Raw genomic sequence first — 56,695 nt, 5'->3', positions numbered from 1 at the left:
GCAAATGCCGCATCGGCTGATGCACGTTTTGCATGAATAGCCTTCGCGGGATAAATACAATTAATGACAACAATAACTTAACAATTAATTGATTTTTTATTCACCACTTTTTGCTAAGTGGCTGATATCACGGTTTTGTGACATGACGCAGGCGCATGTCTGACTGCGACTGCCGGGCAGCGTTGCGCCACCCGGCCTGTCTCAACCTAGCGCTGTGAACAACCCGCGCACTGTTTGTTCTGGATCTGCTGGAAGAAATCGTTGCCTTTGTCATCCACCAGGATAAACGCCGGGAAGTTCTCGACTTCAATTTTCCAGATGGCTTCCATTCCCAGCTCCGGATACGCGACGCATTCCAGGCTCTTAATGCTGTTTTGCGCCAGCACCGCTGCCGGGCCGCCAATGCTGCCCAGGTAGAAGCCGCCGTGTTTATGACAGGCGTCGGTTACCTGCTGGCTGCGGTTGCCTTTCGCCAGCATGATCATGCTCGCGCCGTGGGATTGCAGTAAGTCCACATACGAGTCCATACGACCCGCCGTGGTCGGGCCGAGCGAGCCAGACGCGTAGCCTTCCGGCGTTTTGGCCGGGCCCGCGTAGTAAATCGGATGATCTTTGACGTACTGCGGCAGTTCTTCACCATTGTCGAGCAGCTCTTTCAGCTTCGCGTGGGCGATATCGCGCGCCACGATGATAGTACCGTTCAGCGACAGGCGGGTAGAGACCGGGTGCGCGGAAAGCTGCGCCAGGATCTCATTCATCGGCTTGTCCAGATTGATGCTCACCACGTCGCCTTCGCCCTGCTGGCGCAGTGATTCAGGAATATACTGGCCCGGGTTGTGTTCCAGCTTCTCAATCCAGATCCCGTCGCGGTTGATCTTCGCTTTGATGTTGCGGTCTGCGGAGCAGGAGACGCCCATGCCGATTGGGCAGGAGGCGCCGTGGCGCGGCAGGCGGATCACGCGGATATCGTGGGCGAAGTATTTACCGCCGAACTGCGCGCCGAGGCCGAGGTTCTGCGCTTCCTGGAGCAGTTCCTGTTCGAGCTGTACGTCGCGGAACGCCTGGCCGTGTTCATTGCCTTCCGTCGGCAGCGCGTCGTAGTAGCGCGTGGAAGCGAGCTTTACGGTTTTCAGCGTGGCTTCCGCTGACGTACCGCCAATCACAAATGCGATATGGTAAGGCGGGCAGGCCGCAGTGCCCAGGGTGCGCATCTTCTCAACCAGGTAGTTTTTCAGCTTCGCCGGGGTGATCAGCGCTTTGGTTTCCTGATAGAGGTAGGTTTTGTTGGCAGAACCGCCGCCTTTTGCCATGCACAGGAATTTGTATTCGTCCCCGTCCACGCTGTAGAGATCGATCTGCGCGGGCAGGTTGGTGCCGGTATTCACCTCTTTATACATGTCCAGCGCCGCATTCTGCGAGTAGCGCAGGTTATCTTCAATGTAGGTGTTATACACGCCCTGGCTCAGCGCCGCTTCGTCACCGCCGCCGGTCCAGACGCGCTGGCCTTTTTTACCCATGATGATAGCGGTGCCGGTATCCTGGCAGGTTGGCAGCACGCCTTTTGCGGCAATTTCAGAGTTACGCAGGAACTGCAGGGCAACGTATTTGTCGTTCTGGCTGGCTTCCGGGTCGTTCAGGATCGCGGCAACCTGCTTCTGATGGGAAGGACGCAGCATAAACGCGGCATCGTGGAAGGCCTGCTGCGCCATCAGGGTCAGCGCTTCTGGCTCCACTTTCAGCACTTCCTGGCCTTCGAATTCGGCAACGGAGACGTGCTCTTTGGTCAGCAGATAGTATTCGGTGTCGTCATGGGAAAGAGGGAAGGGGTTCTGATAAAAAAACGGTTTATTCGACATAGTATTGCTCCACAAAAATAAAACCGCCGGAGGAGAAGTCCGGCGGTCAGGAATCAGAACATCATGGACATCCACGGATAACCAATCAGCAGCAGGGCCGCCAGGAAGATGGCACCGAAGATGGTGCCGAGGCGCCAGTAGTCTTTGGTTGGCAGGTAGCCGCTACCGTAGTAAATCGGGCTTGGGCCTGTACCGTACGGGGTGATGATCCCCATCACGCCCAGCGAGGTCACCATCAGCAGAACGAACACTTCCATATTCATGCCTGGGATGGTGGAGGCGATGGTCAGCATCGCTGGCAGCAGCGCAGTGGTGTGCGCGGTGGTGCTGGCAAACAGGTAGTGCAGCAGGTAGAACGCCAGCAGCAGGACGACGGTCGCCACGCCCGGAGAGATACCGCTCATCAACAGACCGCCTTCTTTACCTAACCAGCTGATAAAGCCGGTAGAGGAGAGGCCATCCGCCAGTGCTACCAGGGTGGCGAACCAGACGAAGGTGTTCCATGCGGCTTTGTTACCGGTGATATCGTTCCACTCCAGCACGCCGGTCCACAGCATCAGACCAACGATGAGCAGGGCCGCCATGGCAGGCTCAATCCATGCGGCAGCGAAGATCCACATCAGCAGCGCACAGCACACGAACACCAGCAGCAGAATTTCATTGCGGGACAGTTTGCCGAGTTTTTCCAGCTCGCGGGTCGCCCACAGCGGCACTTCGTTATTCACTTTGACTTCAGGTGGGTAGAACCAGTAGGCCAGCAGCGGCATGGCCAGAATCAGCAGGATACCCAGCGGCAGGAAGGCGAGGAACCAGGTGCCCCAGGAGATATCAATCCCAACCGTACTTTTCACCAGCGCCAGGGCCAGCAGGTTTGGCGCGAGGGCGGAGAGGAACATTGAGCTGGTGATACAGGCCGCGGTGATCGCCACCCACATCAGGTACGAACCAATCTTACGCGCGCTTGGGTCATTCGGTTTTGAACCGTAAAGCGGCGGCAGGTTAGCGATAATCGGGTAGATGGTCCCGCCGCTGCGCGCGGTGTTGGACGGGGTGAACGGTGCCAGCAGCAGGTCCGCAAACGTAATGGCGTAACCGAGCGTCAGGCTGCGACGGCCGAGGTACTTCACCAGAATCAGCGCCAGACGGCGGCCGAAGCGGGTTTTGTCATAGCCTGCGGCGAACATAAAGGCACCGAAAATCAGCCAGACGGTAGAGTTACCAAACCCGCTCACCGCCCATTTAAAGGAGGCGCCCGCCAGCTTGAATTTCGGGTCAGCCAGCTGATCGGGGCTGAACAGCACCCACTGGCTGCACAGGGCGATGGCGACCACGCCGGTCAGGCCGATCACCGCACCCGGCAGCGGTTCGAAGATCAGACCGACGATCACGCCGACAAAGATGGCGAAGTAGTGCCATGCGTAAGGCGGCAAGCCTTCAGGAACGGGAACAAACAGCAGCAGTACGGCGACGATGACGGGTAGCGCCATCATCAGCAATCGTTTTGCGTTTCCATTTGATGCCAGGTTCGCCACAGGGGGCGTTACAGCAGTTTTTGTATTCATAGTTTCACGTCTTAAGTTGTCAAAAATTCGGTCGCACTGGAAAAACACTTTCTTAAGTTTCTTTGCTTTTTTTAGTTATTAAAGGTGCGTTCGTGTTTTTCCAGTAATAGTGATTTAACGCGTTTTTGTGTGCGCTAAATTAAAAAATGATGATGTTTTTATATTGCGCTTTTGAATGCCATAACTATTGATCGCGATCAAAAAAACAGAATTGCAGCGTTATTTTTATGCTTTTATTAATAACCACTCTGGCGTATGTGGTTATTGCCTGTTTTTCGCGTATTTTTTATCATTTTTTTAACAGATTAGATCTTGGTGTGTTTGTAATCTATTGTTTTTATTAACTTTGTTTTTGTATTGGAGAATTGGTTTTACCATTAATCATTTAACGAATTTTAAATTATTGTGAATGGCTGAATTACAATCGCTAACACCAATGTGTTATTTGTGTTATCGCAGGGATTAAATAGTTTTTTAACTAACGTAATAACTTTAGAAACTAAAAAAATCATTATATTAATATCATGACATCGGCAAATAACGACGAAATAAAAAAATCAATCCGATAACGAATTCTTAATTTTTAAAAGTTTGGAGTTTCTATTATGAGCACTAACGAACGCATTCTTAGCCCCTTCACATTACCGAATGGTACTGAACTGAAAAACCGTTTGTTAATGGCCCCTATGACAACCTGTACCGGCTATTTTGACGGCACCGTCACCAGCGAGCTAGTGGAGTACTATCGGGCCCGTTCCGGCAGCATTGGCACCATCATTGTGGAGTGCTGCTTCGTCGACGATCTCGGTCTCGCCTTCCCGGGTGCCATCGGTATTGATAATGATGAGAAAATTGCCGGGCTGGCGAAAATCGCAGAGGCCATTAAATCCAGAGGATCTAAGGCGCTGCTGCAAATCTACCACGGCGGCCGCATGGTCGACCCAAAACTGATTGGTGGCCGCACCCCGGTTGGCCCGAGCGCCGTAGCCGCGCCGCGTGAAGGTGCCGCAACGCCGGTTGCGCTGACCGCTGAAGAAGTGGAAGGCATGATCGGCAAGTTTGGTGAGGCCGTGCGCCGCGCCATCCAGGCCGGTTTCGACGGCGTGGAAATCCACGGGGCGAACACCTATCTGATTCAGCAGTTCTATTCGCCAAACTCAAACCAGCGCGATGACGAGTGGGGCGGCAGCCGCGATAACCGCGCGAAGTTCCCGCTGGCCGTGCTGGATATTACCCACAAAATGGTGCGCCAGTACGCGGACGACGCGTTTATTATTGGCTACCGCTTCTCCCCTGAAGAGATGGAAGTCCCGGGCATCCGCTTTGACGACACCATGTACCTGCTGGAAAAACTGGCGGCGCGCGGCGTGGACTATCTGCACTTCTCCGTCGGCGCGACCCTGCGTCCTTCCATTGTCGACACCCAGGACCCGACTCCGCTTATCGAAAAATACTGCGCGATGCGTTCTGAAACGCTGGCGCAGGTTCCGGTCATGGGCGTGGGCGGCGTGGTGAATGCTTCAGACGTGAATGAGGCGCTGGACCACGGTTACGACCTGATTGCCGTTGGCCGCGCGACTATCGCTTACCCGGACTGGACCGACCGCATCGCGTCCGGCGAAAGCCTTGAGCTGTTTATGGACAGCACCCAGCGCGAGGCGTTGAGCATTCCTGAGCCGCTGTGGCGCTTCTCGCTGGTGGAAGCGATGATCCGCGACATGAGCATGGGCGAATCCAAATTCAAGCCGGGTACTTTTGCTGAGAAAGTGCAGGATGACGCTAACGAACTGGTGATCAACGTCAGTCTGGAAACCGACCGCATTGCGGACATCGAGCTGGCCTCCGGCCCGAGCGAAGACGTTGAGTTTGTGACCAGCTTTGAAGAGATCCGTACCCGCATTCTGGATGCCAACACCCCGCACGTGGATGCCATCACCGGCGCAACCAGCCAGAGTGAAGCGGTGAAGAAAGCGGTCTCTAAGGCGATGCTGAAATCCAGCAAAGCGCTGGCCGCGGAAGAGGGCGTTGACCCGAACGAAACCCGCAGCGTAGACGTGGTCGTTGTCGGCAGCGGCGGCGCCGGTCTGGCGGCGGCGATCCAGGCTCACGACGAAGGCGCGAGCGTGCTGATTGTCGAGAAAATGCCGACCATCGGCGGGAACACCATTAAAGCCTCAGCCGGTATGAACGCCGCCGAAACCCGCTTCCAGCGCGTGAAGGGCATTCAGGACAGCAAAGAGCTGTTCTATCAGGAAAGCCTGAAAGGCGGCGGCAACAAGAACAACCCGGAACTGCTGCGTCGCTTCGTCGAAAACGCGCCGCAGGCAATTGAGTGGCTGGCAACGCGCGGCATCATGCTGAACGACATCACCACCACCGGCGGGATGAGCATCGACCGTACTCACCGTCCAAAAGACGGTTCAGCGGTAGGCGGCTATCTCATCAGCGGCCTGGTGCGTAACGTCAACAAACGCAACATCGAGGTGATGCTGGATACCTCCGTCAGCGACATCATCTTCGAGAACGGCGAAGTGACCGGCGTACGCCTGACTACCGAAGAGAACGAAACCGTCACCGTGGCAACCAAAAGCGTGATTGTCGCCACCGGCGGCTTCAGCGCCAACAGCCAGATGGTGGTTAAATACCGTCCGGATCTGGAAGGTTTTGTCACCACCAACCACAAAGGGGCAACCGGCGGCGGCATCGCGCTGCTGGAGCGCATCGGGGCGGGTACCGTGGATATGGGCGAAATCCAAATTCACCCAACCGTTGAGCAGAACACCTCTTACCTGATTTCCGAATCCATTCGCGGCGGCGGGGCGATTCTGGTCAATCAGAAAGGGGAACGCTTCTACAACGAAATGTCGACCCGCGATAAGGTCTCGGCGTCAATCATCGCGCTGCCGGAGAAATACGCATACATCGTCTTTGACGAGCACGTACGTGCCAAAAACAAAGCCGCGGATGAGTATATCGCGAAAGGTTTCGTAACCAGCGCCAGCTCGCCAAAAGCCCTGGCTGAGGCTCTGGGGATGGATTACCACGCTTTCCTCGCGACCCTGGAACGTTACAACGGTTTCGTTGAGAAACAGCACGATGACGATTTTGGTCGTACCACCGCGCTGCGTGCGCCTATCAACGAAGGGCCGTTCTACGCCATTCAGATTGCGCCGGGCGTGCACCACACCATGGGCGGCGTGACCATCAACACCGAAACCTGCGTGCTGGACAGCAACCACAACGTGCTGCCAGGCGCGTTTGCGGCCGGTGAAGTGGTTGGCGGGATCCACGGCGGTAACCGTATCGGCGGTAACGCAGTGGCAGATATCATTATTTTTGGTACGCTTGCAGGACATCAGGCGGCTATGCGTTCGAAAAAGCAGTAAGACCCCTGTGTTGTAGGCCGGATACGCGCAGCGCTATCCGGCATTTTCCCCGGCGGCGCGGTGCCTGCCGGGGCTACATCTGAGGACTCATGCTATGCCTGATAGCCATCGCGTTTACAGCTACTCCGCCGTCCTGATGGGCTCGCCCATTCTCCTGAAACTCTTCTCCCACGACGAAGCCCTCGCGTCCCGCGTGTTTCGCCTGATCAAACAGTATGAAGATCTGCTTACCGTCAACCGCGCGCACTCGCAGGTGATGGACATCAACCATGCGGCGGGTCAGCATCCGGTTACCGTCAGCCGGCCGGTTTTTGAGCTGATCCGCTGTGCAAAAGCGGCAAGCCTGTTCAGGGACAGCGCTTTTAACCTGGCGATAGGTCCGCTGGTGAAGCGCTGGAAAATTGGTTTTCAGGGCGACAGCGTTCCGCCTGCGGAGGAAATCGCGTCGCTGCTGGCGATTACCCGTCCTGAAGATGTCCTCCTTGATGAGGCCAGCAGCAGCGTGTTCTTGACCAGAGCGGGGATGGAGATCGATCTGGGGGCCATTGCCAAAGGCTATATCGCCGACAGGGTGCGTGATTACCTTCGTAAAGAGGGCGCTGAGCTGGGGCTGATCAACCTCGGCGGAAACATTCAGACGTTAGGCTCGCCGGAAGGGGGCTGGGGCGTGGGGCTGAAAAAACCGTTCGCCGGTGACGCGCTGATTGGCACGATGACCGTAGAGAACCTGTCCGTTGTGACGTCGGGAACCTACGAGCGCTACTTTGAGCAAAACGGCAGGCGCTATCACCATATTCTCGATCCGCGCACCGGGTATCCGCTGGACAATGAGCTGGACAGCGTGACGATTGTTTCGAAAGACTCCATCGACGGCGATATCTGGACCACGCTGATGTACGGTATGGGCGTTGAAAAGGGCTGCGCTGTGCTGCGCTCTCGTCCTGATATCGAAGCGATTTTTGTGACCAAAACAAAAGAAGTGGTGATCTCATCGATGCACCACTTCCGTTTTACCCTGCTGGATAACGACTACCGCGTTACTGACAGTATTGCTTGAGCAGGCCGGTCTGCTCCGGCTGGAGACGGTAGCGATACACCGGACGGCCGGTGGCACCGTAATGAATGCTGGTGAACAGAATGTTGATTTGCGCGAGCCAAATCAGGTATTTACGGCAGGAGACGCGGGAGATATTGACGGCGTTGGCCAGGTCATCGGTAGAAAACTCCGTCTCCGGGTGAGCGTCAATCCACTGGCAAATCGTGCGCAGCGTTTGCGGCGTTAACCCCTTCGGCAGCTTTTTACTGTCCGCCAGTTCCGGCGCCCCGCCGTGGATCAGCCGGTCGACGTCGGCCTGCTCATAGTACTGGTGCGAACCCATCAGGCTGTGCTTTGCCTTCCAGCCGTTCAGCGCCTCTTCAAAGCGCGGGAACTGGAACGGCTTGATCAGATAATCCACCACGCCGTAGTGAATGGAGGTCTGGATCGTGGCGGCGTCGGCAGCCGACGAGATCATAATCACATCGATTGGGCGACCGGATGCGCGAATAACGGGCAGCAGATCCAGCCCGTTATCCTGCTGCATATAGACATCCAGCAGCACCAGATCGACAGGCTGCCCGGGGTTATTAATGATGGCCTCGGCCTGGTTTAGCGTGGAGGCGACGCCGCAGCAGCTAAAACCTTCAACACGGTTGACATACAGACGGTTGAGGTCGGCTACCATGGCGTCATCATCGACAATTAATACATTTATCACGCGATATTCCTCTCGCTATCCCAGGGGATGTGAACAAAAAATTGGGTAAATACGCCTGGCTCAGACTCGACGGTGATATCGCCGCCGAGGTTCTGAATTTGCTGGCGAGCAAGGAACAGCCCAACGCCGCGGTTTTCACCTTTTGTTGAGAAGCCCTTTGTAAAAATAGCCTCAAGCTGAGCGGGATCAATGCCGGGGCCATCGTCGCTGACTTCGCAGCTGAGCCAGCCGTTCTGATAATGCAGCAGCAGGCCGATCTCACCTTCCTGCTGTCCTTCCATCGCGTCGAGCGCGTTTTCAATGAGGTTACCCAGCACGGTGATCAGCACCGCGACCTGCTCTTCGCTCGCGGTATCCGGTATCTGGCATTCATCCGCCAGCGTCAGGGTGACGCCCGCTTCTTTCGCCCGATTGATTTTACCCAGCAGGAACCCGGCAATAACCGGGGATTTTACCTTGCTCTGTATCGTACCGATATCCGTCTGGTAATTATGCGCCGTCTGGATGATGTACTCTTCCAGCTTGTCGTAGCGCTTCATGTGCAGCAGGCCCAGGATCACATGCAGTTTATTCATAAACTCGTGCGTATGGCTGCGCAGGGCGTCGACGTAGTTAACCATGCCATCAATACGCTGCATCAGCTGGCTGATTTCCGTTTTATCACGGAAGGTGGTGATGGCGCCGATCACCCGATCCTGGCTTTTAACGGGCACCATATTGCAGAGCAATAGACGCCCGTTACAGCTAATCTCCTGATCCTGGCGCGCGACGCCCGTCTTAGAGACTTCACGCAGGCTGGCCAGCAGGGGCGCGCTGGCGTTTTCGGTCTGCTTGCCGGAAGGGAGAAGCAATATTTCTCTGGCGGTCTGGTTGATCATCGTCACGCGCCCGTGAATATCGACGGCCAGCACTCCCTCGCGAAGCGACTGCAGCATCGCCTGACGCTGTTCGAACAAGGCGGAAATTTCGTAAGGTTCGAGTCCGAACAGGATGCGTTTCAGGACCCGTACCAGACCCCAAATCGCCATGGAGCTCATAAAAATACTAAACAAAATGGTCCAGACGGCGTTTAGCCGCCCGCGGGCAATCTGATCTTCCACTTTTTTGAGGGAGATACCGACCACCACCACGCCAATCTGGTCGTGCTGGCTGTCGTAAACGGGGGTGAAGACGCGAAGCGCTTCGGCGAGGGCGCCACGGTTTACGGAGACATTCTCTTTACCTTCCAGCGCAGGCTCCAGGTCATTGCCAATAAAGTGCAGGCCGATGAGGGCTTCGTTCGGGTGCGAGTAGCGAATACCCCGCATGTCGGTCACCACGGTGAGCAGCAGATCGTTGCGTTGGGTGACGGCTTTGGCGATGGGCTGAATGATATCCGCCTGGGGTGGCTGCATCAGGCCGCGCTGGATCTCCGGGCTGTTGGCCAGCGTTCTGGCGATACCCAGAGCCGTATCTTTAACATCATCGCGGGTCGCCCGGGTGATTTGCACGGAGTAGAGCGCAAAAACCACCAGCAGCACAGAGGCAATAATCGCGCATACCATCAGCGTGACCAGGGTGTTCAGCTTCATGGGGCGCTTGCGCGTAGTAAGGAAAGGCTGCAAATCGCTCATCAACACTCCGCGATAATTAAGAAAGGGGTAATTATCGCCGATGACGCGCTTTTCTTAAAGCCATGTAAAGGCGTGGATTTGGTGCCCTTTTCGTGACCCTCCTCGCAGGTCGTCTATATAAAACACTTTATAGTGTGTGGGTACTCATAATAAGGAGGCTGTTTATGAGCGTTATGCTTACCGGTTCGGTCAAGGAAAGACGGCACGCCAGCACGATGAATATTGATAGATTGTCCACGCTGGACATGCTGAAAGTCATTCACCAGGATGATGCACTCATTTCTGCTGCTATTACCCCCTGTTTAGATACTATTGCCCGCGTGGTGGACAACGCCGCCGCGACGCTCAGCCACGGTGGTCGCCTGATCTTTGTTGGCGCGGGGCCGTCAGGGCGCGTTGCGCAACAGGTTGCCGATGAATATGCGCCGGGCAAAACCCCTGTGATGGCCGTTACGGCACAAGAAGGGGAAGGGAGCTACGAGCGCGGCGTTGCCGATCTGCAGGCCATCAAGTTTGGTGAACACGATATGATGCTGGCCGTGACCGTCAGCGGAAAAACGCCGTGGGTCTGGGGGGCAATGCGCCATGCGTGGTCGCTGGGTTCACCGGTCGCCATTGTTACCGGTGATGCGCAAAGCGAAGCCGCGCAGCTGGCAAGCATGGTTATCGCTCCGGAGCTGGGGGCCGATGTCGTCGCAGGCTATATCAACACTAAAGCGGGGATCGCGCAAAAAATGATCCTCTCGATGATCGCCACCGGGCTGGCCGTCCGCACCGGACGGGTTTACAGCAACCTGCGCGTGGATCTTGAGGCAAGCGCGACCAAATGGGCTGAACGGCAAATCGCTATTGTGATGGAAGCGGGGGGATGCACACGGGCCGAGGCAAAAGCTGCGCTGGCGAGCTGTAACCATAACTGTAAAACGGCGGTATTGATGGTGCTGACAGGGCTGGATGCATGGAAAGCCCATGAGCTGCTGGCGCAGAATAACGGGTTTATTCGCGTGGCGCTGCAGGAAGCGCCGTAGTAAAGATAGTGAAGAAATAAAAAAGGCCGCAATTGCGGCCTTTGATATTTTGGGGGATTAGAACTGGTAGGTCATGCCTACGCCAACGATGTCATCGGTGGAAATACCGTATGCGTCATACAGAGCTTCATCGTTGTCCAGCATGTTGATTTTGTAATCAACATAGGTGGAGAAGTTTTTGTTGAAGCTGTAGGTCATGCCCAGGTCGATATAGTTAACCAGATCCTGGTTGAATCCTTTACCGTCCAGGTCTTTACCTTTTGAGTAAACCCATGCCAGGGACGGACGCAGACCGAAGTCGAACTGGTATTGTGCAACCGCTTCAAAGTTCTGAGTCTGGTTAGCGATACCAACGTTACCGATTGGCGTCATGTTGCGGGTTTCCGCATACATCATCGCCAGGTAAACGTTGTTTGCATCATATTTTGCGCCCACGGTCCAGGCTTCAGCTTTATCGCCACCCGCATAACCTATGCCTTCCGCGGCTTTGCCGTAAGCAACCTGCTCGTTAGTACGGTCGGAAGACGAGTACGCCGCACCCAGACTCAGGCCTGAGAGATCGCCAGCAAAGTCATAGGAGGTAGACATACCGAAGCCGTCGCCGTTCTGGAAACGAACATCGTCATGGCCGTTTTTCGTGCCTTCCTGATCTTCTGTTGCATCCTGGCCTTCATTCGCACCCTGATACTGCAGCGCGAAATTCAGACCCTCAACCAGACCGAAGAAATCCTGGTTACGGTAGGTTGCCAGACCGTTAGCACGACCGTTCATAAAGTTATCGGTCCAGGTGTAAGAGTCACCGCCAAATACAGGCAGCATATCGGTCCAGGCTTCAACGTCGTACACGACGCCATAATTACGACCATAATCAAATGAACCGTATTCGCCATATTTCAGGCCAGCATACGCCAGGCGGTTAAACGATTTGTCACCCGCGCCCTCGGTATTGTTAGCGAAGGTTTTGTATTCCCACTGGCCATAACCGATCAGGTCGTTAGCGATCCGGGTTTCGCCTTTGAAGCCAACCTGCACATAGGTTTCGTCGCCGTCGTCGCCGGGGTTGTCAGAGAAGGTGTGACGCGCGTCGACTTTGCCGTACAGGTCAACTTTGTTGCCGTTTTTGTTGTACATTTCAGCCGCATTGGCTGCGCCCGCCATTAATAACGCGGGTACCAGAATTGCCAGAACTTTTCTTTTCATTATATATTCCCTTCAAACATAATTTATATGAATATATGTAATCACCCTCCGCAATTACAGGTTTGATACTATTCCAGGAAGTGTTATTTAGTTTCAAAAATAAATGTAATCAAATCCTATGAAATATTGCTAAATATTTCTATTAATCTCTTTATTTTTCAGGTGAATTAATCCATTGAATTTATATAGTGTAATTATTATTAAGTATTTCGTGGTTCTATTTTTAAATTGATTTAATTCGTCTATGTTATAATTCATGCACTTTTAAGCAACAGGATATGACGATGGAACTTGTCCGGTGGCAGCAGCGATTTGAGCGCTGGTTCGAGGAAAACCACAGCACCGACGATACCGCACATGATATTTCGCATTTTCGTCGGGTCTGGATGACGGCGCAAAAAATCATGGCTGACCAGGCGGTGGAGCCGCTGGTGATCCTGACCGCATGCTATTTCCACGATATTGTGAGCCTGCCGAAAAACCATCCCGAACGCGGCCGGTCATCCCAGATGGCAGCGCGCAGGACGTGCGACATTCTGCGCCGCGACTTCCCAGACTTCCCGCCGGAGCATACTGCCGCCGTCGCACACGCGATTGAGGCGCACAGCTTCAGCGCCGGGATTGCGCCACAGAGTATGGAAGCCAAAATTGTGCAGGACGCAGACCGGCTGGAAGCGTTAGGCGCTATCGGCCTGGCGCGCGTCTTCGCCGTCTCGGGCGCGCTGGGCGTGCCGCTTTTTGAAGCTGACGATCCCTTTGCCGATGCGCGTATCCTTGACGATCGTGCGTTTGCCCTCGACCATTTTCAGACCAAGCTGCTGCGATTGCCTGATACAATGCAAACGGAAATGGGCCGCGAGCTGGCACGTCACAATGCCGATTTCCTGATCCAGTTTATGGCGAAACTCAGTGCCGAATTACACGGTGACTGCATCGGGCTGGATAGTCAGGTGTTGAGCCGCTTCCGTCGCAGTTTGCGCAACTGAACTGTGGTAATCTGTTCGCAGTCTTTACTCTCCGGTTAAAAGAATGCAGGAAAATCTATCAGTGACAGAGCCCGCGCCCGAGCAGGCTGAGAAATCAACGGCAACGGTGCAGGCGTTGCTGCGCCAGCTGTTGGATATCTATGATGCTAAAACGCTGGCCAGTCTGCTGGTGGCGCACGGCGAGAGCCACTGGAGCCCGGCGATCCTTAAGCGTCTGCTCACCAGCGAACGCGCAGGGCGTCGCCTGAGTGAAGGCGAGTTTCGTTATCTGCAAAACCTGCTTCCGCGTCCTCCTGCCGCGCACCCGAACTATGCCTTCCGCTTTATCGATCTGTTTGCCGGTATCGGCGGTATCCGACACGGTTTTGAAGCTATCGGCGGACAGTGCGTGTTTACCAGCGAGTGGAACAAACATGCCGTCCGGACCTACAAGGCCAACTGGTACTGCGATCCGCACGAGCACCATTTCAACGCGGATATCCGCGATGTTACCCTGAGCCATAAAAGCGGCGTGAGCGATGAACACGCCGCCGAGCACATTCGCCAGACGATCCCGGCGCATGACGTGCTGCTGGCCGGCTTTCCGTGTCAGCCCTTCTCGCTGGCCGGTGTCTCCAAAAAGAATGCCCTCGGACGCGCCCACGGTTTTGCCTGCGATACCCAGGGAACGCTGTTTTTTGATGTGGCGCGCATTATCGATGCCTGCCGCCCGGCCATCTTTGTGCTGGAAAACGTCAAAAATTTAAAGAGCCACGACGGCGGAAAAACCTTCCGCATTATCATGCAGACCCTGGATGAGCTGGGTTATGACGTGGCCGACTCGCAGGACATGGGCGCGGACGATCCCAAAATCATTGATGGGAAACATTTCCTGCCCCAGCATCGCGAACGTATCGTGCTGGTGGGTTTCCGCCGCGACCTCAATCTCAAGGGGGATTTCACCCTGCGGGATATCCCGTCTCTGTATCCCGAGCGTCGTCCTACCGTGGCCGACCTGCTGGAACCTGTCGTTGACGCGAAATTTATTCTTACCCCGGTGCTGTGGAAATACCTCTACCGCTATGCCAAGAAACATCAGGCGAAGGGCAACGGCTTCGGTTTTGGAATGGTAAACCCCAACGATCCGAGCAGCGTGACCCGCACGTTGTCCGCTCGCTACTATAAGGATGGGGCAGAGATCCTGATCGACAGAGGCTGGGACAAGGCGCTGGGTGAAAAAGATTTCGACGATCCGCACAACCAGCGTCACCGTCCGCGACGCTTAACGCCGCGGGAATGCGCCCGGTTGATGGGATTTGAAACCCCGCAGGGCTACCGCTTCCGCATCCCGGTTTCGGATACCCAGGCGTACCGCCAGTTTGGTAATTCGGTGGTGGTTCCCGCGTTCGCGGCCGTGGCAAAACTGCTGGCCTCGCGCATCAGACAGGCGGTGGCACTCCGTCAGGGTGAGGCCGTCAATGACGGATGTTCACGATAAGGCTACGCGCAGCAAAAATATGCGTGCCATCGGCACGCGTGACACCGCCATCGAAAAGCGTCTGGCCGGGCTGCTGACGCAGGCGGGGTTTGATTTCCGCGTGCAGGAGCCCGCGCTTGCGGGTCGCCCCGATTTCGTCATCGACGCCTGGCAGTGCATCATCTTTACCCACGGTTGTTTCTGGCATCACCACGACTGCTACCTGTTTAAGGTCCCCGCGACGCGCACCGATTTCTGGCTGGATAAAATTGGCAAGAACGTCGAGCGCGACAGACGGGATCTCACCGCGCTGATTGCGCAGGGCTGGCGGGTGTTGATCGTCTGGGAGTGTGCTCTGAGAGGCAGATTAAAACTGAACGATACCGATCTGACCGAACGGCTGGAAGAGTGGATCTGCGGCGGCGGCCAGACCGCGCAGATCGACACGCAGGGTATTCACCTGCTTAAGGTTTATCCACCTCGCAAGGCGTGACCACCGGTTTTGCGGGCAGTAAATATTTGCCCAGGGTGACCAGCACGACGGCAAAAACAATCACTCCTAAAGCCAGCCATTCAACGGAAGAGAGCGTTTCTCCCCCTAATCCCGTCCCGAGCAGCACGGCCACGACCGGGTTGACGTAGGCATAGCTGGTCGCGACAGCCGGGGAGACATTGCGGATCAGGAACATATAGGCGTTAATGGCGATGATGGAGCCAAACAGCGCCAGGTAGCCTACCGCCAGAAAGCCCGACAGCGGCGGCAGGGTCGTAAGCTTTTCTCCCGTCAGCGTGGAGGCGAGCAGCAGCACAATTCCGGCGGCAAGCATTTCAATCGCCCCCGCCATCATGCCGGTCGGCAGTTCGATACGCGAACCGTAGACGGAGCCAAACGCCCAGCTCATCGAGCCAATCAGGATGATGATTGCGCCCCACGGATTCCCGCTCAGGTTACCGCCGCTGTTCAGCAGAATGATGCCGGCAAGGCCAATACCAATCCCCAGCCATTCCAGCTTGCGGGTGCGGATACCGAAAAGGCGGCTAAAGCAGAGGGTAAACAGCGGTACGGTGGCAACGACCACGGCGGCGATCCCGGACGGTACGTTCTGGTGCTCGGCAATCGTGACAAACCCATTTCCCACCGCCAGCAGCAGCAGGCCGATCAGGGCGGCATTCAGCATCGGGCGCAGCGGGGGAAGCTTATGTCCACGCAGCAGCAGGAAGGCCAGCAGCAGCACGCCAGCCGAGAGAAAGCGGATGCCCGCCATCATCAGTGGCGGCCAGCTTTCCACGCCGATGCGAATGACAAAGTAGGTTGAGCCCCAGATGATGTACAGCGAAAAGAGTGCCCCAATGAGCGGTAGCAAGTGCCGGAAACGCATAATCCCTCACGACGAAATAAAAAGGTCGCTGATAGTAAACGCGAAAACTATCGCGCTGGCGAGCCCTTTAATTGTGTAGCGGATGTGAATTTTTTGTTGACGCGAGGTGGGTGTTTCCGGGTTTGCGCTTTTGCTCCATACTATTCACTTAATTACCAAAAAATGAAGGATTAAGATTTTGGCAGGAAGTAGCTTATTAACATTGCTGGATGATATTGCCACCTTACTGGATGACATTTCAGTGATGGGGAAACTGGCGGCGAAAAAAACCGCAGGCGTGTTGGGAGATGATTTATCGCTTAACGCCCAACAGGTGAGTGGGGTAAGGGCTAACCGTGAACTGCCGGTGGTGTGGGGCGTGGCAAAAGGCTCCTTCCTGAATAAGGTGATACTGGTGCCGCTGGCGCTGCTGATCAGCGCGTTTATTCCCTGGGCCATCACGCCGCTGCTGATGATTGGCGGGGCGTTTCTCTGCTTCGAGGGCGTAGAGAAGGTCCTGCACTCCTTTAGCGCGCGCAAGCAGAGCGATACGCCGGAGATGCGCCAGCAGCGTCTTGAAGCGCTGGCCGCTCAGGATCCGAAAACCTTCGAGCGCGATAAGGTCAAAGGCGCCATTCGGACCGACTTTATCCTGTCCGCGGAAATTGTCGCCATTACGCTGGGCATCGTGTCTGACGCGCCGCTCCTGAATCAGGTTCTGATCCTCTCCGGTATCGCCATTCTGGTCACCGTCGGCGTCTACGGCCTGGTGGGACTGATCGTCAAGCTGGATGATATCGGCTACTGGCTGGAGGAGAAATCGAGCGCGGTGGCAAGAGGCATCGGCAAAAGCCTGCTGGTACTGGCCCCGTGGCTGATGAAGAGTTTGTCGGTGGTAGGCACGCTGGCGATGTTCCTCGTGGGCGGCGGGATCGTGGTTCACGGTATCGCGCCGCTGCACCATGCTATCGAACATTTTTCCTCGGCGCAGGGGGCCGTTATCGCGGCGATTCTGCCCACGCTGCTGAATCTGGTGCTGGGCTTCATCATTGGCGCTATCGTGGTTGCGGCAGTGAAGCTGGTTGAAAAAATACGCGGCACGTCGCACTAATTGTTACCCGTTGTGGGATGCAAAAAGACCATTCCTCGTCTAAATTGAAACAGTTTCACCCTGATACAGGAGGCAGGTATGGTCTTTTTGGTCAGTGATGAAGTTAAGCCTAAGAAGGGCGGCCCACGTATGATTGTGACCGGGTATTCCAGCGGAATGGTGGAATGTCGGTGGCACGATGGTTATGGCATCAAGCGGGAAGCATTTCGTGAAGATGAGCTTCAGCCGGGAGACGGGCAGCACCAGCGGGACAAGGCTTAATCACATAACGCCCGGCTTTGCCGGGCGTTTTTATCTCAAGTACCGGGTGAAAGGCAGCGATCAGGGAGTGTGTGTGCAGCGCGATACCTTTGTTGTAAGACAATCTTTTTTGCAATGGCTGCATAAGCGTAGCAATCCGGGGCTGATTGTTAATCTCTGTTTTCTGGTTGTTCTGGTATTTTCCACTCTATTGACCTGGCGTGAAGTGGTGGTACTGGAAGAGGCGTACATCTCCAGCCAGCGTAACCATCTGGATACGGTGGCCAGTTCGCTGGACAGGCAGCTGCAGAACAGCGTGGACCGGATGCTGTTGTTTCGTCAGGGCATGCGCGATGCGATCCAGACGCCGCTGGCATTTGAAGTACTCCAGAACGCAGTGTCACGCTTCGATACTGTCCGCATGCTACCCACCTGGCAGCTTGCCGTAGATAAAAAACGCACCCTTCCCATTAACGGTGTTTCGGATGCATTCGTCCAAAAAACCACGCTTCTGAATCGTGACGATGAACGCCTCAGCCACGAGATTTCTGCCGCGCTGGAAGTGGGGTATCTGCTCAGGCTGGCGTCGTCGAGAGCACAAACGGAAGCGCGCGTGATCTACGTCTCCCGCGCCGGGTTTTTCATTTCCACCGATACGCCGGACCAGGCGGGCGACATTACCTCCCGCTATTACCATCTTGTCACGCAGTCCTGGTTTACCCAGCAGTCAGAACGGAACAATCGCGCGCGCGCGGTGCGCTGGTTCATCTCTACCCCTTCATCCTGGACCAACGATGAACGTACGATCACCGCCAGCGTTCCCATCTATTTCGATCATTACTGGTATGGCGTCGTGGCGATGGATTTTACGTTGAACACGATGCAGCGCCTGCTGGCCGATGCGACGGAAGACCGAACGGAAGGGGAGTATCAGCTGTACGATACCCGGCTCAATATGATTGCCACTTCTGCCCATACGGGAAACGTGGTTAACCATTTTGACGAACGCGAAACGGCGCAGATTGCGCAGGCGATTGAGCACGTTACCGGCGGCGGGATCCGCCTCGGAAGCCGTTTTGTCAGCTGGGAGCGGCTCGATCACTTCGACGGCGTCGTCCTGCGGATCCACACCCTGCACGAAGGGGTACAGGACGACTTCGGCAGCATCAGCATCGTGCTGGCGCTGCTGTGGGCGCTCTTTACCGCCATGCTGTTGATCTCGTGGCTGGTGATCCGCCGCATGGTGAGTAACATGTACACGCTTCAGCACTCGCTCCAGTGGCAGGCCTGGCATGACCCGCTTACCCGCCTGAATAACCGCGGCGCGCTGTTCGACCGCGCAAAATTGCTGGCGGAAACCTGTCGCCAGCAGTCGCTGCCGTTCTCGGTGATTCAGATCGATCTCGACCATTTTAAAAACATCAACGACCGCTTCGGCCATCAGGCCGGGGATAAGGTGCTCTCCCACACGGCAGGACTGATCGCTAGCGCGCTACGCAAGAATGATGTGGCAGGGCGCGTAGGCGGGGAAGAGTTTTGCGTCGTCCTGCCGGGGATCGGCCTGGAGGAGGCGAGAAGCGTCGCCGACCGTATACGTTGCCGGATCAACAGTAAGGAGATCCTGGTGAAGAAGAGCACGACCCTGCGTATCAGCGCGTCGCTAGGGGTCAGCAGCGCGGATGAAGCAGGTAACTACGAGTTTGAACAGCTGCAGTCCGTGGCGGACGTCCGGCTGTATCAGGCCAAACAGAGCGGGCGTAACCGGGTCGTCTGGCGGGATTAAGAGAGGAAGTGATCCAGCCCCTCCTGCCAGCCCGCCGGGCCGGGCTGCCGGGTGTGATAAACCCGGGCAGGGTTATCGTCCCGTAGCGTGATGCCCTGGCGGTTAATGCCCTTAATCACCACCGCGAAGTCAACGCTGTCGAGCAGCGGCGCATCATTGGGACCGTCGCCGAGCCCCAGCGTGGTGGGTTCAATCTCTTCCTGCTCGCGGTATTGCTCAATCAGCCAGTTCACCGCAACGTCTTTGCCGCAGCGGGCGTCCAGAACATGCCAGAAGCGTGCCCCCTGCAGGCATTTCAGTCCGGCATTCGCCAGCTCCTCTTCAAACTGAACCATTTTCTCGTCGGTATCGCGCCAGATGAGCGTGACGGACGCTTCATGCTTGCGGGCAAGCGCCGAACGGTAGCGCGTCAGTCCGGTCCACTCGCTGATAACGTGCTCATCCACGTCGTCAAAGGTGGTGAATTTATAGCCCGTCTGCAGGCGAATTTGCTCGATACGCGGGCGAATATCCCGGTGTGTCATCCCCCTGATCTGGCGCTGAATTTTATCCCAGCGTACGTCAGGCTGAATCACCGCGCCGTTCTCGGCAATAAAAGGCAACCCTTCAAGCCCAAGATCCAGCTGGAGATCGAGCATCTCTGCCGCGGTCTTGCTGCTGCAAAGAATGACCGGAACCTGATTATCCATCAGCCTGTCCAGCCAGGGCATGGCGGGTTGCCACTCATAGGTGTGAATATCCAGCAGTGAACCATCCAGGTCAGAGAAAATCAGCAATGTATCCCGCAGTGAAGGCATAGCGACTCCTGGTAACAGATGCGTTTCGCCCTAAGAAAATTCCTAAAAAATGGTTGAGGCGAAAACCGGAGATAAGAGGGATGCCTCTGGCAAACCCGCATTCGGCGTGTGTTATCGCTCATAACAAAAAGCATTATGTTAAAAATATTATATTCATCGTAAGAATATATGCTTGTCAGCCAAATTCGTTGGGGATAGTGTGGCATGTACATCAGATTTCCTGGTGTAACGAATTTTCAAGTGCTTCTTGCATAAGCAAGTTTTGATCCCGGTCATCCCCATGACCGGGATTTTTTTCGCCCTACCGATTGGCTTCAGACACGCTAAAGTCGTGAATATCAAGCTCGAAGGCCTCCGCCAGCTCGCGATAGGTGTGATAATCCCTTCCGTTGACAATGACGCGGTCCGAATTGTCGTCCGACCGGCGGACTTCTGACTCACTGATCTCATTGATGGCGGCCAGCAGGGCATCGACATCCACCTCGACTTCGCGCTTGATGGTGTCGCTGTACTCTTTATCGGTCTTCATTACGGGGTTCCTCATTCAACCGTGTCCAACGGTAAGTATAGACTGTGCATAAAAACGCCAATCACATCGGGCGGCGATGTGCGTTTTTGCGTTTTGTTCTACACTGGCTCAAAACCAGAGGAGGAATGTATGAAGGTCAACGATCGGGTAACCGTTAAAACGGACGGTGGGCCGCGCCGCCCGGGTGTGGTGCTGGCAATTGAAGAGTTTAGCGAAGGCACAATGTACCTGGTATCGCTTGAAGACTACCCGCTCGGCATCTGGTTTTTTAACGAACTGGGGCATCCGGACGGCATTTTTGTCGAGAAGGCGGAGTAGCACGGCGTCGGGTAGCACATCGCGTGCCCGACAACCTTTCCAGAAGCAAAAATCTCTGGCCAGGCCAGAGATCAAAGGTAGGGTGCACAGGTCTTAAGCGACTAACGCATGTTGACGAAAATCCCGTTCGTCACATTATCGGTCAGGCGTACCACGTGGTAGATCACTTGCTTATTATGCGTTTTAATTTTCCTTTTAATATTTCCTTTGTGTGACGAAACGGTTTTCGCTTTAATATTCATCTGGTCAGAGATCTGAATAGTTCCTTGTCCCGCCATCCACATTCGCAGCATACTTGATTCAGTCCTGCTTAATGATAGGGTGGGTAAGTTAACCGCTCCTACATTTTTAACTTCTTTATTCAAATAATCACCCAGAATGTCATCCAGCGACTCGGGTTTAATCGATTTAGAACTGATCAATAAATTTTTACGGACCAACAAATACTCATCGAAATGGATATTCGCGATCGCCATAAAAACAATAAACAGGGTTTTTGGATGCTGATTAATGATTTGCTTAATGTGCTGACTGTTGGCTGGATCGTGAATGAAACAGTCCTCATTAATAAACACCACGCCTGGTTTTAGTTCGTCACAAGCGGCTGCGAGTTCGTCAACGGTGTGTGCATCGTTGATGTCTCTCTTTCTTACCCCTCTGCTTGCCAGGTACCCGGTTAACCCTAGCCGGGTGTAGCTGCATAAATCCATAATGATCGTTGACATGGCATACCCTCACTCAATGCGTAACGATAATTCACCATCTGCCTGAGAGCTCAAAACAGCCATACGGGATGGAAAAAAATAATAAACCTGTGAGCATGACAAAGACTTTCAGGCGGACTCACTATCCCGTAAAGTTACGTATAATTTGCCAGGAATCTTCTTAAAGTAAAGTAAATATTAAGTATTGTGAGATGGTTAGAAACAATTAAACCGCGTCAGATATATCCTGGAAGATGTTTTACGCGTTTTATTTTAGGAATATCCTCAGAAAGACAATGGCAACAGTGAGGGTTATTATTTACGTGGCAGCTCGCTGACAATATCCGCTAACAGGTTGAATATCTCGCCGAATAAATGTTCACAGAAGGGAGCGATAAGTGGCATCAGTAATGACATTAATAAAATCCCAACCGTCAGCGTCAGCGGAAAACCAATGACAAACACTGAAAGCTGCGGCGCCATTCGGTTGAGTAAACCTAACGCCAGGTTGACGGTCAGCAGCAGGGTGATGATCGGCAGCGCCAGCATCAGCCCGTTGAGGAAAATCAGCCCCGCAGCGCGAGTAAGCGCGAGGAAAGCGTTGCTGTTCACCGGATTTTCGCCAATCGGCAGCGTATGGAAGGTATCCACCAGCATGGAGATAAGCCAGAGATGGCCGTTGAACGACAGGAACAGCAGCATGGCGAGCAGATCGATAATTCGCGCCAGCACGGGCATGTTGAGATGACTGCCGGGATCGACAAACGTGGCGAACGATAGCCCCATCTGCAGGCCGATCAGTTCCCCAGCGGTACGCACCGCGGCAAAGGCGAGCTGCATGGTAAAGCCGACGGCGACGCCAATCATCACCTGCTGCAGGGCCACCCACACCGCATTCGCCGAGAAGATCGGAATATCCACGGGGGGAAGAGAGGGCGCAACGATAATGGAGATGATGATGCCCAGCCCCACCTTGACGCGCTTGGGTATCGATTTCTCGCTGAGAATGGGGGCGGTAGATATCAGCGCCATGATGCGCAGCATCGGCCAGAAATAGACGCCGAGCCACTGAACCCACTGGTCGCTGGTGAAGTGCAGCATCGTCAGGTCAGCCGATGATGTACGGCAGATTGGTAAACAGGTTGCGCATATAGTCCAGCAACAGGTTCAGCATCCACGGCCCGGCCACGATAATCGCCACGAACACGGCGATGATTTTCGGGATGAAGGACAGCGTCATTTCGTTAATCTGCGTGGCGGCCTGCAGAATACTGATAATCAGACCGGTAACCAGCGCAACAAGCAGCAGCGGCGCGGCAACGGCAATCGCGATTTTCATCGCTTCCGTGCCCATCATCATGACCGATTCGGGTGTCATTACCGTTCCTTAACTGTAGAAACTCTGCGCCAGCGAACTGACCAGCAGCTGCCAGCCGTCGACCAGTACAAAGAGCATGATCTTAAAGGGCAGGGCAATGGTCGCGGGCGGCACCATCATCATCCCGAGCGCCATCAGAACGCTGGCGATCACCAGGTCGATAATCAGGAACGGAATAAAGATGGTAAAGCCAATCTGGAACGCGGTTTTCAGCTCGCTGGTGACATAGGCAGGGAGAAGAATACGCATTGGCACTGATTCCGGTCCCTGCAGCTCGCCGGTGTTGGACAGGCGGGCAAAGAGGGCCAGGTCGGCTTCTCGCGTCTGGCGCAGCATAAACTCTCGCAGCGGCTGAGCGCCTTTATCCAGCGCCTCCTGCATGGAGATTTTATCTTCGCTGAACGGCTGGTAGGCGTCGGTATAAATCTTGTCGATAACCGGCGACATAATGAAAAAGGTCAAAAACAGCGCCAGGCCAAGCAGAACCTGGTTTGGCGGTGCAGAAGGGGTTCCCAGCGCGTTTCGCAGCAGACCAAAGACGATGATGATGCGGGTGAAGCTGGTCATCATCAGCAGAATGGCCGGAATAAACGTCAGCGAGGTGATGAACACCAGCGTCTGCACCGGAAGGGACCAGCTTTGTCCGCCGCCCGCGAGAGGGGTGGAGACCAGACCGGGCAGCTGTGCATAGACCGCGGGAGCAAACAGGGCAACGCCCGCAAGCGTCAGGGATAACAAACGGCGCATCAGGATCTCCCGGAACGCTTAAGCAAACTCTTCATGACGGATTGAAAATCCGCAGGGGCGTCTGCGCGCTCGTCCACCACAACAGGGGCGGGCGGCAGCTTATGTAATACGCTGATGTTAGAGGCCGTGACGCCCAGGACCAGACGCGCGTCGTCCACCTCGACGATGACCACGCGCTCGCGTGGCCCCAGCGTGGTGCTGGCGCTGACCTTCAGGCCGCGGGCACCGGCGGTTTTACCCGCCAGGCCAAAGCGCTTCGCCAGCCATGCGGCGATAAGAATAAAGGCAATAATACCGAACAATGCCCCGCTCACCTGGAGCAGAGGCGAGCCGGGAACGGCAGAAGGCTGTGATATTGTTGCCTGGGTTTTCATGCTTAACGGCTCAGACGACGCATACGTTCAGACGGGGTAATGATGTCGGTGATACGTACGCCGTATTTATCGGCAACCACCACCACTTCACCCTGGGCAATAAGATAGCCGTTGATCAGAATATCCAGCGGCTCGCCGGCCAGACCGTCAAGGGCCACCACGGAACCCTGCGTCAGGCGCAGCAGCTCTTTGATGGTCATACGGGTGCGTCCCAGCTCAACGGTCAGCTTAACCGGGATATCCATAATCAGGTCGATGTCCTGCAGCGTGCCGCTGACGTCACCGCCGCCGAGCTGCTGGAATACGGCATCCGCAGCACTTTTGGCCGGGGGTGCTTTTTGCTCGTTTAACGCGTCAGCCCACAGATCGTCCAGTGCTCCGCTGTTTTCATCGGACGGATTGTTCATGTCACTCATTTGGGCTGTTCCTCATTCAGCGAATTCAAAATCGGGTTGATCAAGTGCTCAACGCGTAACGCATACTGACCGTTAATCGTGCCGTACTGGCTTGTCAGCACGGGGACACCATCCACATGGGCAATAATGCGGTCGGGTTTTTCTATCGGCAAAACATCACCGGGTTGTAATTTCAGGATCTGAGATAACCGCAGCGGGATATCGGCGAAGCTCGCCACCAGCTCAAGCTGCGAATGCTGGACCTGGCGGACCAGGTTTTCACGCCAGTTCTGGTCTTCGTTGCGGGAGTTCTCCAGCGGCGGGTTCACCAGCAGCTCGCGCAGCGGTTCGATCATGCTGAACGGCAGGCAGATGTTGAACTCGCCGGTCAGGTTACCGATCTCCACGTGGAACGGGGTGTTAACGACGATATCGTTCGGGGAGGTGGTGATGTTGGTAAATTTCACCTGCATCTCAGAACGGACGTACTCCACTTCCAGCGGGTTAATCGCTTTCCACGCGTCGCTATAAGACTCCAGCGCCAGCTTCAGCATGCGGTTAATGACGCGCTGTTCGGTGTGGGTGAATTCACGACCTTCTACTTTGGTCGGGAAACGCCCGTCGCCGCCGAACAGGTTATCCACCGCGATGAACACCAGGCTTGGCGAAAACACCACCAGGCCGGTGCCGCGCAGCGGCTTCAGATGAATCAGGTTAAGGTTGGTCGGCACCGGCAGGTTGCGGGCAAACTCATGATACGGCTGAATGCGGATCGCACCGACCGTAATATCCGGGCTACGACGCAGCAGGTTAAACAGCCCCATACGGAACTGACGTGCAAAACGTTCGTTAATGATCTCCAGCGCCTGCAGACGTTCACGTACTACGCGACGCTGGGTATTCGGGTCATAGGGACGTATATCGCTATCGCCGCCGATACCCGGTTTAGGATCATCATTGTTATCGCTGTCGCCGTTGAGCAGCGCATCGATTTCTGCCTGAGAAAGAATACTGTCGCCCATGTCGTTACCGCAGAATGAATGCTGTATACAGAACGTCAGTGACTTCCTGCTTAGGTTGGCCGTTTACCAGCGGGGTCGCCAGCGTTTGTTTAATGGCGTCGACCAGCTTTTGCTTACCCACATCGGTAGCCAGCGCCGAAGCGTCCTGACGAGAGAACAGCAGCAGAAGGCGGCTACGCACTTCAGGAAGGTAATCGTTCAGACGTGAACGGGTGGCTTCATCTTTCAGGCGCAGCGTAATGCCAACGTAAAGCACGCGATCCGCATCACCCAGATTGACGGTGAAGGTATCCAGCGGGAAGAACACTGGAGCCGGCGGAGGCGGTGCTTCAGCTTTGGCTGCAGCGGTGGTTGGTTCCTGCTGCATACGCCAGTAACTATAGCCCGCGGTAGCGCAGGCGGCGAGCGTGATCAACACCAGCAGCGGGATCCAGATGGAACGCTTACTTTTTTTGGTGATAGCGGAGTCAGTCATCTGATACGAGCTTCCTGTTTCGGTACAGCTTAATAAGGTGATTATCCCGTGTCCTGCTGTCGTCAAAGCGTGGAAAAGACGGGGATAATCACGCTACCTCTGGCGTTTAGGCGAAGATGTCTACGGCACCGTTACCGCGCGCTGCGGACTGCAGAGCGGCAGGAACAGGCAATAACTCATCGCTCTCTTCATTAAAACCGCCGGTGTTGCCGGAACGCGAAGCCTGGTGCTGCTGCTGGGATGAGGACTGCTGCTGCCCGGCGAAGCTCTCGCTGCTGACGCTGCTCTGCGCAAGTTGAATGCCGTTTTCCGCCAGCGAGGTTCGCAGTACCGGCAGCGCGGCTTCCAGAGCTGCACGAACATGGCTGTGCGCAGAGACCATCTGCAGCTGGGCCTGATTGTCATCCAGCTTAAGCGAAATTTGCACCTGACCCAGATCTTCCGGATGCAGGCGCAGCTCTGCCGTCTGCTGGCCCTGCTTAGTGAACAGAGTGATGTGCTGGCTCAGGGACTGCTGCCATTCGTGAGTCCCCAGAGGCTGGCTTAACACCGGCGCGGGGGCGACGGTGGCGGCCGTCTGACTGGTCGCATGGCTGGACATAATCGGTGCCAGAGTAGCCGTTGGTGATGATGAAGAGGACGAACTGGCGAGCTCCTGCTTCTCTGTCGCCGCGGCCACGGCCGGTGTAGCAGGCGCATTGCCCTGCAGGGCCGGCTCGTTATTTTTCACCTGGCTCTGATAAGGCGTAGAGTTCTGCGCTTTATCATGGCTACCCAGAGGCGCGTTCAGGGACGGTTGGCCAGCGCCGTTTTGCGAAAGCGTCGCGGAATTCAGCGTTGAGGTGGCGGATACGCTCTCGCTGCCTGCCACGCGAGAGGCAGTAGTTTGCTGCTGGTGCGGCAGCATCGCCATTAGCGCGCTTAATCCGGCCAGCTCTTCTTCGCTCAGCTCGCTCTTACCGTCATCTTTGCCGTTTGCCACATTGAGCGTCTTCAGCGCGTCGCCCTTAGACAGCGGCACCAGCCCGGAAACCAGCGTATCAAGCGACGTGACGGGCGATGTTTCATCACCGTTCAGCGCGGGCTGGCGCGAGAGCAGGTCGGCAATTTTTGCCTGCAGGGTGGTATCCCCTTTGGCGTCCTGAGCCACTTTCGACAGTTTACTGCCGGCGGCTTTCAGGTCAGCCAGGGTCAGCGGCGCATCTTTGCCCTTGCCCGTTGCGTCCGACAGGGCGCCCGCCAGCAGAGAGAGAAAGTCCTGTGCACCGTCGGTGCCTTTCCCCGTTTGCGTGCCGCCTGACAGGTCGCTGTCGCTCATCAGCAGTTGTTGCAGTGTGATCATTCCGGTTTCCTCATTGATGCGCGCTGGGCAAACTCATCCATTTTCTTCTGATCCAGACGGTTTTCCGCCAGGGTCGTTGCCGCGATCTGTCGGTCCTGTAAAGTTTGCCAGGCCTGCAGCCGCTGCTTCTTCTCGCGCCAGAAATTCAGCGCGGTATCGACTTTCTGGGTCCACTGGTTAAGCTGCTGGCGATGCTGATCTATCGCCTTCTCCAGCGTCTGGATAAACTGCTGATAGTTAATCCAGCGCTGGCTTCCAATGCCCTGTGTCATATCGGTATTGAGGTTGGTGCGATATTCATGCTGATAGTCGATCAACATCTTCAACTGTTCTTCAGCCTGCTGGCACCCGCGTCGCATTGCGCCTAGCTGCAATGCGGCATCATCAACTTCTTTTTCAGCCAGATCTTTCAGCGTTGATAACGCGCTGTTTTGCGCCATGACCTTCGCCCTCCACCTGTGTTACACCTGCGGGAAAATCAGCTCCAGTGCCTGAATTGAATCTTCCCAGTCGGCGCGTTCAAAAATGCCTTGTTGCAAAAATGCCTCCAGCTGCGGCCACAGGTTAATCGCCTTGTCGAGCATCGGGTCGCTGCCTTTGGCATACGCCCCCACGCTGACCAGATCGCGGTTGCGCTGGAAGCTGGAAAGCAGTTGTTTGAAGTTACGCACGCGGGCGTAGTGCTTCTCGGTTATCAGCGCCGTCATTGCGCGGCTGATAGAGGCTTCAATATCGATGGCCGGGTAGTGCCCGGCTTCGGCCAGACGACGCGACAGCACAATATGACCGTCAAGGATCGCGCGCGCGGAGTCGGCAATCGGGTCCTGCTGGTCATCACCTTCCGTCAGTACCGTATAGAACGCGGTGATGGATCCGCCGCCGCTGATGCCGTTCCCCGCGCGTTCCACCAGCGCAGGGAGTTTGGCGAAGACCGAAGGCGGGTAGCCTTTGGTCGCCGGTGGCTCACCGATGGCCAGCGCGATTTCACGCTGCGCCATCGCGTAACGGGTCAGGGAATCCATGATCAGCAGCACGTGCTTGCCGCGGTCACGAAAATCTTCGGCGATACGGGTGGCATACGCGGCACCCTGCATGCGCAGCAGCGGCGACACGTCTGCCGGTGCGGCGATAACCACCGAGCGGGCGCGGCCTTCCGCACCCAGAATGTTTTCAATAAAGTCTTTTACTTCACGACCACGTTCGCCGATCAGCCCCACGACGATCACGTCGGCCTGGGTATAGCGCGCCATCATGCCGAGCAGGACGGATTTACCTACGCCTGAGCCGGCGAACAGGCCCATACGCTGCCCACGTCCCACGGTCAGCAGGGCGTTAATCGGGCGCACGCCGGTATCCAGCACATGCTCAATAGGGGTACGCTGCAGGGGGTTGAACGGCTGGGTGATCAGCGCGCCGGTTTCGGTGGTGTCCGGGGAGGGCAGTCCGTCGAGCGGTTTCCCGCTGCCGTCCAGCACGCGGCCCAGCAGGGCAGGGCCAAGCGGCAGCTGTTTCCCGCTTTGCAGCCCGTCGCCAGAAATATTTTTGGCATACACGCGCGCGCCGGGCAGAATGCCTTCCACCTCTTCAAGCGGCATCAGGAACAAGCGCTGGCCGTTAAATCCGACCACTTCGCTTTCAACTTCACGCGTTTCCAGACCATCCTGACGCTCGATGACGCAGGTCGCGCCCAGCGGAAGCTGCAGGCCGGTGGCTTCGAGAACCAGGCCGGTGGCGCGCGTCAGTCGCCCATAACGACGAACAGATGGCAGTAGCGCCATCTTCGTCTCAAAGTTGTCGAGCGTGGTGAGCCAGCGGGTGAGGCGCGCGGTCATCAGACGACTCCCGGTGCCGCCAGGCGGCACAGTTCCTGCCAGCGGGTGGCGACGCTGGCATCCAGATCGCCTTCATCGGCAGAGACTTTGCAGCCGCCGTGATGTAGCGACGGGTCGCCGCGCAGACGCCAGCCGTGGAGGTTAAGCGTCGCGCCCAGGCTTTCTTCTACGCGCTGCAGGTCGTCCGGATGGACGCGCAGCTGAGGTTTCCCGCTGAACAGCGGCTCCTGTTGAAGCAGGCCCTGAATTTGTTTGATAAGCGCTGTGTTATCCACCACGGGCGTCTGGCCGATAACCTGACGCGCGGCTTCCAGCGCCATCTGCATCAGCCGCGAGGCAATCACGCTGTCCAGCGCGTCCAGGGTGTGCTGAAACTCGCTGACCAGCTGCTGCATGCGGGCATGGATCGGCGCCTGCTGCTGGCGCGCCTGATCGATACCGTGCTCTAACCCTTTCGCCAGACCTTCCTGATACCCCTGCTCGTGGCCTTTCTGGCGGCCTTCGTTCAGACCGGCGTTATAGCCCTGCTCGTGCGCCTGCATTTGCAGCTGCGCCAGCATCTGTGCCTGCTGCTCCTCTTCGGTCAGCTCGGGCTGCTCGACGTCCGGGTCAAGCTCTTCGGCTGCGATGACGGCCGGCGTGAACTCGGAGAGGGGAGGGGCCAGATCGTCCGGCGTCCAGCGCTTCCACGGCAGCTCATTAGACATAGGTGTCGTCTCCGCTGCCAATCACCATCTCGCCGGTTTCCGCCAGACGACGAACAATAAGCAGAATGGCTTTCTGTTCGTTTTCCACCTGAGACAGACGAACCGGGCCGCGGTTGGCAAGGTCGTCGCGCAGGATATCGGCCGCACGCTGAGACATGTTGCGCAGGAACTTCTCGCGCAGCGGCTGCTCGGCGCCTTTGAGGGCGATAAGCAGCGACTCGGAATCCACTTCCTGGAGCAGGCGCTGGATGCTGCGGTCGTCCACTTCGACGAGGTTTTCGAACAGGAACATCTCGTCGATGATTTTCTGTGCCAGCTCGCCGTCGAATTCGCGAACCGCCGTAATGACGGCCTCCTCCTGCTGCGTTTTCATCAGGTTGATGATTTCCGCCGCCGTTCTCACGCCGCCCATTTTGCTGCGCTTGAGGTTCTGACCGTCGAGCAGGTTGTTCAGCACTTCGGTCAGCTCCGCCAGCGCGGCCGGCTGGACGCCGCCGAAGGTGGCGATACGCAGCATCACATCGTGGCGCAGGCGCTCTTCGAACAGGGCCAGAATATCGGCCGCCTGACCACGCTTGAGGTGGACAAGGATGGTGGCGATAATCTGCGGGTGCTCGTCGCGAATAAGGTCGGCGGCACTCTGCGGCTCCATAAAGTTGAGCGTTTCGATACCGCTGGCGGTATCGCGCGTTTCCAGAATATCTTCCAGCAGGCTGGCGGCACGCTCTTCGCCCAGCGCCTTGACCAGCACGGAACGCAGGTAGTCGTTGGCGTTGACGTTCAGCGCGGCAAACTGTTCGGCTTCCTGTTCAAATTCCGACAGCACTTCGGTCAGCTGCTTGTTGGAGATCTGACGCACGTTGGCCATGGCCGCACTGAGAATTTGCACTTCACGCTGGGAGAGGTGTTTAAACACTTCTGCCGCGCGATCTTCGCCAATGGTCATCAACAGGATGACGCTTTTATCGGTGCCCGTAAGCGTATTACTCATGTTCGTTACCCATCCACTGGCGGATGACCAGCGCCACGACGCGCGGATCGTTATCTGACATTTCGCGAATGCGCTGGCTCATGACCTCAGCGCCCATGCGCTGGTTAGCACGACGCTGCTGCATCTGTTCATCTTTACTGAGGCGAACTTCAACCGCTTCTTCCGTTTCCTGACGCGTAGACATCTGTTCGCGAGCCGCTTTTTCGGCTTCAGCACGACGCTGAAGCTGCGGACGAACGCCCTTACGCCACAGCAGCCACGCGACAATCAGCACCAGCAGCCAGCGTCCTGCGGACATCAGCTGATCGATAAACGCCTGCTGTTGCCAGAACGGCAGCTCACCGCCGGTCTCTTCAACCGAGTTGAACGGTGAGTTCACCACGTTGAGGGTATCGCCGCGCTTCTCGGAGTAACCCATCGCTTCACGGGTCAGGTTTTCAATCTGCTTCATCTGCTCGGCGGTCAGCGGCAACGGTTTGCCATCGGCCAGCGTTTTGTAGTTCACCACCACCGCAACGGAGAGACGCTGAATATCGCCCACGTTCAGTTTAGTGTGGCGAATCGTCCGATCCACTTCGTAGTTCGTGGTTTCGTTACGGCTGCTGGTACGCGGACCGGCGTTACTGGTCGTTGAGGTAGTCTGCTGATTATTTTGCTGACCGTTCTGCTGATTGGCCGGCGGCGTAGAGATCGGTGCCGCGTTAGCCGGTGCAGGCTGGTTAGACAGCGCGCCCGGCACGCCGCCCGGGTAGGCACCGCCGACCTGTTCGTTCGAATTGATCTGGCGTGAACGCATCACCGCCTGAGCCGCATCGCCGTTCGGGCTGTACTGCTCTTCAGTTTGTTCTTTATTCGCGAAGTCGATCTGCGCGGTAACCTGCGCGTGAACGTTGCTGTTACCCACCACCGGGCCGAGGATGGCTTCAATACGGCGCTGGAGACGGTTTTCGACATCGGCGGCATATTTCAGCTGCGCGTCATTCAGATCGCGACCGGCGGTATTGGATTGCGTCAGCAGGTGACCGCTTTGGTCGACCAGCGTCACGTTACCCGGCGGCAGACCGGCGACGGCGCTGGAGACGAGATGCGTCACCGCGCTGATTTGCCCTTCGTCCAGCGCGCGGCCAGCTTGGAGGTTCACGGTAACGGAAGCCGAAGGTGATTTCTGTTCACGGACAAATAAAGAAGGTTTAGGCATCGCCAGGTGCACGCGGGCACTCTTCACCGGGCCTAACGTTTCAATGGTGCGGGCCAGTTCACCTTCCAGCGCACGCTGGTAGTTCACCTGCTCGCTGAACTGGCTGATACCGAATTTTTCCTGATCCAGCAGCTCAAAGCCGACGGCACCGCCCTTCGGCAGCCCCTGCTGAGCCAGACGCAGACGCAGTTCGTGCACCTTATCTGCCGGTACCTCAAGCGCACCGCCATTATCGGCAAAGCGATAAGGGATGTTCATCTGGGTCAGCTGGGTGACGATGGCGCCGCCATCCTGATCGGAAAGGTTGCTGTAGAGCGTCCGGTAATCAGGGCTTTTCGCCCACAGGACCATCGCTACAAGGATCGCAATTGCGGCAGCGCCTGCCACGATCAACGGGATTTTAGGATTCGCGCGAAGGCGGTTCATCCACTCGAGTGATTTATTCTGCGGCGCTGTCGATGCTGTTGCACTCATTGCGCACCTCTTAAATCCTGGTGGTTTACGTTATTCGTGTAGAGAAACAAAACTGACTCCCGGGTCGGCAAACACGACAAAAGTTCCATATTGATGGCCCTGCCATTATTTGATGATTCGTGATTTTCTATGCGTCAAATAACCTGGTTTTTTCATGCTATTTACCGCCATTATCTTATTGACAAGCTGTTAGTCTTGACCGCGTAAAAAACCATCCAGGGGAGAGTCATGGCTATACAGGGCATTGAAGGGGTAATCAGTCAGTTGCAGGCAACGGCGATGACGGCCCGTAATCAGAATGTGGCAGATCAGCAGCCGAGCATCAGCTTCGCAGGGCAACTGCATGCCGCTCTTGACCGTATCAGTGATACCCAGACCGCCGCGCGTACTCAGGCAGAAAAGTTCACCCTCGGTGAGCCGGGCGTGGCGCTGAATGATGTGATGACCGATTTGCAAAAAGCCTCGGTTTCCCTGCAGATGGGGATCCAGGTGCGTAACAAGCTGGTGTCGGCGTATCAGGAAGTGATGGGCATGCAGGTTTAGGTTATATAACCTAATGATATTTATAATTAATAACCGCCCCTACCCACTATGTGGGGCATGAGCGGGGCAAATCCTCTTCGTTTTGGTTCTGGACAGGTGCCTCATCTGTTCATTTGCCTTTCAGAACCGAACTCTCTGGTTCATATCTCGCGTTATGTTACGTCTTCATGATGCAGATTTATGTTTCACCGGGACTGCCCTGATAAAATGTAACTCCTTTATTTTACAGGGATAGAAAAGTGAAAAGAGCGTTTCTGGTTTCTTCCGCAATTTTACTGGCAGGTTGTTCCGCTAAATACAGCACAAATAATATTCAGGAGCGTACAGAGCACCTGGTAAAAGATGTCTCGGTTGTGATTTCTCAGCCAACTGATGGCGTTTATGAGACTCACACATATTCAGGTTCTGGCAGAGCAACGGCCGACGCTGTAAAAGCGGCATTTTTACGGCATTCCGATAATGTTACTGTTTTTGCTGACTGTGATGATGTTACATGTCTGAAAGCTAACCATTCAATCAGCCGCGGATATTATGTGGTTCCGCAGATACTGCATTGGGAAGATCGCGCAACTGAGTGGTCTGGCATTCCTGACAAGATTGAAGTGAAAATCACTGTTTATAATGCTGAATCCAATAATCGGGTTGCATCGACCATTATCAACGGCAAAAGCAAGTGGGCTACCTTCGGTGGCGATCACCCGCAGGATTTGTTGCCGGAGCCGATAAACATGTTCGTCTCTAGCCTGTATTAGTTATCCTTCAGACTCCTTGCGAAACCCCATATAACCGGGGTTTTTGTCTGCAAGTGGTAGACAGGAGCCTCAGGAGAGTGCGTGATAGGTATAGTTTCAGACCTGTCGATCTTCGCTGGCAGCCGCAGCGCTTTAATGCCACAATATTTTTTTCTTCGAATGCAGGAAAGATGATGAAAAAAATAGCAATTGCTGGCGCGCTGCTGGCACTGACCGGGTGCGTTCAGGTCGATAACTATAACGACGTGATCAAGCATCCTGTCCCGGCGCATCTGGCGGGATACTGGCAGTCGAAAGGGCCGCAGAGCAACATGGTCAGCCCGAAGGCGATTGCCACGCTGGTGGTGACGGAAGAGGGCGATACGCTGGACTGCCGTCAGTGGCAGCGCGTGATTGCCGTGCCGGGTAAAATCATGCTGCGTTCAGACAGTTATTACAACGTGACGCGTAAGCTGGATATCTATCCGCTGGAGCGCGATGGCTCGACGCTTGAGTATGACGGGCTGGAGCTGCAGAAGGTCGACCGTCCAACGGTTGAGTGTGCCGATTACCTGAGCAAGAATCCGCTGGAGACTAAGCTACCCTAAGGGTAAACGCAAAACGGCAACCTCGTTGCCGTTTTTGGTGTTTGCGCCCTCTCCCTGTGGGAGAGGGACGGGTGAGGGCATCAGGCCGCACGTTTCCCGTTCTATAGTGCATCCTCTATCACCCAAACGCTGACGCTTCCCCCATTACAGGTAAACGTCCCTTCGCCATCCGCCGCCGTGGTGATGGTTTCTTCGCGATTGCCGAGAAAATCCCGCCACGTTTTGTTGCCGTAGTTTTCCCCAAGACAAATCACTTTTTCACCATCATCCCCGTTCGACATCACCACCACGCAGCCGGGATCGTCTTCCGTACCGCTTCGGCTGAAGGCGATGCAGTTTGGATGGTCGAAAAACAGCGTTTGCACGCCGTGGGCAAAACGCTGGCGCGCGAGGATCAGCTCGTGAAGCTGCTCAATCACCGGCATATCAATATGGTACGTCTCACCGTCTCCTCCCGTGTCGTCATAGCTGGCGCCGAAGAGATCCGGATAAAAGACGCTCGGCACGCCATTTTCACGCAGCAGGATCAGCGCGTAGGCCAGCGGCTTGAACCAGGCCTCGACCGGCGCTTCGAGCGCCTGCAGAGGTTGAGTGTCATGGTTCGCGACGAGGGTGACCGCATGAAACGGATCGGCTTCCACCAGGGTACCGGTGAAGATTTGGCTCATGTCGTAATCCTGGCCCTGACGTGACGCCTCGTGGAATTTCATCTGCAGGGGAGCATCAAACAGCATGGTTTTGCCTTCGACCTGGTCGATATAGGCCTGAAGTTTATCCACCTCATGGGACCAGTATTCCGCCACGATAAACAGCGGCTGGTCGGCGACTTCCTGGACGTGCTCAATCCACTCTTTGTAAAACCAGGCGGGAATATGCTTGACGGCGTCCAGACGAAAACCGTCGCAGCCCGTCTGTTCCATGACCCAGCGGGCCCAGTATTTGATCTCTTCGGTCACGGCGTGATTGCGAAAATCGATATTTTCGCCCATCAGATAATCGAAGTTACCCATCTCATCATCAACCTGATCGTTCCAGCCTTCGCCGGTGTAGTCGTTGACGATTTTAAAGATGCCGTCTTCATCGGGGTTTTCAATATGGTCAACGCCGCTGAAGCATTTGTAGTCCCAGATAAACTGTGAGTACTGCCCGGCCCGGGCAGGGAAGGTGTAGCGAGTCCAGGCTTCGCATTCAATGACCTCGTCATCGATTTGCGTGCGGTCCTGTTCGTTCACGCGCTGAACGCGCACGGGCTCTTTTTCATCGGCGCCCATTTTGTGGTTGACCACCACGTCCAGCAGCACGGCAATGTCGTTGCTTTTGAGGGCATCTATGGCCTCCAGCAGCTGCGCCTTGTCGCCGTATTTCGTGGCGATACTGCCTTTCTGGTCAAACTCACCAAGATCGAACAGGTCATAGGTGTCATAGCCGACGGAATACCCGCCGGATGCCCCTTTACAGGCTGGCGGCAGCCAGATCATGTTGATGCCGATTTCGTTAAGATTGGGAGCTAACGCCGTGACCTCTCGCCACAATTCACCGCCAGCAGGGTAGTACCAGTGAAAACATTGTAACAGGGTGGGGTTTTTCATCATCCTTGCTCCAGAAGCCATTGGCAGACTTCTGGAGTATGGATGAAGAAATCATAGTTGTGTGTCGCGGGTAAAACTTTCTGGATAAAGAATATTCCCTGACAGCTTTCCATAGGTAGACGTGATGGATTGCTGTTTACCGGTTTGATCAATCAGATTGCGCAGTTCGTCCATGCGGACTTTCAGCAGTGCCTTTAGCGCATTCTCATTTTCAAGGATCATTTCCAGCAGCGCACGCGCTTGCTCAACCTGAGCCGGAGGGCATGACATGATGGGCGTTTGAGAAATCTTTTCCACCAGTTGAACGTAATGCATTTCCTGCTCGATAAGCGCATCCCATTGACCAGAATGTGCGAGATTTAGCATAGCAATGCTCTGAGCATGTAGCGCCTGCCAGTGGCTAAGCGCTGCGCTGGGATTATTCATCAAAATTATCCTGAAATAGAGGACGCATTGGGGCCGATTTGCTTCCACGCATCCGCAATGTTGTTTAATAAACCCTCGACTTCAACAATTGCGTCTACGTCGTTACTGACATTCGCCAGCAACAAACGTCGAACCATATATTCGTACAAGGAGGCAAGATTACCGGACAATTCGCTCTCAACCTCCATGTTCAGTCCTGCTTTCAAACCGTTGTCGATGATGTTGATGGCTTTGGATAAGGCTTCGCCTTTCTCGCGAATTTGTCCGGCTTCCATGAACAAACGCGCGCGAACAAGGGCGCTATGCGCCCCGTCGAACAACATGACAATCAGCTGGTGTGGACTGGCATTCATGACTGCGCTTTCTACTCCTATCTGCTGATAGGATTGAACACCAGAGGTCTTATACATATCCACTCCTGAAGGCTACGACTACTTTTGTGAGAACTGTTGGGTCAGGTAGTTGGCTGTACTGGTCATTTTGGTGACTAATACGTCCAGACTGGTGAACTGGGTTTTGTAACGCGCCATGGTGGCTTCAATTTGAGCATCCATGGCATCGTAACGTTCGCCCAGGGTTTTTAGCGTTTTGTTGATCCCGTCTTTCGCGTTCTGGATCACCCCGGCGTTACCGGTACTGGTGCTGAGCATATTGGTCAGCGTATTGTTCATCTGGGTGGCCAGACCGGTGGTTTTCCCGTCACCAACAAAATACTGCTGTACGGCGCCAGGGTTGTCAGTAAGTACTTTTTTCAGCTTATCGGTATCGACTTTCAGGTTACCGACGGTACCGTCCGCGCCTTTCACCGGGTCCTGGGTAATCCCCAACTGGGCCATGATCTGAACCGAGCCGGTTTGTGCTTCGGTTAGCAGGCCACGCAGCTGAGACTGAACTCCGCGCACGTTCGCATCACCGACCAGCGCGCCGTTGCTGGTAGACTGGCCGCCAGCGCCTGCATCGACCGCAACATACTTCGTCAGACTGTTAATGGTGGACTGCAGCGAGTTGTACGCCGTGACCCAGTCCGTAATCGCCTTCTGGTTTGCATCCGTTGCGCGTGAAACCTCAAGAGTTTCATCGGCTTTGCTTTCGGCCTTCACCGAGAAGGTGACCCCAGGCAGCGCATCGGTAATGGTATTCGACTGGCGCTCGATGGAGATGTTGTTCACCACCACAACCGCGTTCTGCGCGTCGGTGTTCACCGTCAGCGCGCCCGTTTTGGTGCTTGAATCGTAGCCAATTGCGCTTTGCAGCTTGGCGTCGCCGGTAACGCTTACCGTCATCGCACCATCCGTACCGGTGGTTTTTGATGACAGCATCAGGCGGTAATCACCGTCTTTCGCTTTAATGACGCTGGCGGTGACGTTGCCGTTCGCTTTATTAATGGCGCTCGCGATCCCGGCCAGCGACGTATCGCCATCTGCCAGGTTCACCTCTAAAGGCGTTTTGGTACCCGGCTGGGTGATGGTGATTTTACGCGTTGTACCTGTCGTATCGCCCAGCAGATCCGTGTTGTTAGCATAGGAGCCGGTAGTGAGCGCCTGTGCCTTTGCAACCTGGTTAACGTTGACAACAAAGGAACCCACGGACGCGTCAGCCGTTGTCGTAGCAGTAAAGGCCGTGTTGGTGCTGCTAACGGACGTTGAGTTCCAGGTGGTTGCTTTACCCAGTGCAGCGGTCGCAGTCTGCAGCGATGTCATGGCGCTCTGCAGCTTGCCGTAAGCGCTTAACTGTGCGTTATACGTTGATTGCTGGGAAGTAATCGTCGTCAGCTTGGTTTTCTCTGCCGCTTCCAACTGATTATATAAATCCCCGAGTCCTGCAGAACCTATCCCGAGGTTACTGATAGTAGCCATGCATATTTTCCTTAAAATACGAAAGTAGTTCAGGACTCTTATCGGCCTCTCAGCGTAAAAGTTTACGATGGTGAGAAAAAAATAATCCAAAGAATAGACGCATCCTGGCGGGGTAAATGAAAGGATTGCACTTTAGTGTCATTATCAGCGCATTAAAAACACGAATAAGTGTGTGCCTTTTTTGTCATCTCTTAGTGCGTTAAAAAAGCGTAAATAATAAACCCCTGACGGACCTTAATTGATTTTTTAAAATTAAAATCATTAATAATCAATTGGTTGTAATTTTTTGAAAATTGATTCTAAAGTCTTTTGGGGACCCGTCGATAACCTTGATGACGGTGAGAGACGCTGTGAGTGTTAGGCACCGGACCTAAAACCCAATTTTTGAAGGAAACAAAATTATGGCAGTTATCAATACTAACCTGATGTCCCTGACTACTCAGAACAACCTGAACAAATCTCAGTCTTCTCTGGGTACTGCTATTGAGCGTCTGTCTTCCGGTCTGCGTATTAACAGCGCGAAAGACGATGCTGCTGGCCAGGCGATTGCAAACCGCATGACCTCCCAGATCAAAGGCATGACTCAGGCAGCGCGTAACGCCAACGACGGTATCTCCATGGCGCAGACCGCTGAAGGCTCCCTGAACGAAATCAACAACAACTTGCAGCGCGTTCGTGAACTGGCTGTTCAGGCAAGCACTGGTACTAACAGCACCTCTGACCTGGCTTCTCTGCAGGATGAAGTTACCGCTCGTCTGGCTGAAATCGACCGCGTTGCGGGCAAAACTGACTTCAACGGCATCAAACTGCTGGACGGCACTGCAGGTACTGCTGGCGTGGTTAAAATTCAGGTTGGCGTTAACGACGGCGACACCATCAACCTGGATCTGAGCGGCGCTAAAGCTGACTCTACTACTCTGGGCGTGAACGCAATCGACCTGAAAGCAATGACCGCTACCGACCTGAGCACCATCGACAAAGCTATCGCTACCGTTGATAAAGCACGTTCTGGTCTGGGTGCTGTGCAGAACCGTTTCACTTCTGCAATCAACAACCTGAATAACACCTCTAACAACCTGTCTGCTGCTCAGTCCCGTATCCAGGACGCTGACTACGCAACTGAAGTTTCCAACATGTCCCGCGCGCAGATCCTGCAGCAGGCTGGTACTTCTGTTCTGTCTCAGGCAAACCAGGTTCCACAGACCGTTCTGTCTCTGCTGCGTTAATATTACGCGTGAAACCCCGCTTCGGCGGGGTTTTTTTATCTCTGCTATTTGAGAATCCGCCTGTGAAACAAATCAGTGTCACTCAACCAAAGCTGGTCGCAGATTTTTCATGTGTCGGTGGGGAATGCCGTGAACATTGTTGTCAGGGCTGGACCATCGCATTTGATAAATCCTCCGTTAATCGCTACCTGAACAGTAAAAATGCCGCCATTCGTCAGACGGCGAAAACGGCGATAAAAGTCACCAAAAAGCAGTATGGCAACTGGGGCGAAGTGATTTTCCATACGGAAAGTAAAAACTGCCCGTTTATGGATACGGAAAAACTCTGTTCTATTCATAGCGCCATGGGTGCCCAGGCCTTAAGCCCAACCTGTTCGTCGTTCCCGCGGACAAACCGGGTCTATAAAAATGAAATCGAAAAATCGCTGAACCTCTCGTGTCCGGAAGTGACCCGACTTCTGTTGAACGATCGAGAGTCTATGTCGATGATGGAATCCATTAGCGTCCAGCAGGACGTCAATAATGCGCCGATGATTGATTTGAAGGCAAAGGTCATCAATCTCTTCTGCCAGAATATTTTCAGCGTTGAGGGCGTCAGCGTTGAAGAACAGGTTTACGCCGTGGTGAAATTCCTCATGGTGGCTGAAAAGCTCGATAATCTCGAAGAGAATATCGGCACGCTCGAAACGGTCTATTTCTCGCTGGTTAACGAGCTGGTGAGCGGTAAAATCAAAACGGAATTAGGCGGATTTAATCAGAACTACAGCCTGAAATTCGCGTTAATTTCGCTCATCCAGAGCTACTTCACGAAGAAAGCGACAGCCCGCGGCGGTGCGGTATTAAACCGTTATTTTACCCAACTTTATCAAGAATTTGAGTCTGCGGGTGACACCGTGCCGGCAGAGAAGGTCATGGAGAACATCGAGTCCGTCTGGCGCGATGTGGCGGGCAGCTACCTGGCGACCAATGACCATTTATTTAAGAACTTTTTTAAATACAAACTGTGGGAGCAGGGCTTCCCGCAGAACAATGGCCGCAGCATGTTGAATAACCTTTATTTAATCGTCGCGGAGTTCTATTTCCTTAAAACGTTACTTGCCGGTCAGGCGATCGTGGCGAGGAAAATTGAACAAGATAATATTATTGATGTTATTTACAGCTTCCACTCCCTTAGCCAGCATAATCAGGAAGCGGGAAAGCTCTTTCATCAACATATAGATAGCGTCAAACTCGGCGACGATCTTTCATTGTTACAACTGTTAATTTAGCCAGAAAAGTTGCCCCTGTTGTGGGCAACCTCAGAATAACCTCACTTTATCCCCCTTTTTCATCCAATTGAACGCCCTGCAGAATCGGATAATCATGCCGATAACTCAACTAACGCAGGGCTGTTTATCGTGAATTCACTCTATACCGCTGAAGGTGTAATGGATAAACACTCGCTGTGGCAGCGTTATGTCCCGCTGGTGCGTCACGAAGCATTGCGCCTCCAGGTGCGCTTGCCGGCGAGCGTGGAACTCGACGATCTGCTACAGGCGGGCGGTATCGGGTTATTAAATGCAGTTGACCGATACGACGCTCTGCAAGGAACGGCATTTACGACTTACGCAGTTCAGCGTATTCGTGGTGCGATGCTGGACGAGCTGCGCAGCCGCGACTGGGTGCCGCGCAGTGTTCGCCGCAACGCGCGCGAAGTGGCGCATGCGATGGGGCAGCTGGAACAGGAACTGGGACGTAACGCAACGGAAACCGAAGTGGCGGAACGTCTTGGCATTGCTGTTGAAGAGTATCGTCAGATGTTGCTCGATACCAATAATAGCCAACTCTTCTCTTATGACGAGTGGCGCGAAGAGCATGGCGATAGCATCGAGCTGGTGACGGACGAGCACCAGCAGGAAAACCCGTTACACCATTTAATGGAAGGGAATTTACGCCAGCGCGTCATGGAGGCTATTGAAGCTCTGCCTGAACGCGAACAGCTGGTATTGACCCTTTATTACCAGGAAGAGCTTAACCTCAAAGAGATTGGCGCTGTTCTGGAGGTGGGAGAGTCGCGGGTGAGCCAGCTGCACAGCCAGGCCATTAAACGCTTACGAACCAAGCTGGGTAAGTTATAGGTGATTGATTCACCTTGAAAATGCCGCACAACGTATTGACAACCAGGAGTTATCATGACGGTGCAGCAATCTAAAAGACGGCCTTTAAGCCGCTACCTGAAAGACTTTAAACACAGCCAGACGCATTGCGCCCACTGTAACAAGTTACTCGATCGTATCACGCTGGTTCGCCGGGGCGAAATCGTCAATAAGATTGCGATTTCGCGTCTCGACACGTTGATGGACGAAGCAGCATGGCTCGAAGAGCAAAAAGAGTGGGTGGCGCTTTGCCGTTTCTGTGGGGATCTCCACTGCAAAGAGCAAAGCGACTTCTTCGATATTATCGGCTTCAAGCAGTTCCTGTTTGAACAAACGGAGATGAGCCACGGCACCGTTCGCGAATATGTCGTTCGCCTGCGCCGCCTTGGGCAACATCTGACCGTAAACAATATTTCTCGCGATCTGCTGAAAACCGGTTATCTGGATGAAAATCTGGAGCCGTGGCTGCCTGCGACCAGCACCAACAACTACCGAATTGCGCTGCGCAAGTATGCTCAATACAAGGTACAAATGCCGGGTGCCATAAAGCAGAAAGCCCACGCCGGAACAACTTCTGATATATATTAAAAAAGAATAAGATGTAGCGCAGTCGCCTTTGACGTTGCAGGCGATTTCTCTACACTACGTAAAAATTCCACTATATCGGGGTATTTATGAAATTTGCACTTCTGGGTCGTCAGGCGCTGATGGGTGTTATGGCCGTTGCGCTGGTTGCGGGTATGAGCGTGAAAACGTTCGCCGCAGAAAACCTGCTGAATAAAGTAAAAGAGCGCGGTACGCTGCTGGTCGGGCTGGAAGGGACCTATCCTCCGTTCAGCTTCCAGGGCGATGACGGTAAGCTGACCGGTTTTGAGGTGGAGTTTGCTGAAGAGCTGGCGAAGCACCTCGGCGTTAAAGCGTCGCTGAAACCAACCAAATGGGACGGTATGCTGGCGTCGCTGGATTCCAAACGTATTGATGTGGTGATTAATCAGGTAACCATTTCTGACGAGCGTAAGAAGAAATATGACTTCTCTACGCCGTACACCGTGTCCGGTATTCAGGCGCTGGTGAAGAAAGGCAACGAAGGTGGAATCAAAACTGCCGCGGACCTGAAAGGGAAGAAAGTCGGCGTCGGTCTGGGTACCAACTACGAAGAGTGGCTGCGCCAGAACGTGCAGGGCGTGGATATCCGCACCTATGATGATGACCCGACGAAATACCAGGATCTGCGCGTGGGCCGTATCGACGCCATTCTGGTTGACCGCCTGGCCGCGCTGGATCTGGTGAAGAAAACCAACAATACCCTGGCGGTAGCGGGTGATGCGTTCTCTCGTCAGGAATCAGGCGTTGCCGTTCGTAAAGGTAACGAAGACCTGGTCAATGCGATTGATTCCGCAATTGCTGACATGCAAAAAGACGGCAGCCTGAAGGCGCTCTCCGAGAAATGGTTCGGTGCAGACGTCACGAAATAAGTTTCTGCCGTAAAAAAAGGCGCTTTTAAAAGCGCCTTTTTTATTTCTTTCGCGTCTGCGTGCATAATGAAAAATATCACATTTTGTCAGAGTTACCGGAGAACCCATGTCACTACAGAATTTAACGCGCTTTCCCCGCCTGGAGTTCATCGGCGCGCCGACGCCGCTGGAGTATCTGCCGCGATTTTCTGATTATTTAGGGCGCGATATTTTTATCAAGCGTGACGACGTGACGCCGATGGCGATGGGGGGCAATAAGCTGCGCAAGCTGGAGTTTCTGGCGGCTGATGCACTGCGCGAAGGCGCGGATACGCTCATTACCGCCGGGGCTATCCAGTCAAACCACGTTCGTCAGACGGCGGCAGTGGCGGCAAAGCTCGGGCTCCACTGCGTGGCATTGCTGGAAAACCCGATTGGCACGCGGGCAGAAAACTATCTCACCAACGGCAACCGCCTGCTGCTGGACCTGTTTAACGTGCAGGTCGAAATGGTGGAGGCATTGACCGACCCGACCGCCCAGCTCGACGAGCTGGCGACGCGTCTGGAAGCGCAGGGGTTCCGCCCCTACGTTGTCCCCGTCGGCGGTTCGAACGCGCTGGGCGCGCTGGGATATGTGGAGAGTGCGCTGGAAATCGCGCAGCAGTGCGAAGGCGCGGTGAGCCTCTCCTCCGTGGTTGTTGCGTCCGGCAGTGCGGGCACGCATGCCGGGCTGGCGGTGGGGCTGGAACAACTGCTGCCGGACGTCGAGCTGATTGGCGTGACGGTGTCCCGCAGCGTCGCCGAGCAGAAGCCGAAAGTGGTCACTTTACAGCAGGCGGTAGCCGAGCAGCTGGAGCTGAAGGCAAAGGCCGATATTCTGCTCTGGGACGACTATTTTGCGCCGGGTTACGGCACGCCTAACGAAGAGGGCATGGAAGCGGTGAAGCTGCTGGCGCGCCTCGAGGGGATACTGCTCGATCCGGTCTATACCGGCAAAGCGATGGCCGGACTGATTGATGGCATTGCGCAGAAACGCTTTAAGGATGAAGGGCCGATTTTATTTGTCCATACAGGCGGGGCGCCTGCGCTGTTTGCCTACCATCCTCATGTCTAAAAATCAGGTCGAAAAATAATAATGCAAGAAAGTATTCAACTGGTTATTGATTCTCTGCCGTATCTGCTGAAAGGTGCGGTATTTACGTTACAGCTCAGTATCGGCGGGATGTTCTTCGGGCTGGTGCTGGGATTTGTGCTGGCATTAATGCGCATGTCACCCATCCTGCCGGTACGCTGGCTGGCGCGCTTTTATATTTCCGTATTTCGCGGCACGCCGCTTATCGCCCAGCTCTTTATGATCTACTACGGCTTGCCGCAGTTTGGTATCGAGCTGGATCCGATCCCCGCAGCGATGATTGGTCTGTCGCTCAATACCGCGGCGTACACGTCAGAAACCCTGCGAGCGGCGATCTCCTCCATTGACAAAGGTCAGTGGGAGGCGGCAGCCAGTATCGGGATGACGCCATGGCAGACGCTGCGTCGGGCCATTCTGCCGCAGGCGGCACGCGTGGCGCTTCCACCGCTGAGCAACAGCTTCATTAGCCTGGTGAAAGATACGTCCCTGGCGGCAACGATTCAGGTACCGGAACTGTTCCGTCAGGCGCAGCTCATTACTTCGCGCACGCTTGAAGTCTTTACCATGTATCTGGCCGCTTCGCTGATTTACTGGGTGATGGCGACGGTGCTGTCTGCTCTGCAAAACTACTTCGAAAACCAGCTTAACCGCCAGGAGCGTGATCCAAAATGAGTGCTATCGACGTCAAAAACCTGGTGAAAAAATTCCACGGTCAAACGGTGCTCCACGGGATCGATCTTGAAGTAGAGCAGGGTGAAGTGGTGGCGATTATCGGACCAAGCGGTTCGGGAAAAACGACGTTGCTGCGCAGTATTAACCTGCTTGAACAGCCGGAAGGCGGCACCATTCGGGTAGGGGAGATAACGATTGATACCGGGAAATCCATTAGCCAGCAGAAAGGGTTAATTCGCCGCCTGCGGCAGCATGTCGGCTTCGTTTTCCAGAACTTTAATCTCTTCCCGCACCGTACGGTGCTGGAGAACATTATTGAAGGACCGGTCATTGTAAAAGGTGAATCGAAAGAGGACGCGACGGCGCGCGCGCGCGAACTGCTCGCTAAAGTCGGGCTGGCGGGGAAAGAGACCAGCTATCCGCGCCGTCTGTCGGGAGGGCAACAGCAGCGCGTGGCGATAGCGCGCGCGCTGGCTATGCGCCCGGACGTGATCCTTTTTGATGAACCGACCTCTGCGCTCGACCCGGAACTGGTGGGTGAGGTGCTGAACACCATTCGCCAGCTGGCGCAGGAAAAACGGACGATGGTGATCGTGACGCATGAAATGAGCTTTGCACGCGATGTTGCTGACAGAGCCATCTTTATGGATCAGGGGCGGATTGTGGAGCAGGGGCCGGCGAAAAGCCTGTTCGCTAACCCTCAACAGCCGAGAACCCGTCAGTTCCTTGAAAAATTCCTTATGCAGTAGAATTTTTGCACTAATTTGCTCCAGAAATTTAGGCTGGAGCAAATTATTCTCCCTTCGGGGGCAGTCGTTTGCTTTTTTATTCCATCCGGCCCGGATAAACCTTATCAATAGTAAAGTTAATTGTGCTAATGCCGATATTTTGTAGTTAGAAAAAAGATTTATGTGTTAGGTTATATTCACCATAATAATGATTATCTTTTCAGAGGCTTCATTTAGTAAGTATGAAGGATTCAGACTTTTTCACCTGGCGACGGGATTGCTCACTCCGGTTTCAGGAATTGACGAGTACCGATGAGGTATATCGGGAACTAGAGCGGCAAACTCAGATGCTGGAATTCGATTATTACGCGCTCTGCGTGCGGCATCCCGTGCCCTTTACGCGCCCTAAAATCTCTTTGCAGACCACTTATCCAAAGCCGTGGATGGCGCAATATCAATCCGCGAACTATTTCGCTATCGATCCGGTTTTAAAAGCGGAAAATTTCATCCAGGGTCATTTGCCCTGGACAGACGCATTATTTGCCGAGGCGCAGGAATTATGGCATAGCGCCCAGGACCACGGTTTACGCGCGGGAATAACGCAGTGCCTGATGCTGCCTAATCATGCGCTTGGCTTCCTGTCTGTTTCTCGTACTAGTGTACAGGAAGGGCCTTTTGCCCGTGAGGAAATAGAACTGCGGCTGCAAATGCTGGTGCAAATGGCCTTAACTTCTCTGATGCGTTTCGAAGATGGGATGGTTATGCCACCCGAAATGAAATTCAGCAAACGCGAGCGCGAAATTCTGAAATGGACTGCGGAAGGGAAGACGTCAGCGGAAATAGCGATCATTCTCTCTATCTCTGAGAATACCGTTAATTTCCATCAGAAAAATATGCAGAAGAAATTCAATGCGCCTAACAAAACCCAGATTGCGTGTTACGCGGCGGCAACGGGACTGATCTGACAGGATAATACGTTCTGCGTGACAGACGAACAAACGGCTGAATGCACTGCATCCAGCCGTTTTTTGTTACTGGCGGTAGGCTTGTTTGATTTGCTTAACGGTGTTAGCAAATACCGCAGATTCAGCCTGGTCTTCCATCTCCGCGATTTGTTTTTCCATTTTAATGATCACACGACCGGCATCCGCCTGGCCCATCGCCTGCAGCATCAGCGTTAGCAATGCTTTCAGGCAGTTTACTTCCTGTGCCAGTTCCTGGTTATTCTCCGCAGTGGCAAATTCAGGTGTGCTCATTTATTTTCCTCATTATTAAACGGCGCTAAAGCGCGACGACGAAAGTCAAGGCGGCGGAGTATACCACAAGCTGAAGCAAAAAATGCAGCGGTTGTTTTTCGTACTTTTACGTGGATGTTTAATTGCGTAAACAGAACGTACCGGTAAACTGAACCGTCGTGAAAGGCTATTAATTGTTTGTGCCCGGTTCGCTTGTCGTTAATTATTGTTACAAAAATTTGAGATCTGTTTTTTTGCAGGAAAAGCCTGCAAGTTTTTTGTAACTTTTTGAATACAGATGCTTAAAAAAAGCTGCAAAAGCCCTGAATGCATGCTCTCTCTTTCCACGGACTGTACAGCCTAATTTCCAAAAACGAGAGCAAAATCGAATAGCCGGTTTTTTAACGTTTTAATCTTGTGAGGAAAACCGTTAATATAAACCAAATTATCACTCAGTAGCGTTATCCCTATTCTGGAGACATTTCCTTTGATCAACGTCCTTCTTGTTGATGACCACGAACTGGTGCGCGCAGGGATACGACGCATTCTTGAAGATATTAAAGGTATTAAAGTTGCCGGTGAGGCGTGCTGCGGCGAAGATGCGGTAAAATGGTGCCGCACAAACTCGGCCGATGTGGTACTGATGGATATGAATATGCCCGGTATCGGTGGTCTTGAAGCAACACGCAAAATCGCACGTACCTTTGTTGATACAAAAGTCATCATGCTGACCGTGCATACCGAAAACCCACTGCCCGCGAAAGTGATGCAGGCGGGCGCAGCGGGCTACCTGAGTAAAGGTGCTGCGCCGCAGGAAGTCGTCAATGCAATCCGTTCCGTGTTTGCCGGACAGCGCTACATAGCGTCCGACATTGCTCAACAGATGGCGCTGAGTCAGATCGAGCCCGAGAAAACCGAATCACCGTTTGCCAGTTTGTCCGAGCGTGAATTGCAGATTATGCTGATGATCACCAAAGGTCAGAAGGTGAATGAGATCTCGGAACAGCTGAATCTCAGCCCGAAAACGGTGAACAGCTATCGTTACCGGATGTTCAGTAAACTGAACATTCATGGCGACGTTGAACTGACGCACCTGGCCATCCGGCACGGTTTGTGTAATGCGGAGACGTTGTTAAGTCAGTGAGTGATGTGTTCGATTCAAAAGCATTTCTGAAAACCGTAACCAGCCAGCCTGGCGTCTATCGCATGTATGACGCTGGCGGTACGGTTATCTACGTGGGGAAGGCAAAAGATCTTAAAAAACGTCTCTCCAGCTATTTTCGCAGCAACCTGGCCTCCCGTAAGACAGAAGCGCTGGTCTCACTCATTCAAAATATTGATGTCACCGTCACGCACACCGAGACAGAAGCGCTGCTGCTTGAGCACAACTATATAAAGCTCTACCAGCCGCGCTATAACGTCCTGCTGCGTGATGATAAATCCTACCCGTTTATTTTTCTGAGCGGCGACACTCATCCGCGCCTCGCCATGCACCGCGGTGCAAAACACGCCAAGGGCGAATATTTCGGGCCGTTCCCTAACGGCTATGCCGTGCGAGAAACGCTGGCGCTGCTGCAAAAAATCTTCCCGATCCGCCAGTGTGAAAACAGCGTTTACCGTAACCGCTCGCGCCCGTGCCTGCAGTACCAGATTGGACGCTGCCTGGGGCCCTGCGTGGAAGGGCTGGTAAGTGAAGAAGAGTATGCTCAGCAGGTGGATTATGTGCGCCTGTTCTTAGCCGGAAAAGACGATCAGGTCTTAACGCAGCTGATCGCACGCATGGAAAAAGCCAGCGCCGCACTCGAGTTCGAAGAGGCCGCGCGGATCCGCGACCAAATCCAGGCGGTACGAAGAGTCACTGAGAAACAGTTTGTCTCGAATACCGGTGACGATCTCGACGTCATCGGCGTAGCCTTTGACGCCGGGATGGCCTGCGTGCACGTGCTGTTTATTCGCCAGGGCAAAGTGCTCGGCAGCCGCAGCTATTTCCCGAAAGTACCCGGCGGTACTGAACTGGGTGAAGTGGTTGAAACTTTTGTCGGCCAGTTCTATCTGCAGGGAAGCCAGATGCGCACCCTGCCTTCTGAGATCCTGCTCGATTTTAATCTTGACGATAAAACCCTGCTGGCCGATTCGCTCTCTGAACTGGCGGGCCGTCGGGTCAATGTTCAAACCAAACCGCGCGGCGATCGTGCGCGTTATCTGAAGCTGGCGCGAACCAACGCGGCAACGGCACTCACCACTAAGCTGTCGCAGCAGTCGACGGTGCACCAGCGCTTAGCGGCCCTGGCGACGCTGCTGAAGCTTCCGGAAGTGAAACGGATGGAGTGTTTCGACATCAGTCATACGATGGGGGAACAGACGGTAGCGTCCTGCGTGGTGTTTGATGCAAATGGTCCACTGCGCGCCGAGTATCGCCGCTATAACATCACCGGGATCACGCCGGGCGATGACTATGCGGCCATGAATCAGGTGCTGCGTCGTCGCTATGGTAAAGCCATAGAAGAGAGCAAAATCCCGGATGTGATCCTGATTGACGGCGGGAAAGGGCAGCTCGGCCAGGCGAAAGCGGTATTTGAATCGCTTGATGTCAGCTGGGATAAAAACCATCCGCTGCTGCTGGGCGTCGCAAAAGGGGCCGATCGTAAGGCCGGTCTGGAGACATTGTTCTTCGAGCCGGAAGGTGAGGGCTTCAGCCTGCCGCCGGATTCCCCGGCGCTGCACGTCATTCAGCATATTCGCGATGAATCGCACGATCATGCCATCAGCGGCCACCGCAAAAAACGGGCGAAGGTGAAAAATACCAGTAGCCTGGAAACGATTGAAGGCGTGGGGCCAAAACGTCGGCAGATGCTGCTGAAGTATATGGGCGGATTGCAAGGATTACTCAACGCCAGCATGGAGGAAATTGCAAAAGTGCCGGGTATTTCGCAAGGGCTGGCAGAAAAGATCTACTACTCGTTGAAACATTGAGGGCTCTGTAGCAACATAGAGCTAAATTTTACTGACAACAAACAGTTACCGTCATTATGCAATTTAATATCCCTACGTTGCTCACTCTCTTTCGTGTTGTACTCATCCCGTTCTTTGTACTGGCGTTTTACCTGCCGGTCGTCTGGGCACCTTTCGCCTGCGCATTGCTCTTTCTGATCGCGGCGGTCACCGACTGGTTTGATGGCTATCTGGCCCGTCGCTGGAATCAAAGCACCCGTTTCGGTGCCTTCCTCGATCCGGTGGCAGACAAAGTGATGGTCGCTATCGCCATGGTGCTGGTGGCCGAGCACTATCACACCTGGTGGGTAACGCTGCCCGCAGCAACCATGATCGGCCGTGAGATCATTATCTCTGCGCTGCGCGAGTGGATGGCGGAACTGGGTAAACGCAGCAGCGTGGCGGTCTCGTGGATTGGTAAAGTCAAAACGACGGCGCAGATGGCGGCGCTGGTCTGGATGCTCTGGCGTCCGAACGCCTGGGTTGAATGGGCGGGAATTGGTCTGCTGTGGGTAGCGGCAGTGCTGACGCTGTGGTCCATGCTGCAATATTTGAACGCTGCGCGCGGGGATTTGCTTGATCAGTGATCGTTTCGCCGTAATTTTCAGCAAACGATCCAGGGATGCAAAAAATAACGTTGACTCATAACGTCATATCAGTAGAATGCAACGCATCGAACGGCGGCACAGCAAGCCGGACGATAATGAAATCAAGTGGTTAGACGTTTACTTGATGACATGCGGGAATAGCTCAGTTGGTAGAGCACGACCTTGCCAAGGTCGGGGTCGCGAGTTCGAGTCTCGTTTCCCGCTCCAGATTAAAGACATGCGCAGTAGCGGGTGTCAGTTTGAAAAGTTTTACGGCGCGTTAGCAAAGCGGTTATGTAGCGGATTGCAAATCCGTCTAGTCCGGTTCGACTCCGGAACGCGCCTCCACTTTCTTCCCTGGCCGGATGGTGGAATCGGTAGACACAAGGGATTTAAAATCCCTCGGCGTTCGCGCTGTGTGGGTTCAAGTCCCACTCCGGCTACCATGGGAAACAAAGAATAATCAAAGCAATAAGCAGTGTCGTGAAACCACCGAAAGGTGGTTTTTTTGTGCCTGAAATCCGCCAGTCACACCCCGCCCAGATACGCCTTTCTGACCTCCTGATTTCCAAGCAGCTCCTCGCCGCTGCCGCTCAGCCGGATCTGCCCGTTAACCATCACATACCCGCGGTCGGAAAGCTTCAACGCGTGATGTGCATTCTGCTCCACCAGAAAGATGGTCATGCCGTTGCGCGCCAGCTCGCGCAGCGTCTGGAAGATCTGTTTCACCACAATCGGCGCCAGACCGAGGCTCGGTTCATCCAGCAGCAGAAGCTTCGGACGGCTCATCAGCGCCCGGGCAATCGCCAGCATCTGCTGTTCCCCGCCGGACATGGTCATCGCGCGCTGCTTGCGCCGCTCCTTGAGGCGAGGGAACAGGTCGAACATGGTTTGCATATCCTCGGCGGCAAACTGGCTGCCGATGGGGATGGTCCCCATCAGCAGATTCTCTTCAACGGTCATATCCGGAAAGATTCGTCTGCCTTCCGGCGCCTGCGCAATGCCGCCGGACGCGACGTAGTGGGTGGATTTATGGCTGATATCTTCACCGCCGAAAAGGATCTGCCCGCTGCGAATGCGGGGCTGGCCAAAGATGGACATCAGCAGTGTCGATTTACCCGCGCCGTTTGCGCCAATCAGCGCCACGGTTTCACCCTTATTGACCTCGAGGGAGACCTGCTTCAGCGCCTGAATGACGCCGTAAAACACGTCCACATCGCGAAATGCCAGCAGCGGTTCGCTCATAGGTTGACCTCGCTTTCATCCGTACCCAGGTAGGCGGCAATAACCTTTTCATCATGCTGGATCTGCTCGGGTTTTCCCCTGGCAATCACATCGCCGTGGTCGAGCACGATAATGTCGTCCGAAATCTCCATCACCATCCCCATATCATGCTCAATCAGTAATACCGTGATGTCATGCCGATCCCGCAGAAAGCGAATAATGCTGCTGAGCTTATGCGTTTCAACCGGGTTAAGCCCGGCGGCTGGTTCATCCAGACAGATCATTTCCGGCCCGGTGCACATTGCCCGCGCAATTTCCAGACGCCGCTGCTGGCCGTACGACATCTCTCCCGCCAGGCGATTGGCGCACTCCACCAGATCCACCACTTCCAGCCAGTAGAAGGCTCTGTCCAGGGCGTCGCTTTCCGCCCGCCGGTATGCCGGCGTATTTAAGATCCCGGCGAGCAGATTGCGGTTAACGCGCATATGCTGCGCAACCAGCAGGTTTTCCACGACAGACATCTCGCGAAAAAGACGGATATTTTGAAACGTACGCGCCAGCCCTGCGCGGTTGACCAGATGCGTTCCGCCGAACATTTTGTAGAACAGACGCTGCCCGAACTGCGCGGGATTAATCCAGTCTCCCGGCTGGAATTTTTGTCCAAGCACCTGAATAACGTTGGTCGTTTTATGGCGGGTATTAAATAAAATGTTGCCGCCGGAGGCCCTGTAGAAGCCCGTCAGGCAGTTAAACACGGTGGTTTTTCCCGCCCCGTTTGGCCCAATCAGGGCGGTAATTGAGCCGCGCTGTACGTCCAGGTTGACGTCGTTTAGCGCCTTAATCCCGCCGAAGTGCATCATCAGATGTTCAACGCGTAATATCGTTTCGTTCATGGCGCGACGCCCTTACGCACGGCAAACCCGCTGCGGTTTATGCGGATCAAACCGCGTGGACGCCAGATCATCATCACCACCATGAGCATGCCAAACAGCAGGACGCGGTACTCGGCAAAACTGCGCAGCAGTTCCGGCGTTACCGTGAGCACAAAGGCGGCCAGCACCACCCCAAGCGTAGATCCCATCCCGCCCAGCACCACGATGGCGAGGATCAGCGCCGATTCAAAGAAGGTAAAGGAGGTGGGATTCACGAACCCCTGATAGGTGGCGAAGAACACCCCGGCAATGCCCGCGGTCGACGCGCCCAGCGTAAAGGCCGACAGCTTAACCAGAACATGATTTAACCCCATCGAGCGGCAGGCAATTTCGTCTTCACGCAGCGCTTCCCACGCCCGACCAATCGGCATCCGCGTCAGGCGGTGCTTGATGTAGAGCACCAGCATCACCACCAGGAACAGAACCGCGTAGATAAAAATAAACTTCATGTTCGGGTTGTAGGTCAGGTGGAAAAATTCGTGGAAGGGCACGCCGCCTTCTTTCGCGCGTCGCCCAAATTCCAGACCGAAAAAGGTGGGGGGAGGGGCCGACACGCCGTTTGGTCCGCCGGTGAAGGTCAGCCAGTTGTTCAGTATCAGGCGAATAATCTCTCCGAACCCGAGGGTGACGATGGCGAGATAGTCACCGTGCATGCGCAGTACCGGGAAACCGAGCAGGGCGCCTGCGGCGGCGGCCATGATTGCCGCCAGCGGCAGCATGCTCCAGAAGCCTAAGCCGAGATACTGGTATCCCAGCGCCAGACCGTACGCCCCAATTGCGTAGAACGCGACATATCCCAGATCCAGCAGGCCGGCCAGACCCACGACGATATTCAGCCCCAGACCGAGAAGCACGTAGATCAGCCCGAGAATGGCGACGGTCAGCACATATTTAGTGGCGACAAACGGAAAGCAAATCGCAAGGGTAATCACCAGAGGAATAATCCAGCGCATGCGGCTTTTATATTCCGGTGGCCGGACATATACGCCCGCGCTATCGGCTTCGAAGCGCGCCTGGAAACGGGCGCCCGCGGCGGTACCTAAAAAGGCGCTCAACACAAAACGCCCGAGCATGACGATGCCAACCATCCAGGCCAGCCGCTGCCCGGCAAAGTTAAAGCTGTATCCATCCAGCACCACGCCCGCAATGGGGCCGAAGATTATCAGCGCAATCAGCCCGGAAAAAATCGCGTCCAGGATGCAGCGTTTAAGTGAAAAACCGTGTGATGTCATCATTCTCTCCCTCACACTTTGGCCACAATCGGGCGCCCAAGCAGCCCCTGAGGACGGAAAATCAGGATCATGACCAGCAGGCCGAACGAGAAGACGTCTTTATAGTCCGAGTTCACCATGCCCGAGAACTGGGCTTCCGCCACGCCGAGGATAAGGCCACCGAGCATGGCGCCGGGGAGGGAGCCGATGCCGCCGAGTACCGCCGCAGTAAAGGCTTTAATGCCGATCACGAACCCAACGTAGAAATCAAAGGTGCCGTAATTCATGGTGATCAACACCCCCGCCAGGCCGGCCATCGCCGCGCCGATGACAAAGACCAGCGAAATAATCCGGTCGGTGTTAATGCCCAGAATGGAGGCCATCTTACGATCCTGCTGTACCGCGCGGCACATCCGGCCCAGCCGGGTATGGTTGATTATCCAGGTGAGCACCAGCATGCCGGCAAACGAGGCAACCAGAATAAACACTTTGGTGTAGGTTATCTGCACGAACCCGTCGCCCAGATGCAGGCGAATAACGCCGTCCAGCATGGTCGGTACCCCTTGCTGACGCGGACCCTGGCTCAGCTGCGCGTAGTTTTGCAGGATAAGCGACATGCCTATGGCGGAGATCAGCGGCGCCAGGCGCGTGGAGTTGCGCAGCGGCTTGTAGGCGATACGCTCGATGGTCCAGCCGTACACCCCGGTTACCACAATGGTGAACACCAGCGTCCCGAGGATCAGCAGCGGGAACGACTGCAGACCGAAGAACGAGAGCAGCGCCAGGCCAATGGCGCAGAGATAGGCGGAAATCATATAGACTTCGCCGTGGGCGAAGTTGATCATGCCGATAATGCCGTACACCATGGTGTAGCCGATGGCGATCAGGCCGTAGACGGAGCCCAGCGTTAAGCCATTAATTAACTGTTGCAGGAAGAATGTACTCATCTTAGCGCGCTCGTTTTATAGGCTGCGCGAGCCGCGCAGCCTGATGTTTATTACGCGCCGACGGGAAAGCCCGCCGACGTTGAGCGTGACTCCGTCCCGTTACTGCACTTCCTTATATTTTCCTTTGTCGTCCCACTGGTAAACCACGTAGTCAGACACTTTCAGATCGCCTTTGCTGTCCCAGGCTTTTTTGCCCATCACCGTGTCGACGGAATTGGCTTTCAGCCACTCGCTGGCTTTGGCGGAGTCCTTGCCGCCGGTGGCCTTGAAGGCTGCGGCAATAGCCTGTACGGAGGCATAGGAGTAAAGGGTGTAACCTTCCGGCTCGAATTTACCGGCGCGGAATTTCTCGATAACCGCTTTACCGTCCGGGATAAGGCGCGGATCTTTACCGAAGGTCATGTAAATGCCGTTGGTGTATTGCGGGCCACCCGCGGCGGTCACCATCTCTTCGTTGACAATGCAGTCGCCGGAGAAGAATTTCGCCTGCACGCCCTGTTCGCGCATCTGGCGAACCAGCGGACCGGCTTCCGGGTGACAGCCACCGAAGAACACGACGTCCGGTTTTTGCGCGCCGATCTTCGTCACCAGCGCGTTAAAGTCTTTTTCACCGCGGGATAACCCCTCATACATCACATCCTGAACCCCGCGTTTCGCCAGCGCCGCTTTGGTGGCGTCAGCCAGACCCTGACCATAGGTATCTTTATCGTGAATAATCACCACGCGCTTGGCTTTCAGCTTGTCGATGATGAAGTCGCTGGCAACCTGACCCTGCTGGTCATCGCGTCCGCACATGCGGAACATGTCGCTCATGCCGCGTTCGGTGATCAGCGGGTTAGTTGAGCCGGGGGTAATCGCAATAATGCCCGCGTCGCTATACACCTCGGAGGCGGGCATTGTGGAAGAGGAGCAGAAATGGCCGACTACGGCATTGACTTTATCCTGGTCAACTAAACGGTTGGCGACGGCCACGGCCTGCTTGGGCTCGCAGGCATCATCCCCCTGAACCAGTTTGATCTTCTCGCCGTTAATGCCGCCTGCGGCATTAATATCTTCAGCGGCCTGCGTTGCGCCATGCCAGTACTGATCGCCATAGGTGGCATTCGGACCCGTGAACGGCCCGGCCACGCCAATCACAATATCTGCCCGGGCGGAAAACGCCGTCACCAGGCAACCGGCCAACACAAGAGAAAGAGGAGTTCTGATAAATTTCAGCGACATTATTATGTTCCTTAGCAAAGAGGTTTTTGCACCACGGCGTAAACCCGAACGCCCGACGGCGCAGCCAATCCGAAACACGAGCAAGAACAAAATGCACTAAACGAACAAGATACAGACGGCATCCTGCATATTACGGCGAGATATCCCTGCGCAGGGACGCGCGAAGAACGTTAAGCAAAAACGTTGCCAGAATGGTTAACCCATTGACGGGCATGCGACATGTTTGAGTATAGAGCGCCGCGTTATGCCGCCTTGCGGGAGGAGAAGAAATTACAGCGGAGATCACATATCGTTAACAATAAAGCCCATAAGTTGTGCAAAGGTCACGGTTTGCACGTTTTTGCAGCAATAAAGACCTAAACTTCAGCCCGGAGAGGCGTGAGATATGTGTTAGGATCGTTTCCTTTTTTGCAGGAGTATCAGCGATGACTGAAGGCCCATTGAATGAAAGCGAAATGGCGTGGCTTGAAGAGACGTTAATGTCTTACGGTCATGATGACGCGTCCGTGATTGACGTGTCCGAACTGGACGGCATGCTTACCGCAGTGCTTTCCGGTCCTGTTGTCGTTGAACCAGACGCCTGGCTGGTGGCGGTGTGGGGCGGCGAGAAGTACATTCCGCGCTGGAA

57 protein-coding genes, 3 tRNA genes and 1 pseudogene (1 of these 61 running past the window's edge) are annotated in these 56,695 nt (G+C 54.8%); 29 read left to right on the top strand and 32 right to left on the bottom strand.

Annotated features, from left to right (window positions below):
• Positions 1-206 precede the first annotated feature (206 nt).
• Both fumA and DFO52_RS04425 read right to left on the bottom strand, forming a co-directional pair.
• Positions 207-1,856 (bottom strand): class I fumarate hydratase FumA, encoded by a 1,650-nt coding sequence (fumA, locus tag DFO52_RS04430; RefSeq protein WP_133549462.1) that lies wholly within the window; start codon positions 1,854-1,856, stop codon positions 207-209.
• Positions 1,857-1,909: 53 nt separating this feature from the next.
• Positions 1,910-3,418, bottom strand: coding sequence for an anion permease (locus DFO52_RS04425; protein WP_133549460.1), 1,509 nt, complete (start codon positions 3,416-3,418; stop codon positions 1,910-1,912).
• 605 nt (positions 3,419-4,023) lie between these two features.
• Between DFO52_RS04425 and DFO52_RS04420 the strand changes: the two genes are divergently transcribed.
• Positions 4,024-6,804: a flavocytochrome c gene (locus DFO52_RS04420; protein ID WP_133549458.1), complete on the top strand. Its 2,781-nt coding sequence runs from the start codon at positions 4,024-4,026 to the stop codon at positions 6,802-6,804.
• A gap of 94 nt (positions 6,805-6,898) precedes the next feature.
• A complete protein-coding gene (locus tag DFO52_RS04415) occupies positions 6,899-7,861 on the top strand; it encodes an FAD:protein FMN transferase (RefSeq protein ID WP_133549456.1) in 963 nt (320 codons plus the stop codon).
• Here the strand turns inward: DFO52_RS04415 and dcuR are convergent.
• Positions 7,842-8,561, bottom strand: a complete 720-nt coding sequence (gene dcuR / locus DFO52_RS04410; protein WP_032658686.1) for a two-component system response regulator DcuR — start codon at positions 8,559-8,561, stop codon at positions 7,842-7,844. The genes DFO52_RS04415 and dcuR overlap by 20 nt on opposite strands.
• On the bottom strand, positions 8,558-10,174 hold the full coding sequence (locus DFO52_RS04405; protein ID WP_029742130.1) for a sensor histidine kinase: 1,617 nt from the start codon (positions 10,172-10,174) through the stop codon (positions 8,558-8,560). The genes dcuR and DFO52_RS04405 overlap by 4 nt, the downstream gene beginning before the upstream one ends.
• 164 nt (positions 10,175-10,338) lie before the next feature.
• On the opposite strand from DFO52_RS04405, the gene DFO52_RS04400 reads away from it, so the two are divergent.
• Positions 10,339-11,202, top strand: a complete 864-nt coding sequence (locus DFO52_RS04400) for an N-acetylmuramic acid 6-phosphate etherase (protein ID WP_059346988.1) — start codon at positions 10,339-10,341, stop codon at positions 11,200-11,202.
• A gap of 57 nt (positions 11,203-11,259) precedes the next feature.
• Here the strand turns inward: DFO52_RS04400 and ompC are convergent, their stop codons facing one another.
• Entirely contained in the window at positions 11,260-12,402 is a 1,143-nt protein-coding gene (gene ompC / locus DFO52_RS04395; RefSeq protein ID WP_133549454.1) for a porin OmpC, read from the bottom strand.
• A 284-nt stretch (positions 12,403-12,686) separates the two neighbouring features.
• On the opposite strand from ompC, the gene DFO52_RS04390 reads away from it, so the two are divergent.
• From DFO52_RS04390 to DFO52_RS04380, 3 genes are all read left to right on the top strand, one after another.
• Positions 12,687-13,388 (top strand): phosphohydrolase, encoded by a 702-nt coding sequence (locus DFO52_RS04390; protein WP_133549452.1) that lies wholly within the window; start codon positions 12,687-12,689, stop codon positions 13,386-13,388.
• Between the two features lie 61 nt (positions 13,389-13,449).
• Positions 13,450-14,865 carry a DNA cytosine methyltransferase gene (locus DFO52_RS04385; RefSeq protein WP_133549450.1) on the top strand — a complete coding sequence of 472 codons (1,416 nt, stop codon included), beginning with the start codon at positions 13,450-13,452 and terminating at the stop codon, positions 14,863-14,865.
• Entirely contained in the window at positions 14,846-15,337 is a 492-nt protein-coding gene (locus DFO52_RS04380) for a very short patch repair endonuclease (protein ID WP_133549448.1), read from the top strand. The genes DFO52_RS04385 and DFO52_RS04380 overlap by 20 nt, the downstream gene beginning before the upstream one ends.
• Here the strand turns inward: DFO52_RS04380 and yedA are convergent.
• On the bottom strand, positions 15,309-16,223 hold the full coding sequence (gene yedA / locus DFO52_RS04375; RefSeq protein WP_029742124.1) for a drug/metabolite exporter YedA: 915 nt from the start codon (positions 16,221-16,223) through the stop codon (positions 15,309-15,311). The genes DFO52_RS04380 and yedA overlap by 29 nt on opposite strands.
• 178 nt (positions 16,224-16,401) lie before the next feature.
• Between yedA and DFO52_RS04370 the strand changes: the two genes are divergently transcribed.
• The 3 genes from DFO52_RS04370 to dgcQ all read left to right on the top strand — a co-directional run bounded on the left by DFO52_RS04370 (position 16,402) and on the right by dgcQ (position 19,336).
• Positions 16,402-17,313 carry a DUF808 domain-containing protein gene (locus tag DFO52_RS04370; protein WP_048977152.1) on the top strand — a complete coding sequence of 304 codons (912 nt, stop codon included), beginning with the start codon at positions 16,402-16,404 and terminating at the stop codon, positions 17,311-17,313.
• A 78-nt stretch (positions 17,314-17,391) separates the two neighbouring features.
• Complete coding sequence (locus DFO52_RS04365) at positions 17,392-17,574, top strand: DUF2158 domain-containing protein (RefSeq protein ID WP_023312315.1); 183 nt, start codon at positions 17,392-17,394, stop codon at positions 17,572-17,574.
• A 73-nt stretch (positions 17,575-17,647) separates the two neighbouring features.
• The gene (dgcQ, locus tag DFO52_RS04360; RefSeq protein WP_133549446.1) at positions 17,648-19,336 is read left to right on the top strand and encodes a cellulose biosynthesis regulator diguanylate cyclase DgcQ; all 1,689 of its coding nucleotides are present in this window, start codon (positions 17,648-17,650) and stop codon (positions 19,334-19,336) included.
• Here the strand turns inward: dgcQ and DFO52_RS04355 are convergent.
• Both DFO52_RS04355 and yodD read right to left on the bottom strand, forming a co-directional pair.
• A complete protein-coding gene (locus tag DFO52_RS04355; RefSeq protein WP_047647417.1) occupies positions 19,333-20,133 on the bottom strand; it encodes a mannosyl-3-phosphoglycerate phosphatase-related protein in 801 nt (266 codons plus the stop codon). The two genes, dgcQ and DFO52_RS04355, sit on opposite strands and share 4 nt — an antisense overlap.
• Positions 20,134-20,434: 301 nt before the next feature.
• Complete coding sequence (yodD, locus tag DFO52_RS04350; protein WP_008500310.1) at positions 20,435-20,662, bottom strand: YodD family peroxide/acid resistance protein; 228 nt, start codon at positions 20,660-20,662, stop codon at positions 20,435-20,437.
• Positions 20,663-20,791: 129 nt separating this feature from the next.
• Here yodD and dsrB point away from each other — a divergent pair, with 129 nt between their 5' ends.
• The gene (gene dsrB / locus DFO52_RS23165; RefSeq protein WP_013097741.1) at positions 20,792-20,980 is read left to right on the top strand and encodes a protein DsrB; all 189 of its coding nucleotides are present in this window, start codon (positions 20,792-20,794) and stop codon (positions 20,978-20,980) included.
• 101 nt (positions 20,981-21,081) lie between these two features.
• On the opposite strand, the gene rcsA is transcribed toward dsrB, so the two are convergent.
• The 14 genes and pseudogenes from rcsA to fliF all read right to left on the bottom strand — a co-directional run bounded on the left by rcsA (position 21,082) and on the right by fliF (position 32,619).
• Positions 21,082-21,705, bottom strand: a complete 624-nt coding sequence (rcsA, locus tag DFO52_RS04340) for a transcriptional regulator RcsA (protein WP_008500313.1) — start codon at positions 21,703-21,705, stop codon at positions 21,082-21,084.
• A 287-nt stretch (positions 21,706-21,992) separates the two neighbouring features.
• Positions 21,993-22,785 (bottom strand): annotated as a pseudogene (gene fliR, locus DFO52_RS04335) (flagellar biosynthetic protein FliR); the annotation flags it as partial.
• Positions 22,786-22,792: 7 nt separating this feature from the next.
• Positions 22,793-23,062: a flagellar biosynthesis protein FliQ gene (fliQ, locus tag DFO52_RS04330; RefSeq protein WP_008500315.1), complete on the bottom strand. Its 270-nt coding sequence runs from the start codon at positions 23,060-23,062 to the stop codon at positions 22,793-22,795.
• Between the two features lie 9 nt (positions 23,063-23,071).
• Positions 23,072-23,809, bottom strand: a complete 738-nt coding sequence (gene fliP, locus DFO52_RS04325) for a flagellar type III secretion system pore protein FliP (RefSeq protein ID WP_023336186.1) — start codon at positions 23,807-23,809, stop codon at positions 23,072-23,074.
• Positions 23,809-24,183: a flagellar biosynthetic protein FliO gene (gene fliO / locus DFO52_RS04320; RefSeq protein WP_023312309.1), complete on the bottom strand. Its 375-nt coding sequence runs from the start codon at positions 24,181-24,183 to the stop codon at positions 23,809-23,811. The genes fliP and fliO overlap by 1 nt, the downstream gene beginning before the upstream one ends.
• 2 nt (positions 24,184-24,185) lie before the next feature.
• On the bottom strand, positions 24,186-24,599 hold the full coding sequence (fliN, locus tag DFO52_RS04315) for a flagellar motor switch protein FliN (protein ID WP_023312308.1): 414 nt from the start codon (positions 24,597-24,599) through the stop codon (positions 24,186-24,188).
• Positions 24,596-25,600, bottom strand: a complete 1,005-nt coding sequence (gene fliM, locus DFO52_RS04310; RefSeq protein ID WP_023336184.1) for a flagellar motor switch protein FliM — start codon at positions 25,598-25,600, stop codon at positions 24,596-24,598. The genes fliN and fliM overlap by 4 nt, the downstream gene beginning before the upstream one ends.
• 4 nt (positions 25,601-25,604) lie before the next feature.
• A complete protein-coding gene (gene fliL / locus DFO52_RS04305; protein ID WP_023312306.1) occupies positions 25,605-26,075 on the bottom strand; it encodes a flagellar basal body-associated protein FliL in 471 nt (156 codons plus the stop codon).
• A 106-nt stretch (positions 26,076-26,181) separates the two neighbouring features.
• A complete protein-coding gene (gene fliK / locus DFO52_RS04300) occupies positions 26,182-27,417 on the bottom strand; it encodes a flagellar hook length control protein FliK (protein WP_121932026.1) in 1,236 nt (411 codons plus the stop codon).
• Positions 27,414-27,857, bottom strand: a complete 444-nt coding sequence (gene fliJ / locus DFO52_RS04295; RefSeq protein WP_023312304.1) for a flagellar export protein FliJ — start codon at positions 27,855-27,857, stop codon at positions 27,414-27,416. Before fliJ ends, fliK begins: the two co-directional genes overlap by 4 nt.
• A gap of 21 nt (positions 27,858-27,878) precedes the next feature.
• A complete protein-coding gene (gene fliI, locus DFO52_RS04290; RefSeq protein ID WP_133549444.1) occupies positions 27,879-29,249 on the bottom strand; it encodes a flagellar protein export ATPase FliI in 1,371 nt (456 codons plus the stop codon).
• On the bottom strand, positions 29,249-29,956 hold the full coding sequence (gene fliH, locus DFO52_RS04285; RefSeq protein WP_029741493.1) for a flagellar assembly protein FliH: 708 nt from the start codon (positions 29,954-29,956) through the stop codon (positions 29,249-29,251). The genes fliI and fliH overlap by 1 nt, the downstream gene beginning before the upstream one ends.
• Positions 29,949-30,947: a flagellar motor switch protein FliG gene (fliG, locus tag DFO52_RS04280; RefSeq protein ID WP_008500327.1), complete on the bottom strand. Its 999-nt coding sequence runs from the start codon at positions 30,945-30,947 to the stop codon at positions 29,949-29,951. The genes fliH and fliG overlap by 8 nt, the downstream gene beginning before the upstream one ends.
• Positions 30,940-32,619 carry a flagellar basal-body MS-ring/collar protein FliF gene (gene fliF, locus DFO52_RS04275; protein ID WP_133549442.1) on the bottom strand — a complete coding sequence of 560 codons (1,680 nt, stop codon included), beginning with the start codon at positions 32,617-32,619 and terminating at the stop codon, positions 30,940-30,942. Before fliF ends, fliG begins: the two co-directional genes overlap by 8 nt.
• Before the next feature lie 228 nt (positions 32,620-32,847).
• Here fliF and fliE point away from each other — a divergent pair, with 228 nt between their 5' ends.
• From fliE to yedD, 3 genes are all read left to right on the top strand, one after another.
• Complete coding sequence (fliE, locus tag DFO52_RS04270; protein ID WP_008500329.1) at positions 32,848-33,162, top strand: flagellar hook-basal body complex protein FliE; 315 nt, start codon at positions 32,848-32,850, stop codon at positions 33,160-33,162.
• Positions 33,163-33,401: 239 nt separating this feature from the next.
• Positions 33,402-33,914: a DUF4823 domain-containing protein gene (locus DFO52_RS04265; protein ID WP_133549440.1), complete on the top strand. Its 513-nt coding sequence runs from the start codon at positions 33,402-33,404 to the stop codon at positions 33,912-33,914.
• A gap of 173 nt (positions 33,915-34,087) precedes the next feature.
• Entirely contained in the window at positions 34,088-34,501 is a 414-nt protein-coding gene (yedD, locus tag DFO52_RS04260; protein WP_133549438.1) for a lipoprotein YedD, read from the top strand.
• A gap of 101 nt (positions 34,502-34,602) precedes the next feature.
• Here yedD and amyA read toward each other — a convergent pair whose 3' ends face one another.
• From amyA to fliD, 4 genes are read right to left on the bottom strand one after another with little or no spacing between them, the layout of a single operon-like run.
• Complete coding sequence (gene amyA / locus DFO52_RS04255) at positions 34,603-36,090, bottom strand: alpha-amylase (protein ID WP_133549853.1); 1,488 nt, start codon at positions 36,088-36,090, stop codon at positions 34,603-34,605.
• Between the two features lie 51 nt (positions 36,091-36,141).
• On the bottom strand, positions 36,142-36,516 hold the full coding sequence (gene fliT, locus DFO52_RS04250) for a flagella biosynthesis regulatory protein FliT (RefSeq protein WP_023312297.1): 375 nt from the start codon (positions 36,514-36,516) through the stop codon (positions 36,142-36,144).
• 5 nt (positions 36,517-36,521) lie between these two features.
• A complete protein-coding gene (gene fliS, locus DFO52_RS04245; protein WP_023312296.1) occupies positions 36,522-36,926 on the bottom strand; it encodes a flagellar export chaperone FliS in 405 nt (134 codons plus the stop codon).
• Positions 36,927-36,947: 21 nt separating this feature from the next.
• Positions 36,948-38,372, bottom strand: coding sequence for a flagellar filament capping protein FliD (gene fliD, locus DFO52_RS04240; protein ID WP_133549436.1), 1,425 nt, complete (start codon positions 38,370-38,372; stop codon positions 36,948-36,950).
• Between the two features lie 401 nt (positions 38,373-38,773).
• On the opposite strand from fliD, the gene DFO52_RS04235 reads away from it, so the two are divergent.
• The 9 genes from DFO52_RS04235 to sdiA all read left to right on the top strand — a co-directional run bounded on the left by DFO52_RS04235 (position 38,774) and on the right by sdiA (position 46,684).
• Positions 38,774-39,598 carry a flagellin gene (locus DFO52_RS04235; protein ID WP_063143661.1) on the top strand — a complete coding sequence of 275 codons (825 nt, stop codon included), beginning with the start codon at positions 38,774-38,776 and terminating at the stop codon, positions 39,596-39,598.
• 62 nt (positions 39,599-39,660) lie between these two features.
• Entirely contained in the window at positions 39,661-40,866 is a 1,206-nt protein-coding gene (fliB, locus tag DFO52_RS04230) for a flagellin lysine-N-methylase (RefSeq protein WP_133549434.1), read from the top strand.
• Positions 40,867-40,995: 129 nt separating this feature from the next.
• Complete coding sequence (locus DFO52_RS04225; RefSeq protein ID WP_014170714.1) at positions 40,996-41,715, top strand: RNA polymerase sigma factor FliA; 720 nt, start codon at positions 40,996-40,998, stop codon at positions 41,713-41,715.
• A 54-nt stretch (positions 41,716-41,769) separates the two neighbouring features.
• Complete coding sequence (fliZ, locus tag DFO52_RS04220; RefSeq protein WP_008500339.1) at positions 41,770-42,321, top strand: flagella biosynthesis regulatory protein FliZ; 552 nt, start codon at positions 41,770-41,772, stop codon at positions 42,319-42,321.
• Positions 42,322-42,407: 86 nt separating this feature from the next.
• Complete coding sequence (gene tcyJ, locus DFO52_RS04215; RefSeq protein ID WP_133549431.1) at positions 42,408-43,208, top strand: cystine ABC transporter substrate-binding protein; 801 nt, start codon at positions 42,408-42,410, stop codon at positions 43,206-43,208.
• Positions 43,209-43,314: 106 nt separating this feature from the next.
• A complete protein-coding gene (dcyD, locus tag DFO52_RS04210) occupies positions 43,315-44,301 on the top strand; it encodes a D-cysteine desulfhydrase (protein WP_133549429.1) in 987 nt (328 codons plus the stop codon).
• A 21-nt stretch (positions 44,302-44,322) separates the two neighbouring features.
• A complete protein-coding gene (tcyL, locus tag DFO52_RS04205; protein WP_014884380.1) occupies positions 44,323-44,991 on the top strand; it encodes a cystine ABC transporter permease in 669 nt (222 codons plus the stop codon).
• Entirely contained in the window at positions 44,988-45,740 is a 753-nt protein-coding gene (gene tcyN / locus DFO52_RS04200; protein WP_023336161.1) for an L-cystine ABC transporter ATP-binding protein TcyN, read from the top strand. Before tcyL ends, tcyN begins: the two co-directional genes overlap by 4 nt.
• A 221-nt stretch (positions 45,741-45,961) precedes the next feature.
• Entirely contained in the window at positions 45,962-46,684 is a 723-nt protein-coding gene (sdiA, locus tag DFO52_RS04195; RefSeq protein WP_047647425.1) for a transcriptional regulator SdiA, read from the top strand.
• A 66-nt stretch (positions 46,685-46,750) separates the two neighbouring features.
• On the opposite strand, the gene DFO52_RS04190 is transcribed toward sdiA, so the two are convergent.
• The gene (locus DFO52_RS04190) at positions 46,751-46,975 is read right to left on the bottom strand and encodes a DUF2594 family protein (protein WP_008500345.1); all 225 of its coding nucleotides are present in this window, start codon (positions 46,973-46,975) and stop codon (positions 46,751-46,753) included.
• Between the two features lie 466 nt (positions 46,976-47,441).
• Here DFO52_RS04190 and uvrY point away from each other — a divergent pair, with 466 nt between their 5' ends.
• The 6 genes from uvrY to DFO52_RS04160 all read left to right on the top strand — a co-directional run bounded on the left by uvrY (position 47,442) and on the right by DFO52_RS04160 (position 50,978).
• Positions 47,442-48,098, top strand: a complete 657-nt coding sequence (gene uvrY, locus DFO52_RS04185) for a UvrY/SirA/GacA family response regulator transcription factor (RefSeq protein ID WP_013096026.1) — start codon at positions 47,442-47,444, stop codon at positions 48,096-48,098.
• On the top strand, positions 48,095-49,927 hold the full coding sequence (uvrC, locus tag DFO52_RS04180; RefSeq protein WP_029741944.1) for an excinuclease ABC subunit UvrC: 1,833 nt from the start codon (positions 48,095-48,097) through the stop codon (positions 49,925-49,927). Before uvrY ends, uvrC begins: the two co-directional genes overlap by 4 nt.
• Positions 49,928-49,983: 56 nt before the next feature.
• Positions 49,984-50,532 (top strand): CDP-diacylglycerol--glycerol-3-phosphate 3-phosphatidyltransferase, encoded by a 549-nt coding sequence (gene pgsA, locus DFO52_RS04175; RefSeq protein WP_023312285.1) that lies wholly within the window; start codon positions 49,984-49,986, stop codon positions 50,530-50,532.
• Between the two features lie 152 nt (positions 50,533-50,684).
• Positions 50,685-50,760 (top strand) — tRNA-Gly (locus DFO52_RS04170).
• A gap of 46 nt (positions 50,761-50,806) precedes the next feature.
• A tRNA-Cys gene (locus DFO52_RS04165) sits at positions 50,807-50,880 on the top strand.
• An 11-nt stretch (positions 50,881-50,891) separates the two neighbouring features.
• Positions 50,892-50,978, top strand: a tRNA-Leu gene (locus DFO52_RS04160).
• An 82-nt stretch (positions 50,979-51,060) separates the two neighbouring features.
• Here DFO52_RS04160 and DFO52_RS04155 read toward each other — a convergent pair.
• The 5 genes from DFO52_RS04155 to DFO52_RS04135 all read right to left on the bottom strand — a co-directional run bounded on the left by DFO52_RS04155 (position 51,061) and on the right by DFO52_RS04135 (position 56,067).
• Positions 51,061-51,777, bottom strand: a complete 717-nt coding sequence (locus DFO52_RS04155; RefSeq protein ID WP_054829922.1) for an ABC transporter ATP-binding protein — start codon at positions 51,775-51,777, stop codon at positions 51,061-51,063.
• Positions 51,774-52,649: an ATP-binding cassette domain-containing protein gene (locus DFO52_RS04150; RefSeq protein WP_133549427.1), complete on the bottom strand. Its 876-nt coding sequence runs from the start codon at positions 52,647-52,649 to the stop codon at positions 51,774-51,776. Before DFO52_RS04150 ends, DFO52_RS04155 begins: the two co-directional genes overlap by 4 nt.
• Positions 52,646-53,920, bottom strand: coding sequence for a high-affinity branched-chain amino acid ABC transporter permease LivM (gene livM, locus DFO52_RS04145; protein ID WP_133549851.1), 1,275 nt, complete (start codon positions 53,918-53,920; stop codon positions 52,646-52,648). The genes DFO52_RS04150 and livM overlap by 4 nt, the downstream gene beginning before the upstream one ends.
• Before the next feature lie 11 nt (positions 53,921-53,931).
• Complete coding sequence (locus DFO52_RS04140) at positions 53,932-54,846, bottom strand: branched-chain amino acid ABC transporter permease (RefSeq protein WP_023312278.1); 915 nt, start codon at positions 54,844-54,846, stop codon at positions 53,932-53,934.
• 99 nt (positions 54,847-54,945) lie between these two features.
• Entirely contained in the window at positions 54,946-56,067 is a 1,122-nt protein-coding gene (locus DFO52_RS04135) for a branched-chain amino acid ABC transporter substrate-binding protein (protein ID WP_023312277.1), read from the bottom strand.
• Between the two features lie 425 nt (positions 56,068-56,492).
• On the opposite strand from DFO52_RS04135, the gene DFO52_RS04130 reads away from it, so the two are divergent.
• A protein-coding gene (locus tag DFO52_RS04130; protein ID WP_023336148.1) for a YecA family protein crosses the window boundary here: on the top strand, positions 56,493-56,695 show its 5' end (the start). It continues 466 nt past the right edge of the window; the window shows 203 of its 669 coding nt (coding positions 1-203); it begins with the start codon at positions 56,493-56,495; the stop codon falls past the right edge of the window.

Origin of the sequence: Enterobacter sp. AG326 (assembly GCF_004362415.1) — a bacterium.
Taxonomy (GTDB): domain Bacteria; phylum Pseudomonadota; class Gammaproteobacteria; order Enterobacterales; family Enterobacteriaceae; genus Enterobacter; species Enterobacter asburiae.
This window is presented reverse-complemented; position numbering and strand designations above follow the sequence as displayed.

Bases quoted from the DNA above. Each gene is read 5' to 3' on its own strand.
- DFO52_RS04155 (WP_054829922.1), bottom strand. From the start codon at position 51,777: ATGAGCGAACCGCTGCTGGCATTTCGCGATGTGGACGTGTTTTACGGC.
- tcyL (WP_014884380.1), top strand. From the start codon at position 44,323: ATGCAAGAAAGTATTCAACTGGTTATTGATTCTCTGCCGTATCTGCTG.
- fliI (WP_133549444.1), bottom strand. From the start codon at position 29,249: ATGACCGCGCGCCTCACCCGCTGGCTCACCACGCTCGACAACTTTGAG.
- DFO52_RS04235 (WP_063143661.1), top strand. From the start codon at position 38,774: ATGGCAGTTATCAATACTAACCTGATGTCCCTGACTACTCAGAACAAC.
- fliQ (WP_008500315.1), bottom strand. From the start codon at position 23,062: ATGACACCCGAATCGGTCATGATGATGGGCACGGAAGCGATGAAAATC.
- DFO52_RS04420 (WP_133549458.1), top strand. From the start codon at position 4,024: ATGAGCACTAACGAACGCATTCTTAGCCCCTTCACATTACCGAATGGT.
- DFO52_RS04415 (WP_133549456.1), top strand. From the start codon at position 6,899: ATGCCTGATAGCCATCGCGTTTACAGCTACTCCGCCGTCCTGATGGGC.
- fliM (WP_023336184.1), bottom strand. From the start codon at position 25,600: ATGGGCGACAGTATTCTTTCTCAGGCAGAAATCGATGCGCTGCTCAAC.
- yodD (WP_008500310.1), bottom strand. From the start codon at position 20,662: ATGAAGACCGATAAAGAGTACAGCGACACCATCAAGCGCGAAGTCGAG.
- DFO52_RS04365 (WP_023312315.1), top strand. From the start codon at position 17,392: ATGGTCTTTTTGGTCAGTGATGAAGTTAAGCCTAAGAAGGGCGGCCCA.
- fliK (WP_121932026.1), bottom strand. From the start codon at position 27,417: ATGATCACACTGCAACAACTGCTGATGAGCGACAGCGACCTGTCAGGC.
- fliD (WP_133549436.1), bottom strand. From the start codon at position 38,372: ATGGCTACTATCAGTAACCTCGGGATAGGTTCTGCAGGACTCGGGGAT.
- dcyD (WP_133549429.1), top strand. From the start codon at position 43,315: ATGTCACTACAGAATTTAACGCGCTTTCCCCGCCTGGAGTTCATCGGC.
- DFO52_RS04190 (WP_008500345.1), bottom strand. From the start codon at position 46,975: ATGAGCACACCTGAATTTGCCACTGCGGAGAATAACCAGGAACTGGCA.
- ompC (WP_133549454.1), bottom strand. From the start codon at position 12,402: ATGAAAAGAAAAGTTCTGGCAATTCTGGTACCCGCGTTATTAATGGCG.
- fliS (WP_023312296.1), bottom strand. From the start codon at position 36,926: ATGTATAAGACCTCTGGTGTTCAATCCTATCAGCAGATAGGAGTAGAA.
- DFO52_RS04425 (WP_133549460.1), bottom strand. From the start codon at position 3,418: ATGAATACAAAAACTGCTGTAACGCCCCCTGTGGCGAACCTGGCATCA.
- fliL (WP_023312306.1), bottom strand. From the start codon at position 26,075: ATGACTGACTCCGCTATCACCAAAAAAAGTAAGCGTTCCATCTGGATC.
- fliJ (WP_023312304.1), bottom strand. From the start codon at position 27,857: ATGGCGCAAAACAGCGCGTTATCAACGCTGAAAGATCTGGCTGAAAAA.
- fliF (WP_133549442.1), bottom strand. From the start codon at position 32,619: ATGAGTGCAACAGCATCGACAGCGCCGCAGAATAAATCACTCGAGTGG.
- DFO52_RS04355 (WP_047647417.1), bottom strand. From the start codon at position 20,133: ATGCCTTCACTGCGGGATACATTGCTGATTTTCTCTGACCTGGATGGT.
- rcsA (WP_008500313.1), bottom strand. From the start codon at position 21,705: ATGTCAACGATCATTATGGATTTATGCAGCTACACCCGGCTAGGGTTA.
- fliO (WP_023312309.1), bottom strand. From the start codon at position 24,183: ATGAAAACCCAGGCAACAATATCACAGCCTTCTGCCGTTCCCGGCTCG.
- fliN (WP_023312308.1), bottom strand. From the start codon at position 24,599: ATGAGTGACATGAACAATCCGTCCGATGAAAACAGCGGAGCACTGGAC.
- fliG (WP_008500327.1), bottom strand. From the start codon at position 30,947: ATGAGTAATACGCTTACGGGCACCGATAAAAGCGTCATCCTGTTGATG.
- fliH (WP_029741493.1), bottom strand. From the start codon at position 29,956: ATGTCTAATGAGCTGCCGTGGAAGCGCTGGACGCCGGACGATCTGGCC.
- sdiA (WP_047647425.1), top strand. From the start codon at position 45,962: ATGAAGGATTCAGACTTTTTCACCTGGCGACGGGATTGCTCACTCCGG.
- fliP (WP_023336186.1), bottom strand. From the start codon at position 23,809: ATGCGCCGTTTGTTATCCCTGACGCTTGCGGGCGTTGCCCTGTTTGCT.
- livM (WP_133549851.1), bottom strand. From the start codon at position 53,920: ATGACATCACACGGTTTTTCACTTAAACGCTGCATCCTGGACGCGATT.
- DFO52_RS04140 (WP_023312278.1), bottom strand. From the start codon at position 54,846: ATGAGTACATTCTTCCTGCAACAGTTAATTAATGGCTTAACGCTGGGC.
- DFO52_RS04400 (WP_059346988.1), top strand. From the start codon at position 10,339: ATGAGCGTTATGCTTACCGGTTCGGTCAAGGAAAGACGGCACGCCAGC.
- fliZ (WP_008500339.1), top strand. From the start codon at position 41,770: ATGACGGTGCAGCAATCTAAAAGACGGCCTTTAAGCCGCTACCTGAAA.
- DFO52_RS04390 (WP_133549452.1), top strand. From the start codon at position 12,687: ATGGAACTTGTCCGGTGGCAGCAGCGATTTGAGCGCTGGTTCGAGGAA.
- DFO52_RS04380 (WP_133549448.1), top strand. From the start codon at position 14,846: ATGACGGATGTTCACGATAAGGCTACGCGCAGCAAAAATATGCGTGCC.
- DFO52_RS04405 (WP_029742130.1), bottom strand. From the start codon at position 10,174: ATGAGCGATTTGCAGCCTTTCCTTACTACGCGCAAGCGCCCCATGAAG.
- pgsA (WP_023312285.1), top strand. From the start codon at position 49,984: ATGCAATTTAATATCCCTACGTTGCTCACTCTCTTTCGTGTTGTACTC.
- dsrB (WP_013097741.1), top strand. From the start codon at position 20,792: ATGAAGGTCAACGATCGGGTAACCGTTAAAACGGACGGTGGGCCGCGC.
- fliT (WP_023312297.1), bottom strand. From the start codon at position 36,516: ATGAATAATCCCAGCGCAGCGCTTAGCCACTGGCAGGCGCTACATGCT.
- yedA (WP_029742124.1), bottom strand. From the start codon at position 16,223: ATGCGTTTCCGGCACTTGCTACCGCTCATTGGGGCACTCTTTTCGCTG.
- tcyN (WP_023336161.1), top strand. From the start codon at position 44,988: ATGAGTGCTATCGACGTCAAAAACCTGGTGAAAAAATTCCACGGTCAA.
- DFO52_RS04135 (WP_023312277.1), bottom strand. From the start codon at position 56,067: ATGTCGCTGAAATTTATCAGAACTCCTCTTTCTCTTGTGTTGGCCGGT.
- fliE (WP_008500329.1), top strand. From the start codon at position 32,848: ATGGCTATACAGGGCATTGAAGGGGTAATCAGTCAGTTGCAGGCAACG.
- yedD (WP_133549438.1), top strand. From the start codon at position 34,088: ATGAAAAAAATAGCAATTGCTGGCGCGCTGCTGGCACTGACCGGGTGC.
- tcyJ (WP_133549431.1), top strand. From the start codon at position 42,408: ATGAAATTTGCACTTCTGGGTCGTCAGGCGCTGATGGGTGTTATGGCC.
- amyA (WP_133549853.1), bottom strand. From the start codon at position 36,090: ATGAAAAACCCCACCCTGTTACAATGTTTTCACTGGTACTACCCTGCT.
- DFO52_RS04150 (WP_133549427.1), bottom strand. From the start codon at position 52,649: ATGAACGAAACGATATTACGCGTTGAACATCTGATGATGCACTTCGGC.
- fumA (WP_133549462.1), bottom strand. From the start codon at position 1,856: ATGTCGAATAAACCGTTTTTTTATCAGAACCCCTTCCCTCTTTCCCAT.